The 57,039-nt window shown below is 65.7% G+C and carries 50 protein-coding genes and 2 pseudogenes (1 of these 52 only partly in view); 22 read left to right on the forward strand and 30 right to left on the reverse strand.

Annotated features, from left to right (window positions below):
- Window positions 1-264: 264 nt before the first annotated feature.
- Window positions 265-2,733 (reverse strand): ATP-binding protein, encoded by a 2,469-nt coding sequence (locus tag Q7V45_RS03205; RefSeq protein ID WP_304846865.1) that lies wholly within the window; start codon window positions 2,731-2,733, stop codon window positions 265-267.
- A 762-nt stretch (window positions 2,734-3,495) separates the two neighbouring features.
- Between Q7V45_RS03205 and Q7V45_RS03210 the strand changes: the two genes are divergently transcribed.
- A complete protein-coding gene (locus Q7V45_RS03210; protein WP_304846868.1) occupies window positions 3,496-4,695 on the forward strand; it encodes an MFS transporter in 1,200 nt (399 codons plus the stop codon).
- Window positions 4,696-5,383: 688 nt separating this feature from the next.
- Here Q7V45_RS03210 and Q7V45_RS03215 read toward each other — a convergent pair.
- A complete protein-coding gene (locus tag Q7V45_RS03215) occupies window positions 5,384-6,970 on the reverse strand; it encodes an ABC transporter substrate-binding protein (protein ID WP_304846871.1) in 1,587 nt (528 codons plus the stop codon).
- A gap of 63 nt (window positions 6,971-7,033) precedes the next feature.
- Entirely contained in the window at window positions 7,034-7,282 is a 249-nt protein-coding gene (locus Q7V45_RS03220) for a hypothetical protein (protein ID WP_304846874.1), read from the reverse strand.
- Window positions 7,283-7,400: 118 nt separating this feature from the next.
- Between Q7V45_RS03220 and Q7V45_RS03225 the strand changes: the two genes are divergently transcribed.
- Window positions 7,401-8,192: an enoyl-CoA hydratase-related protein gene (locus tag Q7V45_RS03225; RefSeq protein ID WP_304846877.1), complete on the forward strand. Its 792-nt coding sequence runs from the start codon at window positions 7,401-7,403 to the stop codon at window positions 8,190-8,192.
- A 92-nt stretch (window positions 8,193-8,284) separates the two neighbouring features.
- On the opposite strand, the gene Q7V45_RS03230 is transcribed toward Q7V45_RS03225, so the two are convergent.
- From Q7V45_RS03230 to Q7V45_RS03240, 3 genes are all read right to left on the reverse strand, one after another.
- On the reverse strand, window positions 8,285-8,620 hold the full coding sequence (locus Q7V45_RS03230) for a hypothetical protein (RefSeq protein ID WP_304846880.1): 336 nt from the start codon (window positions 8,618-8,620) through the stop codon (window positions 8,285-8,287).
- 2 nt (window positions 8,621-8,622) lie between these two features.
- Entirely contained in the window at window positions 8,623-9,384 is a 762-nt protein-coding gene (locus Q7V45_RS03235) for an SDR family NAD(P)-dependent oxidoreductase (RefSeq protein WP_304846883.1), read from the reverse strand.
- Between the two features lie 256 nt (window positions 9,385-9,640).
- Entirely contained in the window at window positions 9,641-9,841 is a 201-nt protein-coding gene (locus tag Q7V45_RS03240) for a hypothetical protein (protein WP_304846886.1), read from the reverse strand.
- A gap of 703 nt (window positions 9,842-10,544) precedes the next feature.
- On the opposite strand from Q7V45_RS03240, the gene Q7V45_RS03245 reads away from it, so the two are divergent.
- Window positions 10,545-11,999: a DHA2 family efflux MFS transporter permease subunit gene (locus Q7V45_RS03245; RefSeq protein ID WP_304846889.1), complete on the forward strand. Its 1,455-nt coding sequence runs from the start codon at window positions 10,545-10,547 to the stop codon at window positions 11,997-11,999.
- Window positions 12,000-12,476: 477 nt separating this feature from the next.
- On the opposite strand, the gene Q7V45_RS03250 is transcribed toward Q7V45_RS03245, so the two are convergent.
- Genes Q7V45_RS03250 through Q7V45_RS03260 form a run of 3 tightly spaced genes read right to left on the reverse strand, consistent with a single transcriptional unit; the run spans window position 12,477 to window position 15,174 of the window.
- Entirely contained in the window at window positions 12,477-13,580 is a 1,104-nt protein-coding gene (locus Q7V45_RS03250; RefSeq protein ID WP_370692550.1) for an amidohydrolase, read from the reverse strand.
- A gap of 5 nt (window positions 13,581-13,585) precedes the next feature.
- Window positions 13,586-14,275: an alpha/beta fold hydrolase gene (locus Q7V45_RS03255; RefSeq protein ID WP_304846892.1), complete on the reverse strand. Its 690-nt coding sequence runs from the start codon at window positions 14,273-14,275 to the stop codon at window positions 13,586-13,588.
- Window positions 14,272-15,174 carry an NAD(P)-dependent oxidoreductase gene (locus tag Q7V45_RS03260; RefSeq protein ID WP_304846895.1) on the reverse strand — a complete coding sequence of 301 codons (903 nt, stop codon included), beginning with the start codon at window positions 15,172-15,174 and terminating at the stop codon, window positions 14,272-14,274. The genes Q7V45_RS03255 and Q7V45_RS03260 overlap by 4 nt, the downstream gene beginning before the upstream one ends.
- 264 nt (window positions 15,175-15,438) lie before the next feature.
- Here Q7V45_RS03260 and Q7V45_RS03265 point away from each other — a divergent pair, with 264 nt between their 5' ends.
- The 4 genes from Q7V45_RS03265 to Q7V45_RS03280 all read left to right on the forward strand — a co-directional run bounded on the left by Q7V45_RS03265 (window position 15,439) and on the right by Q7V45_RS03280 (window position 20,124).
- Window positions 15,439-16,239: an SDR family NAD(P)-dependent oxidoreductase gene (locus tag Q7V45_RS03265; RefSeq protein WP_304846898.1), complete on the forward strand. Its 801-nt coding sequence runs from the start codon at window positions 15,439-15,441 to the stop codon at window positions 16,237-16,239.
- Window positions 16,240-16,717: 478 nt separating this feature from the next.
- The gene (locus tag Q7V45_RS03270; RefSeq protein WP_304846901.1) at window positions 16,718-17,308 is read left to right on the forward strand and encodes a DUF1236 domain-containing protein; all 591 of its coding nucleotides are present in this window, start codon (window positions 16,718-16,720) and stop codon (window positions 17,306-17,308) included.
- A 25-nt stretch (window positions 17,309-17,333) separates the two neighbouring features.
- Window positions 17,334-17,885 carry a hypothetical protein gene (locus Q7V45_RS27010; RefSeq protein ID WP_370692551.1) on the forward strand — a complete coding sequence of 184 codons (552 nt, stop codon included), beginning with the start codon at window positions 17,334-17,336 and terminating at the stop codon, window positions 17,883-17,885.
- A gap of 163 nt (window positions 17,886-18,048) precedes the next feature.
- On the forward strand, window positions 18,049-20,124 hold the full coding sequence (locus Q7V45_RS03280) for a hypothetical protein (protein WP_304846904.1): 2,076 nt from the start codon (window positions 18,049-18,051) through the stop codon (window positions 20,122-20,124).
- Window positions 20,125-20,209: 85 nt separating this feature from the next.
- Here the strand turns inward: Q7V45_RS03280 and Q7V45_RS03285 are convergent, their stop codons facing one another.
- From Q7V45_RS03285 to Q7V45_RS03295, 3 genes are all read right to left on the reverse strand, one after another.
- Window positions 20,210-20,644, reverse strand: a complete 435-nt coding sequence (locus Q7V45_RS03285) for a response regulator (RefSeq protein WP_304846907.1) — start codon at window positions 20,642-20,644, stop codon at window positions 20,210-20,212.
- Window positions 20,645-20,708: 64 nt separating this feature from the next.
- Window positions 20,709-22,817, reverse strand: a complete 2,109-nt coding sequence (locus Q7V45_RS03290) for an ATP-binding protein (protein WP_304846910.1) — start codon at window positions 22,815-22,817, stop codon at window positions 20,709-20,711.
- A 346-nt stretch (window positions 22,818-23,163) separates the two neighbouring features.
- Window positions 23,164-23,313 carry a hypothetical protein gene (locus tag Q7V45_RS03295; RefSeq protein ID WP_304846913.1) on the reverse strand — a complete coding sequence of 50 codons (150 nt, stop codon included), beginning with the start codon at window positions 23,311-23,313 and terminating at the stop codon, window positions 23,164-23,166.
- 532 nt (window positions 23,314-23,845) lie between these two features.
- On the opposite strand from Q7V45_RS03295, the gene Q7V45_RS03300 reads away from it, so the two are divergent.
- A complete protein-coding gene (locus Q7V45_RS03300; RefSeq protein WP_304846916.1) occupies window positions 23,846-24,478 on the forward strand; it encodes a chloramphenicol phosphotransferase CPT family protein in 633 nt (210 codons plus the stop codon).
- 112 nt (window positions 24,479-24,590) lie between these two features.
- Here Q7V45_RS03300 and Q7V45_RS03305 read toward each other — a convergent pair whose 3' ends face one another.
- Genes Q7V45_RS03305 through Q7V45_RS03315 form a run of 3 tightly spaced genes read right to left on the reverse strand, consistent with a single transcriptional unit; the run spans window position 24,591 to window position 27,533 of the window.
- Window positions 24,591-25,895 carry a TRAP transporter large permease gene (locus Q7V45_RS03305; RefSeq protein ID WP_304846919.1) on the reverse strand — a complete coding sequence of 435 codons (1,305 nt, stop codon included), beginning with the start codon at window positions 25,893-25,895 and terminating at the stop codon, window positions 24,591-24,593.
- A complete protein-coding gene (locus Q7V45_RS03310; RefSeq protein WP_304846922.1) occupies window positions 25,892-26,452 on the reverse strand; it encodes a TRAP transporter small permease subunit in 561 nt (186 codons plus the stop codon). The genes Q7V45_RS03305 and Q7V45_RS03310 overlap by 4 nt, the downstream gene beginning before the upstream one ends.
- A gap of 4 nt (window positions 26,453-26,456) precedes the next feature.
- Complete coding sequence (locus Q7V45_RS03315; protein ID WP_304846925.1) at window positions 26,457-27,533, reverse strand: C4-dicarboxylate TRAP transporter substrate-binding protein; 1,077 nt, start codon at window positions 27,531-27,533, stop codon at window positions 26,457-26,459.
- A gap of 268 nt (window positions 27,534-27,801) precedes the next feature.
- Between Q7V45_RS03315 and Q7V45_RS03320 the strand changes: the two are divergent.
- The 4 genes and pseudogenes from Q7V45_RS03320 to Q7V45_RS03335 form a co-directional block, all read left to right on the forward strand.
- Window positions 27,802-28,031: pseudogene (locus Q7V45_RS03320) on the forward strand (IS3 family transposase); the annotation flags it as partial.
- Window positions 28,032-28,242: 211 nt separating this feature from the next.
- Window positions 28,243-29,271, forward strand: coding sequence for a D-xylose ABC transporter substrate-binding protein (gene xylF, locus Q7V45_RS03325; RefSeq protein WP_370692553.1), 1,029 nt, complete (start codon window positions 28,243-28,245; stop codon window positions 29,269-29,271).
- Window positions 29,262-30,530: a sugar ABC transporter permease gene (locus tag Q7V45_RS03330; RefSeq protein WP_304847102.1), complete on the forward strand. Its 1,269-nt coding sequence runs from the start codon at window positions 29,262-29,264 to the stop codon at window positions 30,528-30,530. Before xylF ends, Q7V45_RS03330 begins: the two co-directional genes overlap by 10 nt.
- Window positions 30,527-31,279 carry an ATP-binding cassette domain-containing protein gene (locus tag Q7V45_RS03335; RefSeq protein ID WP_304846932.1) on the forward strand — a complete coding sequence of 251 codons (753 nt, stop codon included), beginning with the start codon at window positions 30,527-30,529 and terminating at the stop codon, window positions 31,277-31,279. Before Q7V45_RS03330 ends, Q7V45_RS03335 begins: the two co-directional genes overlap by 4 nt.
- 86 nt (window positions 31,280-31,365) lie before the next feature.
- On the opposite strand, the gene Q7V45_RS03340 is transcribed toward Q7V45_RS03335, so the two are convergent.
- The 4 genes from Q7V45_RS03340 to Q7V45_RS03355 all read right to left on the reverse strand — a co-directional run bounded on the left by Q7V45_RS03340 (window position 31,366) and on the right by Q7V45_RS03355 (window position 33,234).
- Entirely contained in the window at window positions 31,366-31,827 is a 462-nt protein-coding gene (locus Q7V45_RS03340; RefSeq protein WP_304846935.1) for a hypothetical protein, read from the reverse strand.
- A gap of 149 nt (window positions 31,828-31,976) precedes the next feature.
- Entirely contained in the window at window positions 31,977-32,306 is a 330-nt protein-coding gene (locus Q7V45_RS03345; protein ID WP_304846938.1) for a hypothetical protein, read from the reverse strand.
- A 245-nt stretch (window positions 32,307-32,551) separates the two neighbouring features.
- A complete protein-coding gene (locus tag Q7V45_RS03350) occupies window positions 32,552-32,983 on the reverse strand; it encodes a type II toxin-antitoxin system VapC family toxin (protein ID WP_304846941.1) in 432 nt (143 codons plus the stop codon).
- Complete coding sequence (locus tag Q7V45_RS03355) at window positions 32,980-33,234, reverse strand: plasmid stabilization protein (RefSeq protein ID WP_304846943.1); 255 nt, start codon at window positions 33,232-33,234, stop codon at window positions 32,980-32,982. Before Q7V45_RS03355 ends, Q7V45_RS03350 begins: the two co-directional genes overlap by 4 nt.
- Window positions 33,235-33,585: 351 nt before the next feature.
- Here Q7V45_RS03355 and Q7V45_RS03360 point away from each other — a divergent pair.
- Window positions 33,586-34,218, forward strand: a pseudogene (locus Q7V45_RS03360) (tetratricopeptide repeat protein); the annotation flags it as partial.
- Between the two features lie 57 nt (window positions 34,219-34,275).
- The gene (locus tag Q7V45_RS03365; RefSeq protein ID WP_304847105.1) at window positions 34,276-34,563 is read left to right on the forward strand and encodes a DUF6429 family protein; all 288 of its coding nucleotides are present in this window, start codon (window positions 34,276-34,278) and stop codon (window positions 34,561-34,563) included.
- Between the two features lie 52 nt (window positions 34,564-34,615).
- Here Q7V45_RS03365 and Q7V45_RS03370 read toward each other — a convergent pair whose 3' ends face one another.
- Window positions 34,616-35,158 carry a Crp/Fnr family transcriptional regulator gene (locus Q7V45_RS03370; protein ID WP_304846946.1) on the reverse strand — a complete coding sequence of 181 codons (543 nt, stop codon included), beginning with the start codon at window positions 35,156-35,158 and terminating at the stop codon, window positions 34,616-34,618.
- Between the two features lie 55 nt (window positions 35,159-35,213).
- Here Q7V45_RS03370 and Q7V45_RS03375 point away from each other — a divergent pair, with 55 nt between their 5' ends.
- The gene (locus Q7V45_RS03375) at window positions 35,214-35,795 is read left to right on the forward strand and encodes a Spy/CpxP family protein refolding chaperone (protein WP_304846949.1); all 582 of its coding nucleotides are present in this window, start codon (window positions 35,214-35,216) and stop codon (window positions 35,793-35,795) included.
- An 84-nt stretch (window positions 35,796-35,879) separates the two neighbouring features.
- Window positions 35,880-36,383, forward strand: coding sequence for a hypothetical protein (locus Q7V45_RS03380; RefSeq protein WP_304846952.1), 504 nt, complete (start codon window positions 35,880-35,882; stop codon window positions 36,381-36,383).
- 22 nt (window positions 36,384-36,405) lie between these two features.
- Here Q7V45_RS03380 and Q7V45_RS03385 read toward each other — a convergent pair whose 3' ends face one another.
- Entirely contained in the window at window positions 36,406-37,017 is a 612-nt protein-coding gene (locus Q7V45_RS03385) for a DmsC/YnfH family molybdoenzyme membrane anchor subunit (RefSeq protein ID WP_304846955.1), read from the reverse strand.
- A 365-nt stretch (window positions 37,018-37,382) separates the two neighbouring features.
- On the opposite strand from Q7V45_RS03385, the gene Q7V45_RS03390 reads away from it, so the two are divergent.
- Window positions 37,383-42,269 (forward strand): peptidoglycan DD-metalloendopeptidase family protein, encoded by a 4,887-nt coding sequence (locus Q7V45_RS03390; RefSeq protein WP_304846958.1) that lies wholly within the window; start codon window positions 37,383-37,385, stop codon window positions 42,267-42,269.
- A 123-nt stretch (window positions 42,270-42,392) separates the two neighbouring features.
- Here the strand turns inward: Q7V45_RS03390 and Q7V45_RS03395 are convergent, their stop codons facing one another.
- The 4 genes from Q7V45_RS03395 to Q7V45_RS03410 all read right to left on the reverse strand — a co-directional run bounded on the left by Q7V45_RS03395 (window position 42,393) and on the right by Q7V45_RS03410 (window position 48,932).
- Window positions 42,393-43,340, reverse strand: coding sequence for a DmsC/YnfH family molybdoenzyme membrane anchor subunit (locus Q7V45_RS03395; protein WP_304846961.1), 948 nt, complete (start codon window positions 43,338-43,340; stop codon window positions 42,393-42,395).
- A 31-nt stretch (window positions 43,341-43,371) separates the two neighbouring features.
- The gene (locus tag Q7V45_RS03400) at window positions 43,372-44,118 is read right to left on the reverse strand and encodes a 4Fe-4S dicluster domain-containing protein (protein ID WP_304846964.1); all 747 of its coding nucleotides are present in this window, start codon (window positions 44,116-44,118) and stop codon (window positions 43,372-43,374) included.
- Window positions 44,115-47,021: a molybdopterin oxidoreductase family protein gene (locus Q7V45_RS03405; protein WP_304846967.1), complete on the reverse strand. Its 2,907-nt coding sequence runs from the start codon at window positions 47,019-47,021 to the stop codon at window positions 44,115-44,117. Before Q7V45_RS03405 ends, Q7V45_RS03400 begins: the two co-directional genes overlap by 4 nt.
- Before the next feature lie 954 nt (window positions 47,022-47,975).
- Window positions 47,976-48,932, reverse strand: a complete 957-nt coding sequence (locus tag Q7V45_RS03410; protein WP_370692552.1) for a TAXI family TRAP transporter solute-binding subunit — start codon at window positions 48,930-48,932, stop codon at window positions 47,976-47,978.
- 42 nt (window positions 48,933-48,974) lie between these two features.
- Between Q7V45_RS03410 and Q7V45_RS03415 the strand changes: the two genes are divergently transcribed.
- Window positions 48,975-49,358 (forward strand): hypothetical protein, encoded by a 384-nt coding sequence (locus Q7V45_RS03415; RefSeq protein WP_304846973.1) that lies wholly within the window; start codon window positions 48,975-48,977, stop codon window positions 49,356-49,358.
- A 140-nt stretch (window positions 49,359-49,498) separates the two neighbouring features.
- On the opposite strand, the gene Q7V45_RS03420 is transcribed toward Q7V45_RS03415, so the two are convergent.
- The 4 genes from Q7V45_RS03420 to Q7V45_RS03435 all read right to left on the reverse strand — a co-directional run bounded on the left by Q7V45_RS03420 (window position 49,499) and on the right by Q7V45_RS03435 (window position 53,350).
- A complete protein-coding gene (locus tag Q7V45_RS03420; protein WP_304846975.1) occupies window positions 49,499-50,203 on the reverse strand; it encodes a formylglycine-generating enzyme family protein in 705 nt (234 codons plus the stop codon).
- A gap of 230 nt (window positions 50,204-50,433) precedes the next feature.
- A complete protein-coding gene (locus tag Q7V45_RS03425; protein ID WP_304846977.1) occupies window positions 50,434-51,129 on the reverse strand; it encodes a hypothetical protein in 696 nt (231 codons plus the stop codon).
- Complete coding sequence (locus tag Q7V45_RS03430) at window positions 51,126-51,911, reverse strand: hypothetical protein (RefSeq protein WP_304846980.1); 786 nt, start codon at window positions 51,909-51,911, stop codon at window positions 51,126-51,128. Before Q7V45_RS03430 ends, Q7V45_RS03425 begins: the two co-directional genes overlap by 4 nt.
- 17 nt (window positions 51,912-51,928) lie before the next feature.
- Window positions 51,929-53,350 carry a DUF2252 domain-containing protein gene (locus Q7V45_RS03435; RefSeq protein WP_304846983.1) on the reverse strand — a complete coding sequence of 474 codons (1,422 nt, stop codon included), beginning with the start codon at window positions 53,348-53,350 and terminating at the stop codon, window positions 51,929-51,931.
- 175 nt (window positions 53,351-53,525) lie between these two features.
- Between Q7V45_RS03435 and Q7V45_RS03440 the strand changes: the two genes are divergently transcribed.
- From Q7V45_RS03440 to Q7V45_RS03450, 3 genes are all read left to right on the forward strand, one after another.
- A complete protein-coding gene (locus tag Q7V45_RS03440) occupies window positions 53,526-53,801 on the forward strand; it encodes a hypothetical protein (protein WP_304846986.1) in 276 nt (91 codons plus the stop codon).
- A gap of 24 nt (window positions 53,802-53,825) precedes the next feature.
- Window positions 53,826-54,047: a hypothetical protein gene (locus Q7V45_RS03445; protein ID WP_304846989.1), complete on the forward strand. Its 222-nt coding sequence runs from the start codon at window positions 53,826-53,828 to the stop codon at window positions 54,045-54,047.
- Between the two features lie 103 nt (window positions 54,048-54,150).
- Window positions 54,151-54,516, forward strand: coding sequence for a hypothetical protein (locus Q7V45_RS03450; RefSeq protein ID WP_304846992.1), 366 nt, complete (start codon window positions 54,151-54,153; stop codon window positions 54,514-54,516).
- Between the two features lie 42 nt (window positions 54,517-54,558).
- Here Q7V45_RS03450 and Q7V45_RS03455 read toward each other — a convergent pair whose 3' ends face one another.
- Window positions 54,559-56,463 carry an ABC transporter substrate-binding protein gene (locus tag Q7V45_RS03455; protein ID WP_304846995.1) on the reverse strand — a complete coding sequence of 635 codons (1,905 nt, stop codon included), beginning with the start codon at window positions 56,461-56,463 and terminating at the stop codon, window positions 54,559-54,561.
- Between the two features lie 302 nt (window positions 56,464-56,765).
- Between Q7V45_RS03455 and Q7V45_RS03460 the strand changes: the two genes are divergently transcribed.
- A protein-coding gene (locus Q7V45_RS03460; protein WP_304846999.1) for an NUDIX hydrolase crosses the window boundary here: on the forward strand, window positions 56,766-57,039 show its 5' end (the start). 299 nt of this gene lie beyond the right edge of the window; only the first 274 of its 573 coding nucleotides appear in the window; it begins with the start codon at window positions 56,766-56,768; its stop codon lies beyond the right edge, outside the window.

The raw sequence follows: 57,039 nt of genomic DNA on the forward strand, positions 1-57,039 counted from the left end.
ACAATGAAGTCCGGACGCATTTATCTCTGTCCAAGGATTCTCCGGGCCATCGGTCCGTGCAGCGGTACGGCCAAGTCGTCACGCGGCCGATTCTCGGCGGACTTCATCATCAATATTGCCGGATGTAGTATTCAGTAGGCAGAGGCGGTCGGCGCGCTCGTCACGGCGCGCACCAACGCGTGAGCTGTACTCGACGAATTCCTCGAACGAGTGCGGCCGGCGGTCGAACAAGCCCGTCGTACCATCTCTTGCATCCTGCAGGGCTCAAGTTGGCCGGTTGTCCAACCCCAGCCTGTCGAGCTTCTCGAACAGCCGTACCAGATCGGCACGGCGTACCGGCTTCGTCAGATAGGCGTCCATGCCGGCGGCCAGCGCCGCTGCCTGCTCCGACGGCTGGGAGAAGGCGCTGAGCGCCACCAGCGGCAGCCGGCTTCCGCCTTCGCCTGCATTTCCGTCGGTCGCTTCACGGGCGCGGATGGCGTGCGCCGCCGCGCAGCCGTCCATCTCGGGCATCTGGATGTCGAGAAGGACGGCGTCGAACGCGCGCTGCCCGCAGGCCTCGACCGCCTGGCGGCCATTCGACACGACCTCGACCGTATGGCCGAGGCCTTCGAGCAGAAGGCGAACCACCATCTGGCTGGCTGGCGTATCCTCGGCCACCAGGATGCGGCGCGGCGGGCTCGCCGGCTTCGGCATCGACGGCTCGGCGACCGCGGCGGTACTGCTGCTGCTGCTGGCGCGGCAGGGCATCTTCAGCACGAAACGGGCGCCAGGCTCGCCGGGGTTGGCCAGCTCCAGCGTGCCCTGCATGGCGACGGCGAGGCGCCGGGCGATGGCGAGCCCGAGGCCGGTGCCGGACTTGCGCGCATCGGCGCTGCCGTCGCCCTGCACGAAGTGCTCGAAGATCCGGTCCTTGAGGTCCACCGGAATGCCCGGACCGCTGTCGCTGACCTCGAAGCGCAGCGTGCGCTCCCCGGACGGCGACTTGCCGGCGTGGACCGACAGCGCCACCCGCCCGCCGGCCGCGAACTTCACCGCGTTGCCCAGCAGGTTGGTCAGGATCTGCGTCAGGCGCGGGCCGTCGCCGCGCACGCGCGCCGGCACGTCGGGAGTGACGTCCTTGTCCAGCCGCAGCGCGGCGGCGCCGGGCAGGGCGGCGATGGTCTGCATCAGGCTGCGCAGCAGGCTGCGCAGGTCAATGTCGTCCTCGGCGAGTTGGATCTGATCGGCCTGTAACCGCGAGAAATCGAGCACGTCGTTGACGATCTGCAGGAGCTGCCGGCCCGACGTCTGCATTGTCTCCAGGTAAAGGCGCTGCTGAGTGTCGAGCGGCGTCACGGTGAGCACCTCGGTCAGCCCGATCAGGGCATTGAGCGGCGTGCGGATCTCGTGGCTCATGGTGGCGAGGAAGTCGGTCTTGGCGCGCGACGCGTCGGCCGCCTCCTGACGCGCGGCCAGCAGCGCGGCCTCGCGCTGCTTGATCTCTGTGATGTCGATGTAGACGCAGATCCGCCCGCCGTCGGCGGTGCGGCGCTGCACGAGCTTCATCCAGTTGCCGTTGGTGAGCCGGATCTCCATCGAGCCGTAGCTGCGGTGGATTTCCATCCGCTCCTCGATCCACGCCGCCTCGCGGCCGACCGCGTCGGCGTAGACTCCTTCGCGCACCGTCGCGGCCAGGATCTCCTCGAAGCTGCGCCCGATGTTGCGGACGCGCGACACCACGCCGAGCTTCTGCAGCACCTGGGCGTTGGCGGTGACCAGCCGTTCGTTGGCGTCGTAGTAGATGAAGGACTCGGGGAAGGCCTCCACGAGATCGCGCAACTGGTGGTGTAGGCGCTCGGCCTTCTTGTGCTCGTCGATGTCGCGGAAGAAGAAGATGATGCGGCCGCCCTGCTCGCTGGGCAGCAGGCTGATCGACGCCTCGATGGAGACTTCGGTTCCGTTGGCGCGCAGCACCGGTATCTCGCGCCGAGTGCCGGGCGCGGCCTGGGTGTCCGCCCAGAAGGCCGCGACCTGGTCGGCGAACACCGCGCGGTAACGCGTTGGCACGAGCAGGTCGATCGCCGACGCCCCGATCGCCTGCTTGGCCGAGTAGCCCAGGCACGCCGCTGCGGCGGCGTTGAACTCGGTGATGCGGCCGGCGCGATCGATGGCGACCAAGCCTTCGAGCGAGGTGTTCAGCACTTGCTGCAGGTAGTCTTGGCGCTGTTGCAGGTGCTGCCGCTCTGCGGCGAGCCGGCGGTTGGCGAGGCGCTGATCGAGCTGCGCTACCAACAGCCGGGCGAATTGCTGCAGCAAAGCGCGCTGGCCGGCCTCGAGACGGCGCGACCGCCGGTCGATCACGCACAAGGTGCCGATGCGGTGCCCGTCGGTAGTCAACAGCGGAGCGCCGGCGTAGAAGCGGATGTTAGGCTCGCCCAGCACGAGGGGATTGTCGTGGAACCGGTCGTCCTGCGCGGCATCGGGGATCTCGAACACGCCGTCCTGGAGAATGGTGTGGCCGCAGAAGGAGATGTCGCGCGGCGTCTGGGTTTGCTCCAGTCCGACGCGGCTCTTGAACCACTGACGATCGACATCGATCAGGGAGACAAGCGCCACCGGGACATCGAGGCTCTCGGCGACCAGCGCCGTGACCTCGTCGAACGCGGCCTCGGGTGCAGTGTCGAGTATCTCGTAGCGCTGCAGGGCGGCGAGGCGAGCGGCCTCGTGGGAGGCGGGGGGCGAAGGCAGCATGACAACTCTCGAAACAGGGTGGCACCCACACGATCGAAGGCGGTCGCGCCATTGTAAGCAATCGACATGCCACCGGCGAGCTTTCGAATGGGACAGACCGGAGCCAGAAAACATAGGCCGCTCAAGGGCTCGCGACTGCCGCGTTTGTCCTCATCCGCCAAAGGCTTTGCATTTTGCAAAGATCAACCCCCAGCAACCCGCAGCAATTCGCACAATGCGAACGACCACGCATGGTAGCGAGTATGGCGCGTTTGGAATGAGCGCTGGCGCCAGCGCGTCAATCGGGAGTTCGCGACCAAGGCAGCTGCGGAGGGACTTGGTGGAATCGGAGAACGTTGGATCCCAGGTTCCAATCCTCCGCCAGTGCCGCACGGGACATCGGTCTCCAGGGAGCGGACTGGTCCCGAACAAGCCCAATAGCGGCGGGCATTTCGCCAACGACCTGTTGATCGGTCTCGGCGCCACCAGGGCTCCCGGCTCTCTCACGGGCCTTCTCTCTTCGAAGCTGTTGCCCACCGGATTTGGTACGCTTCTCGTAAGACATTGAAGCTGCGCGGTAATTCGGTGCGCAGTTCTGATTGTCTGCGCGGTCGTGCACCTTCCGCAGATCGATGGGACCGACGTCGCCGTCGAAGGCGGAGGTGAGCGGCGTGAGACTGACGGTCGTGGCCTTGCCCCTGGAGGGCACCGGGTCCAAGCGACCGTTCCCCAGGCGACGCGCGCCTGCAATGCCTGTCATACTGTTTCCCGATGTTGCTGAGAGTGACGCTCCCGTTCGCCGCGGCGCACTTCGTGAACCAGGCCGCGCGCACGGTGATGGCGATCGTCGGGCCGGTGCTCGCCGTAGAGCTTGGCCTGTCGGCGGTCGAGTTGGGGACGCTGGCCGCCTGCATGTTCGCGGCCTATGCCGTGACGCAGCTGCCGCTGGGCGTCGCGCTCGACGCCTTCGGCGCGCGGCGCGTCCAGGTCGCGCTGATGGCGCTGGCGGCGCTCGGGTTCGCCATCTTCGCGCTGTCGCCGGGATTCGCCGGGCTGGCGCTGGGGCGCGTCCTGCTGGGCGTCGGCATCTCGGCCGGGCTGATGGCGGTGCTCAAGGGTAATGCCGACTGGTTCGAGCGCCGCCGCGTCGCCCAGGTGATCGGCATCTCGACGGCGATCGCCGCGGTCGGCAGCACGGTCACGACCGTGCCGGTGGAGGCCCTGCTGCCGACGCTCGGCTGGCGCGGCGTCTTCTGGGTGCTGTGCGCCGTCACGCTCGCGGTCGCACTCTGGATCTTCCTGTCGGTGCCCGAAAAGCCGCGCGGGCCGGGACCGGCGCCGACGCTCCGGGGCTACCTCGCCTCGAGCGCGCGCATCCTGGCCTCGCCGACCTTCTGGCGCTTCGGCCCGGCGGTCGCGACCATCTCGACCTTCAACTTCGCCTACCTCGGCCTGTGGGCCGGACCGTGGCTGCGCGACGTTGCCGGCATGGACGGGGCGACCCGGGCCGGCGTGCTGTTCCTCTACACGCTGGCGATGATCGCGGGCAGCGTGCTGACCGGCAGCGCCGCCAGCCGCGCGGAACGGCTCGGCCTGCCGGCCGTGATCGTGCCCATCGTCGCCCTGGTCGCCGTGGTCGCGGTGCAGGTCGGCCTGATGTTGCAGCCGCGCGGGTTCGCGGTCGTGCTGGCGCTGTTCCTCGCGATGGCGCTGTTCAGCGCCGCCGGCTCGGTGGGCTACGTGGTGGTCAACCAGATGTTCCCGCCCGACCTGACCGGCCGGGTCTCGACGGCGACCAACACGGTGGCGCTGGGGCTGGCCTTCGCGGTCCAGGCGGCGGTCGGCTGGATCCTCGACCTCTGGCCGCGCACCGATTCGGGCGGCTGGGATCCTGACGGCTACAGCTGGGCGCTGGGTATGACGGTGGTGCTGCAGGCGGTCGCGGCGCTGGTCATGGTGACGGCGCTGCGCCGGCGTCCCTGACGGGCCTGGTAGCCCGCGGAACGGCGCGCATGCCAACGGCAGGGGAGCGAGACCAATGGTCAGACAGCAACGCGCGCAGGTCGGGATCATCGCTGCGGGGCCGTCGGGGCTGCTGCTGGTCCGTCGCCTCCGTCGCTCGGCCGGACACGATCCTTGGTCGGTATCGCAAGCTCGCGGCCCACAAGTTCGATGGCTCGAAGGCCAGGCAATATCCGGACAGGCCCCGGATCAAGCGGGAGGTCGAGGAACTGATCATTCGGATGGCCCGCGAGAACCGGGACTGGGTGCCCTTGCTCAGTATTCCGTCCGGTCATGGAATCGGTGCGCCGATGAAGGCGACGGTTGCCGATGTTCGGTGATTGAAGAGGGATCTGGCGCGCCGGCAACCGAGTGATGCCATTGCGGATCGCAACGAGGTCCGGCGATGCAACGGCGGTACAAGTGCGATCACCGCAAGGGGTTCAAGCCGCGCGACGCTCGTAGAGATTGCGCAGCCGGAACGAGAGCAGGGAACCGACAGCGCACAAGCGCATGAGCATGCCTATGAAGGTATGACTGCGGCGCCGAAAACTCTATGCTTTCTCGGCTTTTGGGAGTCTTGAGCAAGCACACCCAGCTGCGCCGGATCGTTGCGGCCTGTGCCGGCGACAACAACTCCGAACGCATCTGTTCTGGGACAAGGCTCTTCTCAGCGGTCGATCCAGACGTCCTCGAAACGCCAGTGGTTGTAGATCGTGTTGACGGCGAGGTTCAGGCCCTTGACCTCAGGCCGCCAGCAAGTGGCGGCCCAGTCGTGCTGGATCACCGGGCGTGCACCGTCTTCCTGCAGCTTCTTGTCGATCTCCCACACCAGCTTCTTGCGCGCCTCGATGTCCATCATGCGCGACTGCTGCTCAAAGAGCTTCTCGATCTCCGGGTTGCAGTAGTTGGTGTAGTTTCGTTCCGAGCCGCAGCTGAAGGTTTCGTAGAAGACCACGTCGGGATCGTCGATGCCGACGCCCTGGACGTTCATGCCGACGGTGAAGTCCTTGCGGGCCATGCGATTGTACCAGACCGATGTGTCGAGCGGCTCAAGCTCGCCCTGGATGTTCACCTGCTTCAGATGGTCGATCAGGATGACTGCCTGGTCGCGATAGGTCGGGATGTTGCGGGTCGAGACCTTGATCTTGAGCGGATTATCGGCACTGTAGCCCAGCTCGCTCATGATCTTGCGGCCTTCCGCGCGCGCTTTCTCGTGATCCGCGCCGTAGCCTGGAACAGTAGCGAGGAAGTCGGCTGGCATGCCCCACAAGCCCTCGGGAGGCGGCAGCATCGAGCCGCCTTGCCGGTTGGTCCCTTGGCCGATGATGTGGGTGAAGGAATCGCGGTCAATCGATAGTACCATGGCCTTGCGGATGCGGGGATCGTCGAACGGTGGCTTGTCGCGATTGACCAGAAGATTTGCCTGGGTGTTTGTCGGCAGCATCTCGCAGACGGCCCACGGCGCCTGGAGCATGAGATCCTTCAGCGCGGGTGCCGCGATCTGGGCCGTGAAAGTGAGGTCGAACTTGCCCGCGACGAAGGCCAGAGACGAGGTCGCGCGGCTGGGAATAATTGAAAATTCTATGGCGTCGAGGTAGGGCCTGCCCGGCTTCCAGTAATCCTGGTTCTTGACGAGCTTGATGCCCTCGTTCTGCCTCAGCTCGACGAACTTGAATGGTCCAGTGCCGATCGGCTTGGTCCGCATCTGCTGCGCCGAGGTATGGCACGGATAGACCGGTGAGAAGGCGCCCGCCAGCATGGTGAGCAGCGACGGTTGCGGCCGTGCGAGATGGAAGGTGACCTCTTTGTCGCCGTTGACTGTGATTTCCTTCAGATTGAAATACCAGGTCCTGCGCGGGTTCTTGCGGAGCTTGGAGTCCGTCGAGATCAACATGTCCCAAGTGCACTTCACGTCGGCGCTGGAGAAGGGCTTGCCGTCGTGCCACTTGACCCCGTCGCGAAGCTGAAAGGTGAGTTTAGTGCCGTCGTCGTTCCACTTCCAGGAGGTGGCGAGGTCGGCAACGATATGGTCCGGGGCGTTCTGCTTGGTCTTGGGATCGAAGACCACGAGATTATTGTAGACCGACATGAACGGCATGACGGTCGAGATCGTCGCTTCCTCATGGATCGAGGCACTGGGAGGATTGTCGCGATGAGTGACGCGAAGCGTGCCGCCGGATTTCTGCGCCCAGGCGGCCGGGGCCGCGGTGAGGGCCAGTATGGCCGCGACCAGCGGCAACATCAGATTTTTCATCCTTATGTCTCCTCCTCTTGTTTGTGATGACGTTAGCACTTCCCTGTGCCTGGCGGACACCGTCTAACGTGTGAGTCCCGCAGAGGAGTCCCTGGGCGGGGCGGACATGCGAGTCTGCCGCATGCGACCAGGAATCTCGATCACATCGTCGTCTTCGGCGAGGGCCATCTGCGCCGGATCCTTCTCGCCTACGCCGACTGTTACAATGAAGTCCGGACGCATCTGTTCATGGACAAGGACTCGCCAGACCGCCGACCGGTCCAGCGCCACGGCCAGCTTGCCGCGTGGCCGATTCCCGGCGGCCTTCATCATGAATGTTGTCGGATGTAGTATTCGGCGGGCACAGGCACCGATTTATCCATTGCGAGAGACCAGTGCCTTCCACCTCATTCGGTGAGATCATCGGCTCATTGAACTGGAGAGACGAGCAATGGGTGAATACAGCAAGACCGAAACCGAAGGCCGCATATTGATCGTCACCATCAATCGACCGGAGGTCTATAACGCCCTCCACCCCATGGCGAACCAGGAGCTGTCCGACATCTTCGACGGCTTTCGCGAGAACCCCGATCTCTGGGTCGCAATCATCACCGGCGCGGGCGACAAAGCGTTCAGCGCCGGCAACGATCTGAAGTACCATGCCGACTACAGGAAGAAGACAGGCAAGTTACCGGTTCATCCGCCTCGCAGGATGGGCGGCCTGGCCAGCCGCTTCGATCTCGAGAAGCCGGTGATTGCGGCGGTGAACGGCGTCGCCATGGGCGGCGGCTTCGAGATCGCCCTTGCCTGCGACATCATCGTCGCTTCCGACAAAGCCACCTTCGCGCTGCCGGAGCCGAAAGTGGGTCTGGCTGCCGGTTCGGGAGGTATGCAACGGCTCTCGCGGATGATCCCGCTCAAGAAGGCAATGGGCATGCTTCTGACTGGGCGTCACGTCTCGGCGCAGGAAGGCTTCGAGTTGGGCTTCGTCACCGAAGTGGTCCCGAATCATGAGCTGATGAATGCGGCCAGGCGGTGGGCCCGCGATATCCTCGCGTGCTCCCCGATGTCGGTGCGTGCGACCAAGCAGGTCGTGATGCGCTCGCTGGACACCCCCGCCCTTGAGACCGCCATGCACAATCTCGACTATCCGGCCTTCGTCGCGATGACCAGGAGCGAGGACACGGTCGAAGGTCCGCGCGCCTTCGCCGAGAAGCGTAAGCCGGACTGGAAAGGCCGGTAGCAGCGGTCGTCTGTTCGGCCCGTCGCATCTGACCGCGTGGGTCTACCCAGAGGTCAGCCGGCGCATAGGCGTGACTTCGCTGCGCTGGTGGCTCATGTGGTCTTCAGTGTGCCGGCGATTTCGATCACTTCGCGGGTGCGGACCACTCTCTTGCCCCACATACGGTCGAACTCCGCGATCAGAGCGGCGAGTGCAGGTGAAGATTGGATGGCGTCGGCCTCGGCCAGGTTCGCGAACTCGTAGAACGCAAAGTGGACGAGCGGGTTGGTCTGGCTCCAGCCGCGCCATGCCCGCTGTGCCTTGAAGGCCTTCAGTGCATCGGGAAGATGCTCGGTCTCGTACCAATGGTCGAACTTGTTGCGATCGACAATGTCGACCAGGGTGGCGCGGACGATCAGTTGGCAGGCTTGCAGAGAAGGGGATGTCATGGTCAGGCGAGCCCGATACGTTGACGAAAGGATTCGTCGCGCATCGAAACGTCCTGGCCAATCAGATCATCGCAATTGCCGGCGCAGAGATAGACCAGGCCACGCACCGCATGGTCGACCGGCGAGAGTTCGGAGCGCGGGATTTTGCTTATCGCGTTGATACCTGAGGCGCGAATCCTGACCTGCATCTCGGTATCGATCGTACCCGGCGAGAATCCGAAAACGCGTAGATTGCGGCCCGCCGTTTCGAGCGCGATGGAGCGGGTGAGCATGGCAAGTCCGGCCTTGCCCGCGCAATACGCACTCCAGCCCTCGAGCGGGCGGTGTGCAGCGCCAGAAGAGACATTGACGATTGTGCCGCCGCGGCCCGCGACCATGCCACCCAGCACGGCGCGCACGACATGGTACGCGCCGACCAGGTTGATCCGAATGTTGTCGGCCCAGATGGTGGGGTCAGACGCCGCAATCTCAGCAATCGGCTCAATGATGCCGGCATTGTTCACCAGAAAGTCTAGGCCGCCCAAGCTCTGGCGGGTCACAGCGACGGCACGTTCTACCGCTGCGTAATCGCCGACATCGCAAGCAAGCGACTCCGCGCGCCCGCCGGCACGGACGATATCTTTCGCGACGCCTGCAACGGCGGCGCCATCGCGGGCCAGCAACATCACGCCGGCGCCTTGCGCCGCCATGGTGCGGGCTGTGCTTTCCCCCAGTCCACGGCTCGCGCCGGTGATCAACGCTACCTTGCCGCTGAGATTGCCCATAAGTGCCTGCTGTCCAGTTAGCTGTTGCGAATCAAGTCTATTTGGAAGGCAGCTGCCTGTCCTTGCTCAAAAATCGATGCGGCCCTGAATCGGTTTGCCGATGAAGGCCACTCGGTGACGTTCGATGATCGGAGCGCACGCCGCTCTCTTGCGATGCGGACTCCCCGCATGTGTTCTGAACGCCCCTGCCTCCAAGCGACGCAATAGCGGCCGACGGCAGTACGACGGTGGTAGAGGTTCAGTCGCCGTAAACGGGTCAGGCCGCCCGACGCTCGTAGCGATGCCACTGGACGACGGTTGCCGGTTTGACCAGCACCATGGCGTCGAGGATCTGTGGCCAGATCCGGTGAAGCCAAACCCAGAGCAGGCGGTCGGCGGCGAAGAGCCGAGGCAAGCCAGGGCGTTGCCGGCGCAGTACGGTCAACTGATGTCGCAGGGCGACGAGTTCGAGTTCCAAGGTGAGGCGACTACGAACCCGGAACGCGAGCAGGGAACCGAGGGCGGAAAGAAGCGTGAGCGTGCCAGTGACGGTATGGTTGTGGCGCCGAAAGCTCCATGCCTTCTTGGCCTTTTAGAGCCTTGGGTAGGCACACCCGCCCGAGGCGGTTGCGCAGGGGGGCGCTGACCAGCCTGCGAGAGAAGCTGATCAAGATCGGTGCCAAGGTCGTGCGCCACGCCCGCTACGCAGTCTTCCAGATGGCCGAAGTCGCGATGCCGGGAGAACTGTTCGAGAAAACAGTGCGGCTGATCGACGGGCTGCGACGACGATCGGCTCCAGCGCAAGACCGCACCAATGCGCCGTCACCACGGGAGGAGGGCGTCCGAATGACGAGGGAAAGGGCCAAATCGACGGATCAAAAGTCGTTCTGGGCGCGCGCATGGCGGAAGCGGTGGTGGAACCTGTGTCGGCCGCTGACGGTTTCCTCGAAACCCGGCAGAATGCTGGCGTTCGCACCGTCCCTTGGGTCTATCTGCGGAATGTCGGCCAAATAGACCCGATCCGTATCAATCTATCTGACGACGGACACCAGGGAGGCCGCTACACTCCGATCGCCGAGACAATGCCATAAGGAGCAGTAAGAACGACATCCCGGGATGAATCCATCGCCGAGAAGGGTGGCCTCTTCTCGATCAGCGGACGGCAGTGGCTCATCCTGCTGATGGTCCAACTCGCCAACATGCTGTTCGGCATGACCATTACGCTGGCCAATCTGGTGCTGCCGCAGATGCGTGGCAACCTGTCGGCGACGCAGGAAGAGATCTCCTGGGTCATCACGCTCAACCTGGTCGCGACCGCCATCGCCACGCCGATGACGGGCTGGCTGTCGAGCCGGCTGGGCTGGCGCAACCTGATGTTCTTTACGGTGCTCGGTTTCACCACCACCTCCGTGCTGTGCGGCGTGGCCAACAGCCTGGAGAGCCTGATTCTGGCCCGTGTAGCCCAGGGGGCGTTCGGCGCGCCAATCATGCCGCTCGGCCAGGCCATCCTGTTGGCAACCTTCCCGAAGCATCTTCAGCCCGCCGCTCTCGTGATGTGGGGCATCGGCGCGGTGTTCGGTCCCGTGGCCAGCCCCATCCTGGGCAGCATCGTGACGGAAGCCTACGACTGGCGCGCAGCCTTCTTCATGATCCTCCCGCCCGGGATCTGCGCGCTGATCTGCATATGGTTCGCGCTCCGCGACCACACGGCGCGCGCGACCGTGAAATTCGACTGGATCGGCTTCATCGCCCTCTCCGTGGCGATGGCGGCCGCACAGCTGATCCTCGACCGCGGCCACCGGCTGGACTGGTTCGAATCGACGGAGATCATGCTGTTGGCCTTCACGGGCGCGCTGGCACTCTGGATCTTCGTCATGCACTGCCTGACGGTGCCGGCGCCATTCCTCAATCCGCGCCTGCTGCTCGACCGCAACTTCTCCATCGGGATCCTGCTCGCCTTTGTGATGGGCATGCTGAACTTCGTCAGCATCGTGCTGTTTCCGACCCTGTTCCACGACCTGCGCGGCTACCCCGACAATGCCATCGCCTGGCTGATCGCCGCGCGCGGCGTGGGCAACTGGACAGCGTTCCTGTTCATCGCCCAGCTCACGCGGGTCGCCCCGCGATTCGCCATCGTCTGCGGCATGGCGCTGCAGGCCGGGGCGGGATTCTGGATGGCCCAGTTCGACATCAACCTCACCGATTCAGACGTGTTGTGGGCCAATTTCCTGCTGGGTCTCGGCCAGTCGATCGCCTTCACGCCGATGACGGTGATGGCCTTCTCGACCCTGCCGCCGCGCCAGGTCACGGAAGGGTCCGCCGTCTTCACCCTGATGCGAAACTTCGGCTCCAGCCTGTTCATTTCCATCGCCGTGCTGACCGTCAGTCGCTCGACGGCATCCAACTATTCGCGGATGACGGAGTTCATCACGCCCTACAACAAGTCCCTGTCGATGCCGGGCCTGCCGCCGCAGTGGAGCCTGGAAAGCCCCGGCGGCCTGCAGAGCCTGTCCAACGAGATCCTGCGACAGGCCGCGATGATCGGCTACCTGGATGCTTTCCACCTGATGGCCTTCGTCGCCCTCGCGGCGATGCCACTCGCCGCCTTCATGCGCCGGGAACGGCGAGACACGTAGTGTGCCTCAAGAGGCCTGCATGGGACGGAGTACTGTTGGCGCTCTCCTTCAGTGCTGGCGCCCAGACCGTGACCGATGGTGACACGATCAAGCTTGCTGGCGTGACGTACCCGTAAGGCCCAAAAACTGGAATAGCCGCAGGTTAGCCAGTCAAGCAGGGTCGATATAACGGTGCCGGAGGTGTTCCCGTAAAAGTGTCCGGACGGCCGACGACGCCGTCGTCGAAGGTCGGGGCAGGGTGCGGTATGGATTGGGCGCGTATCCTTGCCTGCGTGACGGGGACGGTGGACCGGGAGCTGCTGGCGGGGTGGACCGACTTCTCCATCGCCGAGGTGCTGACGCTGCGCGTGCTCGTGACCTGCTACATGCTGTTCTTCAGAGCCGCCGGGTGGATATCGCCGGGATCACCGTTCATCCGAATGAGGCGTGCACATGCTCACTCCGATGACGTCTGCTCACATCGGTGAGAGATCCGGGCTAGACGTCCGCGAGACCGAGGCGATAGACGCGGTTCGCGGTGCCGCTGAAAATCGCCTTCTTCTCGTCGGCGGACGCGCCCGATGTCATGCGCTTGAAAGCGTTCCAGAGGGCGGACGGGCCGATGCCCATCTTGTCGACGGGATAATTGCTCTCGACCATGCAGCGGTCGGCGCCGAACAGTTCAAGGCAGGTTTTTACGTAAGGCCCCCAGTAGCCAGCGAGCCCTTCGGACGACGGCGGCGACGGCGCCTGCATATAGTCGAAGGCGGCCAGCCGCATCATCACGCCGCCCAGCTTCACCGAAACGTTGGGGCAGGCCGCCAGCTCCTTCATCCCCGCCTTCCAGGTCGCGAATACCTCGTCCTTCCGGCCGGCATAGGGGCCGTAGCCCAGCGGCCCGCCCATGTGACACATGACGATGTTGGCCGACGGGAACGCACGGGCGAGGTCGACCACCTCGGCGAGTTGCGGGTGGAACACCCAGGCATCGAGCGACAGGCCCAGTCTCGCCAGCTGCTTCATGCCGGCACGAAAGTTCGCGGTGCCGTAGAGGCCCGGCCCATCGAAGTGGTGACTGTTGCCGATGATCGGGTCGGCATCCCAGGCCGCGGAATGGCGGATGCCGCGGAAGCGGCCGCCGCCCGCCGCGATCTCGGCCTCCAGGACTGAAGCGACCCGCTCGCCCAGCGTCAGGTCGGCAAAACCGACGATGCCGGCGCCGACCTTCGTCGACCCGTAGCGACCGCTCGCGCTCATGGCCGCCACGCCGGCCACGAACTCGACTTCGCCCACCGGCTTCATCTCCTCGGGCCCGTGGGCGCGGTACATCGAGCGGCATTCCTCGAACACCGTCGCCACGACATTGTGGCCGCATCCAATGTCGATCAGCAGCTCGTCCAGCAGATAGCGATAGCCCGGGAAGTCCCACAGGTGATGGTGGGTGTCGACGATTGCCAGTTCGGGCTCGAGGACCGGCTCCTGGGGCGCCTTGGCGAGCCACGCGTCATCGGGCTTGAAGATGCGGCCAAACCGCGTCGGCTCGCCGGGCTTGTGGCTGGCCAGCATCGAGCCGAGCGACGAGGCACCCTTCGTCTCGGTCACGTCCGTCATCCTTCCGCGATCAGCCGCGCCAGGGCGGCCGGCTCGCTCAACATCGGGTAATGGCCGGTATCGAGTTCGTGCCATCGTGCCTTCAGCCGCTCGGCGGCGCGGCGCTGGTGCGCGACGGGCGGGTTCGAGCTGCGCTTGCACCAGATCACCGAGGCGTTCCACGCCTGGTCCCAGAAGCGGTCCAGCTTGACCGGCGCCTGCATGGCGGCGATCGGATGCGGCGTGCAGCGCTCCAGCGCCCAGGCCCGCACCTTGGGCTCGAGATCGACGAACAGGCGCGTCTCGAAATCCTGGCGCGACGGGCCGGTGCCGAGTTCGGTGTTCACGGCGGTCGGACGCTTCACGATATCGGGCAACGCCTCGCCGTCGAGCAGCGCCAGCGCATCGGCGAACACCACCCGCGCCACACGCTCGCGTGCAAGTTCGGCCGCACGCGCCATCACCATGCCGCCGGTGCTGGTGCCCGCCAGCACGACATCCTGCAGGTCCTGGTAGAACAGCAGCTCGGCGATTTCGGCCGCATGGCTCTCGGTGTCGATGCCGGCGCGAAGCGCGCCCTTGCGCTCGGCGCAGCCGTCGAGCGTCGGCGTCAGCACCAGATGGCCCCTGGTCTGCAAGTGCTCGGCAGTCGTCTTCCAGATCCAGCCGCCCTGGTAGGCGCCGTGGATCAGCACGAACGTGGTCATTGCCCTGTCCCCTTCTTCACCGTGACGCCCGCCATCTGCTCGAAGACTTTGACGATCGCCGCCCCGTCCTGCTTGTTGAGGCCACGGGCACGCGCCATCTGGTAGACCTGCTGCGTGACGTTCGCGAGCAGCAGCGGCACGCCCAGGCGCTTTGCGAAGCCAGTCTCCAGTTCCTGGTCCTTGTAGGAAATGTCGATCGTGCCGCCCGGCTCGAAATCGTCGTTCAGAATGCGCGGCACGCGCAGTTCCCACGCGGCACTGGCGCCGGTCGAGACGCGCACCACGTCATAGATCATCTGCGGATCGAGCCCCGCCTTGACGCCCAGTACCAAGGCCTCGGCCACCGCCACGGTGTTGACCTGGACCAGCATGTTGTTGACCAGCTTCATGGCGAGCCCATTGCCCAGCGGGCCGACATGAAACGTGCGGTTGCCCATGGCCGCGAAGAGGTCCTCGCACCTGGCAACCACGTCGGCGGCGCCGCCCACGATCACCGACAGCTCGCCCGACTGCGCCCGGCCCGTGCCGCCGCTCACCGGCGCATCGAGCATGGCGATACCCTGAGCCGCCAACTTGTCGGCGAGGGCGCGGGCGGCGAAGGGATCGATGGTCGCCATGCAGAGCACGATGTGGCCCGGCTTGGCGCTCTTGATGATGCCGCGCTCGCCGGCGATGACCGATTCTGCCTGCTCCGTGGTTTCGACGATGACGATGGTCCGGTCCACCGCCGCCGCCACGCCTTCCGCCGTACCGGCGAGTTCGGCGCCCTTGGCTCGGAGCGGCGCGGTCTTGGTCTGATCGATGTCGTGCACCACCAGCGCGAAGCCCGCTTTCACGAGATTGAGCGCCATCGGTCCGCCCATGGCGCCGAGTCCGATGAATCCGACCTTGTCGGCCATGTTCTTCTCCCCCGTCTCTTGCTGGGTGTTAGACGCCGCCCGTGACGTCGGTGCCCTCGGGGCCGAGTTCGGCCGCGGTGATCAACGCCACCCTGTTCGCGAAGCGCATGGTTTTCTCGCAATCTCTTCTTGGTTGTGAGGATTGTGCGGGCCCGGCCGGGGGAGTCAATCAGACCACCGCCTGTCGTTTCGCTGGCCGCCGTGTCACGATCCCGGGCCACGATCGCGGCTGAAAACAATGTCGGGGAAGCGAGGAGGACAGGCATGCAACCGGGGAAGAGACTGATCGGCAAGGTGGCGCTCGTGACGGGCGGCGCGTCGGGCATCGGTGCGGCAACGGCCAGGCTGTTCGCCCTGCACGGCGCTTCCGTCGTCCTCACCGACAGCAACGCCACGCTTGGCAAGGCGGTGGAAAAGGAGATCGTCGACACAGGCGGAACGGCGACCTTCGCGACCCAGGACGTGCGCCACGAGGCACGGTGGGCCGAGATCGTGGCCGACGCCGAGAAGGCCTATGGCCGCCTCGACATCCTGTGCAACATCGCCGGTATCTCGGGACGCGATCCAAAGCTCAACATCCAGACCAGCCTGACGGCCGGACCGCGCCTTGCCGACCAGACGCTGGAGCAGTGGAACTGGGTCATGGAGATCAACGCCACCGGCGTCTTCCTCGGCACCAAGGCCGCGGTGCCGGCCATGCTGCGGGCCGGCGGCGGCTCGATCATCAACATCTCGTCGATCTGCGGCATCGTCGGTTCGCACGCCAATGCCGCCTATCACGCCTCCAAGGGCGCGGTGCGGATCTTCTCCAAGGCCGCGGCGATCCAGTACGCGCGCGACAGGATCCGCGTGAACTCGGTGCATCCGGGCTTCGTCGACACGCCGATGACCGTGCCGGGCCATTCCAATCCGGACGTCGCACGCCAGCGCCTCGAAGCGACGCCGCTCGGCCGGTTCGGGACGCCTGACGACATCGCGGCGGGCTGCCTCTACCTCGCCTCCGACGATGCCGCCTGGGTCACCGGCAGCGAGCTGGTGATCGACGGCGGCATGACCGCCAACTAGCGGATGGCTGGCTGATCGGGTCGGCATGACGACGGGGATCTCGCGCGAACCCCGTATGGCCAAAAAACTGAATCGGCCGGGGAACAGTGATTAGGCGGCGTAGGTAGTCGTTCCTGAGGCGGCTGAGTACAATTTTGCGGACGGTCCATGATGCCGTGGTCGATCGGTGTAGGGCAGGGGGCGGTTATGGATTGGGCGCGTATCCTGGCCTAGTCGAAGCTGCCGATGTTGCCGAGCAGGGCGGCAATCACGCGCGTGGCGGTCAACATCAGCACGATGTCGTCATCCACGTGCACATGCTCGTATTGCCGCAAGGCGGGGGGAGCTTCCGGAGCCCGACCGGCGGCCGAAACGCGGAAGTTGAAGGCGGCTAAATCGGACGACGAGCTGGAACCCGCGCTCGGACTTTGCGTTCACCCCATGCTCCCAATAGGCGCGATCGGCAGCGGCCGGCCCGGATACGAACCCGGCGGTAACGATGCATGGCGACCTTTCGCAGGAAAAGCATCAACAGGAGGAACGACCCGTGCGAACCGCTTCGATCGCTTTCATCTCCATTCTGTTCGCTGCACTGGCGTTGCCAGCTTCGGCCGACAACGACAAGGGCAAGGGCCATGGACAAGGCCAAGGTCAAAGCCAGGGCAAGGGCCAAGGACACGGCCAGGGCAAAGGCGACAAAGACAACGACAACGATCAGGGACGCGGCCGTGCCGTCGTGGTGCCCAACCAGCAGATCGTGCCCTACCAGCAGGTCGTGATCATCGACCGCGATCGCGACAAGGTGCGCACCTACTATCGTAACGAATACGTCGCCGGCCGGTGTCCGCCAGGCCTCGCCAAGAAGAACAACGGCTGCTTGCCGCCTGGTCAGGTCAACCGAACGTGGGTCATCGGTCAGCCTTTGCCGCCGGAGATCGTCTACTACCCCATGCCGCGCGAGCTATGGACGCAGCTCACCCCGCCGCCTTACGGCTACGAGTATGCGCAGGTGAACAACGACATCGTGCTGATTTCAGTCGCCACGCGAGTCATTGCCGCCCTGCTCGGCGACGTCGGTAGCTTCGACTAGGCCTCCATTAGAAAGAGAACATTCCATGTCTGCAAACAAGTCGCTCGCCAGCCTGATGGTACCGGCCGCGCTCGCTGCGAGTCTGATGGCGAGCCTGGGCGGCTGTACCCAAACTGGCGGTGCAACGCAGCCGGGCTACGTCAACACGTCGGCGAACAACAGTTACAATAGCGGCTATAACAGCGCCCAGGGCGGCGAGCAGGGCCGCGTGGTGTCCGTCCGCGAAGTCCCCTTGCGCGGCGGGTCGGGCATGAACGACGGCACGCTGGTCGGCGGCGGCCTGGGTGCGGTGGGCGGCGCCGCGATCGGTGCTGCCACGACCAACTCGGTCGGCGGCGCGGTAGTCGGTGGCCTACTGGGCGCCGTGGGCGGCGCCATCGCCGGCAACATCGTCGGCCGCAACGGGTCAAGCCAGCGCGGCATCGAGGTCACGGTGCAGAAGGACGACGGCCAGACCGTCACGATCGCTCAGGCCGACAACGGCGACGTGCAGATGGGCGACTGGGTCCGGGTCGTCCAGGATCGCAATGGCGTGCCCGTCGTGGTGCGCGATCAAGGCGTCCGGCGCGACCTGTAGGAATCAGCGATATCCCCTTGGGGAAATGCGGCGTCGTTGCCAATTGGCCCGGCGGAGGGTTGTAGCCCCACCCGGTGCTTCGTGGCGGCGGGCCGAGCCAATGTGATCGGAACTGGCTTGCACCATCGACGTTTGCGAATTCGTATTCACTGCGAGGATGACAATGGCCGATAATGCCGGGGGCGGTGGCAACCGCCTGCTCTATTCGATCATCGGCGTCCTTGGCGGTGTCGTGGCCGTCGGTAGCGTTGTCCTGTTCGGCGGCAATCTGCTGAATTCCGACAAGACCAGACCAGCGGATCCTCTCCCCACGGCGCAAAGGCCAGCGCCAGATCAGGTCGCCGCGACGGCTCCCGTACAGCCATCGGCCATTGCGCAGCCGCCCGTCCTTTCAGACGCCGATCGCAATGCCCTCGCCGCGTCGATAGACCGGGCGATCACTGCCGGTGATTTCACTTACGCCGAACGCTTGCTCGCCGACGCAAACCGGAACTTTGCCGGCAACAGCGACTGGACTCCGCTGCAGCAGAAGCTCGCCCGAGCCCGGGCCGATCGCAATACGCAGGTGCGCCAGGCAGAGGCCCGGCGACTGATCGCCGAGGCACGCCGGTTCGCCCAGGTCGGCGATTTCTCCGACGCGGAAGCGCTGTTGCAGGAAGCCGAAGAGCAAGCCCCGGGCTTCGCCGAGACCGCGCAGGCGCGCGGCGACATCGCCTCGATGCGCACCGAACGTAACCAGCTTTATCGCGAGCGCTACCAATACCAGGCCGCGATCGACCAGACTCTCACCGCCTATCGGCTTTGGGAAGCGGAGCGCCTGCTTGCCGACTATTCCCAGCGCTTCAATGCGGATGACGAATATCGCGCCCGGGCCAATCGCCTGGCGGAGATGCGCGCCGAGTCGACCTGGCGGGCGCGCATCAACCAGTCACGCAATATGATCGGCAACGCCCGGCAGGCCATGGATCGCGGCGACTTCGTCGAAGCCGAACGTCTGCTTGTGCTAGCCGACCAATCCGCGCCGGGGTTCCCCGAAGTCAACCAGGCACGCGCCGATCTCAGCCGCCGCCGGGTCGCGGCCGAACAACAGCAGGACGGAATCCGTCTGATTCTCGCGGCGATCGACGCGGCGTTCCAGCGCCGACAGTACGACGACGCCGAGCGCGCCATCGAGGACGGGCGTCGCCGCTACGGCTCCTATTCCGGGTGGGCCGATCTGCAACGCCGCACCGCCAGCGCCAGGCAGGGCAACGATCAGCAAGCCAACGAATTGCGCCTCCAGAATGTCCGCGCACTCGAACTGGTTGCGACCGCGCGGCGCAGCACAGTGCAAGGCGACTTCGCCACCGCCGAGCGTGCACTGGCCGAGGCCAACAGCATCTCCACCTCGATGCCCGAGGTTGCCATCGCGCGTGCCGAGTTCGAGCGCGCCAAGGCCGATCGCGCACGCCAGGACGCCGAGATCCGGGCCGTGGCCGCATCGGTGGACGCCGCCCTGGCGCGCCAGCAGTATGCCGATGCCGAGCGATTGATTGCCAGCGGCGCCAAGAGTTATCCGTCGCACCCGGGGTGGGTCGACCTCTCTCGCCGCCTCGCAGAGACTCGCCGCACGACGCCAAGCCAAACCGGCAACGCACCGATGCTGGCTCTACCCGTGCCCGTACAGGCGCTTCCCACGGCGCCGAGCCGTCCGGCGGCAGTCCCACCCCCTGCTGCAGCTGCGACTACAACCGCTCCGGCTCCTCCCTCACCTCAGGCGAACACACTGCCCGCCGCCCCCGCTCGGCCGATGCCAGCCGCTCCGCCAGCGCCACCCGCGGCGGCGCCGCCCGCGGCAGCACCGCCAGTGGCGGCACCTCCGCCAGCGCCCCCCACGGCCAATACCCCGGCGGCGAATGCGCAAGTTCCGCAGCTCGTCGCCGCAGCCCGCGAGGCCATCAAACGGTCGGATTTCCCCGCGGCGGAGAAAGCCGTCGCAGAAGCGGAGAAGCTCGATGCCAAGGCCATGGCCAAGGCGGCGCCGGTAGTAAAGGTGCGTGCCGAGCTGAAGGCCGCGCTCCTGACGAATTTCGTCGAGGAGGCCCGCGACGCCATCAAGCGCTCGGATTTCACCGCTGCGGAAAAAGCCATCGGTGAAGTGGAGAAGCTCGACGTCAAGGCAGCCTCGGTAGTTCGTGCAGAACTGAAGGCTGCCGAAGGCAAATCAAAGGACAAGCGGGCGCCTGCCAACCGCGATTAGGCCAGCATAGCGGTGCCGGAAGTGTTCCCGTAAAAGTGTCCGGACGGCCGCCGACGTCGTCGTCGAAGGTCGGGGCAGGGAGCGGTTATGGATTGGGCGGGTAGCGGCGCCGGCCGCCCAGTCCCGTGGAGAACCAGCTTTTCTCGCCATGCTTCGGCCCATCGCGGCCAAGTCGAGGCGAGGCGACCAGCATCAGCACCGCCTTCCGCAGCGGGCCAAGCGGCACCGGCTTGTTCGCGAAAACAGCTATGCCGATCTCCTGAAGCGTACGTTCGGACAGTCCGTCGATGTGGGCCGACATCATGATGAAGGCCGCATTCGGCAGGATCGCCCGCAACTCCTTTGCCAGCTGGATGCCCGACATGTCCGGAAGATTGAAGTCGAGAAGGACCACGCGGGGCAGGTGCTCCGTAGCCTGACGCAGCGCCGAGGTGCCGTCGTAGGCCATCCGCACTTCAAGCTTGGAGAGGATGAGGTAGCCCGCCATTTCACCACATTGATCCACGTCGTCCTCGACCACGAGGACATGGCATCGGGCGGGGACGCGGCGAGAGCGAAGTGGAGACTTGTCCATCGTGCGACCTTTACGTCTCGCCAGCCGCCGGCAGCACGATCTCGAATCGCGCGCCACCTTCGGCGAGGTTGGTCGCCGTTATGGTGCCGTTCATCTCCTCGACGATGCGTCGGCAGATTCGCAGTCCGAGCCCGGTGCCGGTGCCGCGCGGCTTGGTGGTGACGAATGCCTCGAACAGCTGCGGCAGGATGGCGCTCGGAATGCCGGGGCCCGTATCCTCGACGGCGATCTGAACGAAGGCGTGGCCGTCCCGCAACAGGGGGCGGGCCGAAACCTCCACAGCACTGCCGCCCGCATCGCGCGCATTGACGATCAGGTTGACCAGTACCTGCTCGACGCGTCCGACGTGGCCGATGACCGGGGGCAGTCCTTCCGCGACCGATACCGACACCGTGACGCCGGCCTGGCGGGTGGCGTACCTGGTCAACTCGACAGCCGCGTGCACTGCCGTCGCCGGGTCAAATGGCGTCGCCTCCTCGGCGGCCGTGCCACGCACGAAGGCGCGCAGCTCGCCCGCGATGCGACCCGCGCGCTCGACCTGACTGGCAATTCGGGCGAGCTTGCTCTGCAGGAATGCGCTGTCCGGAGCGACACCTTCGCCCATCGCATCGCTGAGGACCTGTTCGGCCGAAGCGCGGGCAATGTCGATCACCTGCAGTGGCTGTATGATCTCGTGCACCACGGTGGCCGCCATCTCGCCCACCGTCGCAAGCCGCACAGCGTCGAACAGGGCCCGCTCGGCGTCACGCCGCTCGGTATCGTCGACGCCCAGGAAGACGATGCTGTTAACCAGCCCGCCTTCCCCGAGCACGGGCGTTGCCGTCACCGATATCAAGCGCTGCCGCCCCTGCCGGTCATGAATCTGGTTGGCGAAGCGCACCGGCTCGACCCGGCCGGGCTCGAACGGGCCGGAGAGCCAGCGTTCGAGCACGCCCGGATCGAGCGGGCAATCGACGATCTCCTTCAACGGGCGGCCGACCGCGTCCGCCGCAGCGACGCCGGTCACTGCCGTATAGCCGCTGTTAGCCATGATTACGGTCAGCTCGCGATCGACCAGGACGATCATCGCGCCACTCGATTCGACGATAGAACGCAGCCGTGCCATCTCTGCGTCGAGCCGCTGAGTCAGCTGGATGCGTTCCTCGAAATCCCGCATGATCCCGGTGATGTCGACCCAAAGCCCAACGGTGCGCCCGTGGGGCGACATCTTTTTCGACCACTCGAACCAGCGCCCGTCGACCGACTGGCGCATCGGCGGCTCGCCTTTGCTGCGGAAGCGCCTGATCCACTCCTCCGGCGTGTCGAGCAGCGGCTCGCCACCCCCGACGTCCAGTCTGGCCGTCTCGCGCGCCAGTTCCTCGTAGGTGATGCCGAGAACGCCGGGCCGCTTCAGGAGGGGCATGGCCGCGACCGCGGCGGAATTGAACATCAGCAGCCGCTCGTTGCGGTCGTAGAGCGTGACGCCGGCGGGCAAGGCCTCGATCGTCTCCTCGAGGAGGTCGCGCGCCTCACCGGCCTTCTGCGATTGCTCGTAGTGCAGGATCGACGCTCGGCCGACGAGCAGGATCAACACCAGGCAGGCCGCGGCAAATCCCCCGGTGATGACGGTCAGCACGAGAAGCGCCTCGCGGTATTCGTCGGCCATGTTCCCGACCAGCGTTTCGGCCTCCTGGGCGATCGCCCCGGTCAGGTCGTTCACCCTGGCATGAAGTGTGGCGGCGTCGTGCATCGTGTTCGGGTCGATCAACCGCCGCGGTGGATCGAACGCTGCGATCTGCGGCGCGAGGCGCTCGTGCAGGGCCACGCTCGCCGCACACACTGCACGCAGTTCCGCAAACTTAGACGCACGCGGGTCGAGATGGTCGCAGATCGCGGTCCGGGCGGCCTGCACCTTTTCCCAGGCCTGCGCCACCGGAAGGTCGCTCTCGGCGAGCTGTCGCCGGCCGGTGGACAGGGTAAATATGCTGCGCATCAAAACGCGATTGCTCTGGTTGAGGGTCCGGATCTCGGCCGCCCTGTTGCGGCTGTGCTCGACCTCAGTCGCTCCCAACGACATGGCGACGTCGGCCAGCGCTGCCGCGCCGCAGGCAAGCGCCACCAGCCCGGCGGCGGTCGCCAAGGCGACGCCCCTGGCCCCGAGTGCCAGCCGGACCCGCTGCAGGTTGCTGCGCGCCCGATCGAGGAAGGGCCGGTCCCGCAGGGACGCGCCGGGACCCGTGGCAAGCCGCGGGGTCAATGTCATCCCGACAGCCTATCACCCGACATTCCCCGGATGAAACCTTGGAACCGCGAGAACCGTAACATCCTGTCGGGTTCCGGTGAAGCCGTATGCGGCCTGTGCCATTTTCCCGGCGCTTCCGCCGTCTCCACCGTCTCGAAGGAGCTTTTGTCGCTCAGTTTGGCCCTTCCCCTCGCCATGAGAACGCACCCCTCCCGTGGTGATGACGGATCCGCCCCGTTCGATCTTACGCCGGAGCCGGTCGTCGTCGCAGCCCGTCGATCAGTCGCGGTATTTTCTCGAACAGTTCTTTCGGCACCGCGACGTCGGCCATCTGGAAGATGGCGTAGCGGGCGTCGCGCACGACCTTGGTCCCGATCTTCACGAGATCGTCCATAACTAAACTCCATCCACTAGCGTGAAGGGCGGGATCGAGTAGGCTGAGCCTTCGTGATCGCGTTTCTGAGTCTCGCCCTGCATGTCCTGATCTCTCCGTTCACGACGCGGGCACGGCTGGAAGCGGAGATCGTGATGCTGTGGCATCAGTTGAACGTGCTGCGCCGACGCGTTGCCTCGAACCGAAATTGGCCGTCGCCGACCGACTGCTCTTCGTCTGGCTCTATCGCCTGTTTCCGACGACGTTGAAGGCTAAGGGAGCGCTGTGATGGCCGATGAGTTCTCTGATGCCGTATGGCCAGAAAACTGAAACGGCCGGGGAACAGCGATTCAGGCGGCGTCGGTAGTCGTTCCTGAGGCGGCCGAGTACAATCTCGCGGACGGTTCACGATGCCGTGGTCGATCGGTGCAGGGCAGGGGGCGGTTATGGATTGGGCGCGTATCCTGGCCTGCGTGACAGGGGCGGTGGACCAGGAGCCGATGCTGTCCCCGTCGTGCGGTCGGCCGGCATTCACCCGCACCTCCGGGTCGGCATGACGATGGAGACCCTGGAACGCTGGCCCGACATCGTGCTGGTCAACGGCCCGTCAAGTGCGGGGAAGACCACGCTTTGCCGCGCCCTGCAGGCGGCGATTCCTTCTCCCTATCTCGTCGCGGGCTTCGACGACTTCATCCTGATGTCCACGCCACGCTACTACCGCGGCGCAGATACCGGTCGGCAGGCTGAACGCGATGCGTTCACGGCGCTGGGCGTCGAGATGGTGACGATATCGGCGCCAGGAACGCCGCCTGCCGTCGTGGCGCGTTTCGGGCCGGTGTTCCGCCGCCTTGTACAGTCGATGGCGCCGGCGGTGCGTGCGCTGGTCGACGGCGGCAACCCCGTCATTTTCGACCATGTGCTGCACGACCGCGCCATGTACGAGAGCTTTTGTCGCTCGACGGCCGGACTGGATGTCTTCGCGATCGGCGTAACCTGCCCGCTCGGTATCCTGGAAGCCCGCGAGCGCGCCCGCGGCGACCGCGTCATAGGCCGGGCGCGCGGACTTGCCGACATCGTCCATACGTTCTGCGAGTACGACGTGACGGTCGATACCGGTGCCATGGGAACCGAAGCGTGCGTGGCCATTATCCTCGAAGCCCTCGCCGGGCGCGCGCACGGCAAGTGATCTGGTCATGCCCACGCGGCAGGCGAGCGCCGGTGGAGCGATTCCGCCCAACGCGACGTTGATGGTCGATGTCGAGCTGCTGGCGATCAGGTAAGCCGCCGGGGCGCTTCGCTCAATTGAAGAAGAGCGCGATCCCCGGGAAGGCGATGATCAGCAACAGCACGACGAACATGATCAGCGTAAAGGGTTGCGTACCGGCGAAGATATCCCAGAGCGTGATGCGGGGGTCGTTGAGCGTACTTTTCACGACATAGACCGAGATGCCGAAAGGCGGTGTCAGAAGGCCGATCTCGACGGCGATCACGGTGATGACGCCCAACCATACCAGGTCGATGCCGAGCGTCTTGGCCACCGGCAGCATCAGCGGCAGCACGATCAGCATGATTGACGCCGAGTCGATGATGCAGCCGAGCAACAGCACGATCGCGATGAAGACGGCCAGGAAGCCGGCGACGCCGAAGCCCAGGCCCGCCATCCATTCGACGATGAACTGCGGCAGGCCGGACAGGGTCAGCATCCGGCTGTAGAGGTTGGCGGCGATGATCAGGAACAGCACCGAGACGCTGATGCGGCCGGTTTCGACCAGCACCTTCCAGAAGATCGAGGGCGTGAGGCGCCGCTTGGCGAGCGCCAGTGCCAGAGCCCCCAACGCGCCGACCGCTCCGGCGTCGGTCGCGGTAAAGATGCCGCCGTAGATGCCCCCCAGGACGACGAAGATCAGCAGGACGACCGGCGCTACCTTGACGGCCGCCTCGCGCAGCGTCATGCCCGGCACGTCCACTGCGGCGGTGCCGCCCACGTAGCCCGGAAACAGCCACGCCATGGCGACGATCGCGATGGAGAAGGCGATGGCCAGCACGAGGCCTGGCATGATGCCCGCGAGGAACATGGCGCCGACCGACTGCTCGGAAAGGAACGCGTAGAGAATCATCAGCAGGCTGGGCGGGATCAGCATTCCCAGCACCGACGAGCCTGCGACGACGCCGGTTGCAAAGCGCGGGGTGAAGCCGAAGCGCAGCATCTCCGGCACGGCGACCTTGGTGAAGACCGCGGCCGAGGCGATCGAGATGCCGGTGATGGCCGCGAACACGGCGTTCGCCATCACGGTCGCCACGCCCAGCCCGCCGCGGATGCGGCGAAGCATGCTGTTGGCGACCTCGAAAATGTCCTTGCCCAGGTCGGCCGTCGCCACCAGCAGGCCCATCAGGACGAACAGCGGCACCACGCCGAACTCGTGGCTGGCGATCGAATCGCCGGTCGCCTGCGCCATCAACGCCAGCGCCACGTCGATATTGTCGCGCATCAGCCAGACGCCGACGAAGGACAGCAGCAGCAGGGAGATGGCGACATGCAGCCCGGCGATGATCAGAACGACCATCATGGCGAGCGAGACGATGCCGATGCCGAGCGCTGTCATGGCGTACCCCGAAGCGCCCGACGGAAATCGGCAAGGGCGAGGAAGATGTAGGTCAGGCAGGTGAAGGCCGAGCCGACGACGGTGATCAGGCGGATGGGCCATGTCGGCGCGGTGAAGTCGCCGAGCGAGCCGACATAGTCGCCGATCTCCCAGGCCGACCTGAGTTCGGGCATCACCGCCATGACGACGATTGCCATTATCGCCGCGCCGATGACATGGAACAGGCCCTGGATGACGTCGGCCAGGCGTGGCGCGCGGGTCACGACGACGTCGATCAGCAACTCGGCCCGCACGAACCGGCCGGCCCACAGCGTATTGGGAAGCTGCATGAAGACGATGCCGACGATCGCCAGCGACACCATCTCGGTGGTGCCCCGCAGCGGGCTGTTGAACACGGAGCGGCCGACGATGTCGACGTTGATCAGCACCAGCAGCCCGAAGATGCCCAACGTCCCCAGCGCGTTCATGACGCCGGTGATCTGGTCGAGGCGAAACGGCTGGGGCAGCCCGTAGGAATCCGCCTTTCCGGCGCCGTCGACGCCGGCCTCCAATTCCACGGCCTCAGGCCTTCCAGTCCCGCACCGGCTTGACGCCTGCGGCCTTCAGCGCCTCGATATAGGCGTTGACCAGCGGGCGGGCGGACTTGACGCCCTGCTTCTCGAGCTGGCTTGCCCAGGCCTCCGGCAGGTTGGGCAGCATTGCCGCCCACTTCGCCCGCTCGGCTTCCGGCAGGGTCGTGACGGTGGCGCCGGCGGCACGCAGGTTCTTCACGGCCTCCTCGGCGAGAGCCGTCTGGGTCTTGGCGAATTCGGCGTCATAGGCTTTGCCCGCCTTGCGCACGGCCTGTTGTGCGACCGGCGGCAGCTTCTGGAAGCTGCGCAGGTTGAAGGCGAGCGACCCGGTGTACTGGGCGCCGAGATTGCAAAGGGTGATGTGCGGCGCGACTTCATGCAGCTTGGCCGACCAGACCGGCGACATCGACACGATCGCGCCCTGCGCGACACCGGTCTGGATGCCATTGTAGTAGGTGTTGAGGTTGCCGGCGACGGCGACCGCCCCGGTGCCCTGCAGCCAGTTGGCGATCGGGCCCGGTACGAAGATCTTCTTGCCCGCGAGGTCGGCGGCGGAATTCACCGGAAAGTTCGTGATGAGCTGGTAACCGTCGATGGCGACGATCCCCAGCACCATCATGTTGTTCTTCGACCAGGCGTCGTTCATCTCGGTGAACTGCCCGTTCAGCTTCTCGACGATGGCGCTGACGGTGGCGATGTCCGGCGAACCGAACGGCACCTGCAGCGTCACTTGCTGCAGCGGGAACTTGGCGGCTTCGAAGATCTGCGACACGAGGCCTGCATCGGACACGGAGGTCTTGAGCGCATCGCTCTCGGCACCGAGCTTCGCCACGGTGCCGCCATAGGCCTTGGTCCATTCGATCTTCACCGGCGAGCCGGCGGCGGCGAGCTCGCGGTCGATCGTGCCGAGGAACGTCTCGTCGAGCACCTTGACCCAATTGAACACCGGCGGGTGGCCGCAGGTGATCGTGAACTTCAGGATCTGCTGCGCCCGCGCAGCGTTGGTGCCGCCAAATGCGACGAGCCCGGCTGCAGCCGATGCGCCGATGAACTGCCTGCGATCCATGGTGTCTCCGCCCCTTCGTGTTTTGTTGCCCGTAGGCTATGCGACGATGTGTGGCGGGATCAAGCCAAGCTGTCGGCATGGCAGGCCTGAATTGCTCCGGTCCCAGAAATTTGGACTTGACGGACAAGGGAACCCGAAGGCGCGTTTGGCGCCTCGACGAATGCCGTGATCGTGCCGGGCACGTCGGAGCTGTCGCGTCCGTTCTCGGTTGGGCGGTCTGAACCGCCCCGGGTTTGTCGGAGGCTCCAACCCTTGAGAGAGTGGAGCGATGACAAGCAAGACAGCAAACGAGTTTTCGACCGAGGTGCGCGAGCGGGCAATCCAGCCGGTGCTGGATCACGAGGCTGAACACGGATCGCGGTGGGCGACGGTGGTGTCTATCGCGTCCAAGATCGGCTATGCGGCGCAGACCTGAACGAATGGATGAAGGAGGCCGAGCACGACAGCGGGAAGCCTGGCTTCGCCAGCAACATGGCGGCCCGGCTAAAGGCGCTCGAATGAGAGAGCCGTGAGCTTGGCCAGCCCGCTAATGGCGAGGATAAAGAGCCAGATTGGTCGATCAGGCGTCGCTTTGGGCGGTGAACGCGGCACGAGTGCCGGCAAATCGGCGCCGGCCGACCGGAGGTTCCCCGCTACCCAGCGCAATGATAAGCTTTGTGCCGGTCCACGGGTTCATCCGGGCAATGTCGAATAAGTTGGGGGAAACATGGTGCGCAGCTTCTTCGCGGCCCTTGCCGGCGCCGCGATCCTGGTCGGCTTGCCCGCGCAGGCGCAGACGATCGGGGTGAGCTGGTCGAACTTCCAGGAAGAACGCTGGAAGACCGACGAAGCAGCCATCAAGGCGGCGATCGCGGCCGGCGGCGGCACCTACGTCTCGGCCGACGCGCAGAGTTCGGCCGCCAAGCAGTTGACCGACATCGAGGCGCTGATTGCGCGCGGCGCCAAGGTGTTGATCGTGCTGGCGCAGGACGCCAACGCCATCCGCCCCGCGATCGAGAAGGCGCTCAACGAGGGCATCCCGGTGATCGGCTACGACCGCCTGATCGAGATGAAGGATGTGCTCTACATCACCTTCGACAACAAGGAAGTCGGCCGCATCCAGGCACGTGAAGTCGCCAAGGTGAAGCCCGAAGGCAACTACGTCTTCATCAAGGGCTCGTCGTCGGATCCCAACGCCGACTTCCTCTATGCCGGCCAGCGCGAAGTGCTGGAGACGGCGATCAAGGGCGGCAAGATCAAGGTGGTCGGTGACGCCTATACCGACGCCTGGCTGCCGGCCAACGCCCAGCGCAACATGGAGCAGTTCCTTACCGCCAACCGCAACAAGGTCGACGCGGTCGTGGCTTCGAACGACGGCACGGCCGGCGGCGCGATTGCGGCGCTGGCGGCGCAGGGCCTGGCGGGCTCCGTGCCCGTGTCAGGCCAGGACGGCGATCACGCTGCCCTGAACCGCGTGGCACTCGGCACCCAGACCGTGAGCGTCTGGAAGGACGCCCGCGCGCTCGGCAAGTCCGCGGGCGAGGCGGCGATCAGGCTCGCCAAGGGCACCAAGCTCTCCGGCCTGCCGGGCACCGTCACGTGGGGCGATGGCCCGCGCAAGGTGGCGATGACTTCGATCCTGCTCACGCCCGTACCGATCACCCGGGACAACCTCGATGTGGTCATCCAGGGCGGCTGGGTCAGCAAGGACGTGGTTTGCCGCGGCGTAAAGCCCGGTAGCACCAAGGTCTGCAACTGAGGTTTCTCCGCGCCACCGAGATCGACGCCCGCCTGGTCGGCATGCTGGCCGCGCTGGTGTTGATCTGGGTCGGCGTCGACATCCTCTCCGGCGGCGCCTTCCTTACGCCGCGCAATCTCTGGAACCTCTCCGTCCAGACCGCGTCGGTCATGGTCATGGCGACCGGCATGGTGCTGGTGATCGTCGCGCGCCATATCGACCTGTCGGTCGGCTCCGTCCTGGGGGTCGTCGGCATGGTGATGGGCGTGACCCAGACCGAGTTCCTGCCCCGCCTCATGGGCTACGACAGCCCGTTCATCTGGATCCTGGCGCTTGCCGCCGGAGTGGCCGTCGGCGCCGCAATCGGCCTGCTGCATGGCGTCATCATCGCCTATCTCGGCGTGCCGGCCTTCATCGTCACGCTGGGCGGCCTTCTGGTGTGGCGCGGCTGCGCCTGGTGGATCACCTCCGGTCGCACCGTGGCGCCGATGGACGATGCCTTCCGCCGCATGGGCGGGGGTGTCGAGGGCGCGATCGGCTCGACCTGGACCTGGGTGGTGGGCGTGCTCGCTGTCGCCGCCATCGTCTTGCGCGCCCTTCATGCCCGTCGGCGCCGCCAGCAGGTTGGCTTCGCGCTGCGCCCGGTGTGGGCGGAAGTCGTGGTGGCCGGGCTCGCATGCGCCGGTGTGCTGACGGTCGTGCTGGTCGCCAACAGCTATGACCTGCCGCCGCGCGTCGCCGAGCGGATCGCCGCCGCGCGCGGCCTCGTGGTGCCGCCGGAAGGCCTGTCGATCGCGCACGGCCTCGCCGTACCGGTGCTGATCGCGGTCGGCGCCGGCATCGTCGTCACCTTCCTGGCCCGGCGCACGCGCTTTGGCCGCTACGTCTTCGCGCTGGGCGGCAATCCAGAGGCTGCCGAGCTGTCGGGCGTCGACACGCGGCGCATCACGGTGCTCGTGTTTGTCCTGATGGGCGTGCTGTGCGCCGTCGCGGCCGCGATCTCGACCGCGCGCCTCAATGCGGCGACGAACGCGCAAGGCACGCTCGACGAGCTTTATGTCATCGCCGCGACCGTGATCGGCGGCACGTCGCTCGGCGGCGGCCTCGGCACGGTCGCCGGCGCCATGCTGGGCGCGCTGGTGATGCAGAGCCTGCAGTCGGGCATGGTGCTGATGGGCCTCGACACGCCCCTGCAGAACATCGTCGTCGGTCTGGTTCTGGTGGTCGCCGTGTGGCTCGATCGGCTCTACCGCTCGCGCACGCTGAAGGGCGCGGCATGAGTGCGGCGCTGCCGCTCGTCGCGATGCGCGGCATGAGTATCAGCTTCGGCGGCGTCCGTGCGGTCGACGACGTATCGCTCGATCTCCACGCCGGCGAGGTGGTGGGCCTGCTCGGCCATAACGGCGCCGGCAAGTCGACCTTCATCAAGATGCTGTCGGGCGCCTATCACCCCGACGCGGGCGAGATCCGCATCGATGGGCAAGCCGTCACGATCAACAGCCCGCGCGATGCGCGTCGCCACGGCATCGAGACGATCTATCAGACGCTGGCGCTGGCCGACAATCTGGACGCCGCCGCCAACCTGTTCCTCGGCCGTGAGCTCAGGACCGCCTGGGGCACGCTCGACGACGTCGCCATGGAGGCCGAGACGCGCCGGGTGATGGCGCGCCTCAATCCGCATTTCGTCAAGTTCAAGGAACCTGTGCGCGCCCTCTCGGGCGGCCAGCGCCAGGCGGTGGCCATCGCCCGGGCAATCCACTTCAACGCCCGTATCCTGATCATGGATGAGCCGACCGCGGCGCTTGGGCCGCAGGAAACGAAGCAGGTTGCCGATCTCATCCTGCAGCTCAAGCGCGAGGGGATCGGCATCTTCCTCATCAGCCACGACATCCACGACGTCTTCGATCTGGCCGATCGCGTGGCGGTGATGAAGAACGGCAAGATGGTCGGCACCGCGCCGACGCGTGCAGTGACCAAGGATCAGGTGCTCGAGATGATCATCCTCGGCACCAGGCCCTCGATTCAGTAAGGCCTGCCGGGCGGCGATCTTCGAGGCTGTCCCTGCCAAGGACTCCATCCACCGGCTTGCGGGGCTTGTTCGGGAGCAGGTCCTGCTCACGGGCTCAGGAACTGACCATCGGCGATGCCGGACGGCTTCCCGACGACCAGCATGATGCGCTGACCGCGTGCGGTCTGGCCCCGTGCCACGAAGCTGTCGCGCCGGTCACCTGCCTTCCGCTGGTAGGTCCCATTGCCGCTGAAGGAGCCCTTGAAGCACGCGAGCGAGAACTTTCCCGTGCGCGGAGAATCCACGGTGAAGGTGCCGTTGCACACCTGTTCTCCGGCTTCGTTGGCGACCGTGAAGGAGACAGATGAATCGCGCCCCAGCACGCCACCGTAGTGGGCGACTCCCTTCAGCTGCCTGACATTGCTGATGTCGTCCCGATAGACGAGGGTGATTGGACCAGGGCGACTGGCGGCCGCTTGCTGGGCAATCGAGGGACGAGGCGACAGGTCGAATGCCAACCCCATGACCACGCCGATAGCCACGCCAAATGCTCTGACGCTAAAGGTCACGGGCCCAGTCCAGGCATTCTCCGATGCGCACGCTCCATTGCATCGGTCGGATTGTTTCGCACGTTACCTGCGCCAGCAACCGCTCGGCTGCATCTCTCCGCGAACGCGAAGCAGATCGGCGCGCCACATACCTGTCCGTGCCCAGGCTTTTATTTCTTCCTGCTGCGCCTGGTCGTCGCCGGCGGCTTCAGCGCGGCCGCCAGCGCCGCCACGCCGACGCCCAGCGCCTCGCGATGCGACTCGTCGAGGAAATCATGCGCCATCAACCCCTGGCCGATCTCCTTCAGCATGTCGGCCAGCAGGTAGTAGTGCAGGTGGACGGTGATCTCGCGCCGCTCCTCACCGGTGCGTACAAGGCGCAGCATCACCTCGTCGGGCTCGACCTTCACGTCGAACGACGCCTCCCGCCCGAACGACCCCATGTAGGTCTTGTCGGGGAAATCGACCGAAACCTCTGCCTTGTCGGAAATGGACTTCATTGCTGGTCGCCTGCCTCCTATGCCGGACTCGAGCCTAGAGGATGCAACGCCGAAACATTTGACATGGCGCAAGTGCGGCCCCGCCTCTTCTCGTCAGGCCAGAAAAGAATCGACCGAGAGAGCGGATGCCAGGGTCACTCGCTCCGCCAGTGCCTTTTGAGCCGGTGTTCTCTTCGGTCGCCGCGGACCCGGGAAGAGATCAAGGGCGGCGGGGACTTCGGGGTAGACTTCCTGACCGGGCCGGTTCATCTCGCCCTGGCGTGATCCCATGGGTCGATCACCTCGACGCCGCAGCCTTCATAGTCTCCGGTGTTCCGGGTCGCCACGCTGGCGCCATGGGCGCGCGCGATCGCGGCGATCTGGCAGTCGAACTGGCTGATGGGGCGGCCGGCGGCGCGGCGCTCGGCGGCGATGGCGGCATAGGCGCGCGAGGCTTCGCGATCGAAGGGCAGGACGCGGTCGCGAAAATCTTCGTCCAGAATGCCCTCGATGGCGGCGCCGATCGTGGTGCGGCGGCGACCGGCCGGAAGGATCGCCACGCCATGGCGGAGTTCCGCCTCGCCAACGGTCGTGAAGTAGACGCTCGCGCCATCCTGGGCCGCGAGCCACGCCTCGACTCGGGGTGCCGGGTTCGGTCGCAGCAGTTCGGACAGCACGTTTGTGTCGAGTACGATCAAGCGCGCTTTCCCGAGAGGCGCGGCGGGGCACGTATCTTGTCTCGGGGCGGCAGATCGAGTTCCACGCCGCCCAGCGGCGCCACGCGCGAGCGAATGGCGGCGGCCAGATTTCGGGGCGGGGCGGTCTCGGTCACGACCAGCCGCAGGATGGCCCGCGCCTCCTCTTCCATCGAGCGCCCGTGTTCGGCGGCGCGGATGCGAAGGCGACGCTTCAAATCGTCTTCGAGGTTGCGGATCGTGATGCTCGCCATGGGGTACCTCTCGTTCCTGCAGTATTAAGCGTTGATTGCAATGCAATCAACCGTCCGGCGGTCCAGGTCTCTTGTTCAGACCCTTCTTGTCCACAACGGTGACCTTGCCTGAGACCACGAACGTCATTTTTCATTGTAGTCTGTGCAGATCAGACGCGAGGGTGCATGGCGAGAGTCGCAAAGACGAAGCGAAAGAGCGCCGGCCGCCGGGCCAAGGCGAAGGCCCCCCGCGCTCTGCCGGTTTCGGAGTCCGACCTGGACGCGCTGGTGACCTCGTTCATGCGGCTGCTGGAGGAGGACGATGACGGCGATGAAGTCCTCGATCTCGCCCAGGAGAAGGCCTTCGAGGCGATGGAGGCGCCGCGGGCCGAAGAGCGGATCGCGCTGGCGCGGGAGGCGCTGGCGCTGTCGCCGCTCTGCTCGGACGCCTATCTCGTGCTCGCACGGGAGACCGCCGATGCCAACGAGGCGCTCGAACTCTACCGGCGAGCTGTCGCCGTCGGCGCAGAAGCGTTGGGCGAGACCGCTTTCCAGGACGACGCCGGTTCGTTCTGGGGTTTGCTCCAGACCCGACCCTACATGCGCGCGCGCCATGAGCTGGCCCTGGCCCTCTGGCGCCGCGGTCACCGCGACGAAGCCGTCGGCCACTATCATGAAATGCTGCGCCTCAATCCCGGCGACAATCAGGGCATCCGCTACCTGTTGATCGATGCCTTGCTCGAACTCGGCCTTGAGGCAGACGCCGGCGCGCTCCTGAAGCGCTACAAGAACGATGGCTCGGCTCACTGGACCTGGTCGGCAGCGCTACTGGAGTTTCGACGCACCGGAAACAGCGCACCCGCCAACAAGGCGCTGGCCCGGGCCGTCGACGCCAACCGTCACGTGGCGGCCTATCTGCTGGGCGCACAGCCGCTTCCGCCGACCTTGCCGGAATACATCGGCATGGGCGACGAGACCGAGGCCGTTTCCTATGTCCATTCCGCTGCCGGCGCCTGGGATGCCGCGCCGGATGCGAAGGCCTGGGTGGCCGATGCTCCGGTGATCGCCCTCGGGCAGGAAGACGATCCTCGGGATGCCGAACTCGACTACGAACCGGATCCCGATCGCATCGACCAGGCCGTTCTCGCCCTGCTCCTGCATGGACTGCATGACGAGGCGCGCGCCTGGAAGACTTTCGATTGGAACGCGCTCGACCGGCTGCATGCCAGGGGCCTCATCTCCAACCCGGCGAGTCGCGCCAAATCGGTCGTCTTCACCGACGAAGGCCTGGAAGCGGCGCTGCAAGCGCATCGCGAGCTTTTTGCCAGGAAGCCGCCGAAATCGCGATAGCACGACGCCGCCGGACGTGGTGGTCCTGGCACCTTCCCCGACGCAGCGGCCATCACCCGGCTCGCCGGCGCCGAGACAGTTCGCGGTATAGCGCTTCACGCGTGACACCGAGTTCCGCCGCCACTTCTTGCCAGCGACCCTTGTCGGGCAATCGATTCCCCTCGGCGAGCCAGGCGCCGAGACGGTCCGCGACGCGCGGCAGGGAGCGGATCTCGGCCCGGAGGCGCGCTGCCTGAACCGCCTGCGCGAGGTTTTTCGCCCAGGTGTCCGCAAGATCGGGAGCCGACTTCAGCCGCATCCGGAAAGTGCGGCGCGACAGAACCGCCGCCCTGCAAGGCCCGCGAGCGACGGCATCGCAGTGATAGACGTCCGACCAGGCCGAGGCCTCGGCGAGGACCTGTCCCGGGCCGGCACGCTGCAGGATCATCCTCAGCCCGTGACCCGTGTGACGGACGAGTTCGGCGTGCCCGGAGCGCAGCAGGATCATCGACACCACCGCGTCGCCGGCACGGAACAGGGCCTCCCCGGGGGCAAAATCGCGCAAGCCGGCATCGGCAAACAGCCGCTCGAAATTTCCAGACATGATTGCGATCATATGCGGCGCGGTCCGCATATGCGACAGGGGTGCGAGGTACCTCGGGAGCCTCGCGATGATCCGTCTTGCACTCGCACTTTGCGCCATGGTCCTGCCCGTCGGGGCAGCCGCCCAGCCACACGGCCATTCCCCGTACGCGGGCAAGGAATCCCGCGAGATCAAGAGCCTGTCCGAGGCCGATCTCGACGACCTGCGGGCTGGCCGCGGATGGGGCCTTGCCCTTGCCGCCGAACTGAATGGCGTGCCAGGGCCGGCGCATCTCCTGGAGTTGAAGGAGCAGATCGGCCTCGCACCCGCACAGGTGACGGTGCTGGAAGCGTTGTTTGCGCAGATGCAGGCCGAGGCACAGGCGGCGGGCAGGCGCTTCATTGCGGCCGAAGCTGCGATCGAGGCTGCTTTTCGCGACAGAAACCTGACCCCGGATCGCCTGCGCCAGCTGATCGCCGCCTCGGCTGAGGCCCGCGCGCAACTGCGCTTTGTCCATTTGGTCCGGCATCTGGAGACGCTGCCCGTGCTGACCCCCGAGCAGATCGACCGTTACAACGTCCTGCGCGGCTACGGCGCGGGCGACCCGTGCAAGAACGTGCCTGCGGGACATGACCCGGCGATGTGGCGCCGCCACAACAACTGCAAATAACGCCGGGGTGCGGACCGCGTTCGGTGTAGGTTTGCGCGGATGAGGAAACGCCGGGAAGTGGCGGCGCCTCGAAGGACGCGAGCGATGCTGAAAGTTCCCCCTCGGCACGAGTTGGCCATCGCCGCCGCCTGTGTCGCCCTCAACCTGGCGGTCGGAAAGATCGCCAGCCTGCTCTCCCTGCCGCTGCCTCTGGACACGATTGGCAGTGTGACCGGAGCGGCGCTCCTTCCCCCCGCGCTTGCCATCGCGGTCGGCGCCATCACGGCCGCTCTCGGCTGGGCGGTCATCGGTCCGGTGTATCCGGATTACATCGGCACCCAGATTTCAGTGGTGATTGCCGCGCTCGCGGTCATGCGGTTCATCGGCTTCGATCGACCGTGGAAAGCCGTCATCCTCGGAGCATCGGTCGCGGTCGTGGCGGCGATGGTTTCGGCAGTGACGGCCGTCGATGCCGTTGCCGTCGGCTCCGGTCGAAGTCCCTGGAGCGCCGCGACGATCGGTGGATTGCCGATCGAGGTCGCCGACAAGCTGGTGGTTGCGCTGGTTGCCTGGGCTCTCGTCCGGAGGCGGTTACGCGGCAGCGCCTAGCGCGGCATGGCGCGACGGAATCTCAGACCGCCGCCTGGCCGTAGTAGAGGGTGACGGCGTGCTGCGCCTCGGCGAAGAACAGCCAGCGCTCGACGAAGACGCCGGCCGTTCCCAGGATCGCGGCGGCGAAGGTCGCGGCAATCGCGGGCCAGCCGGGGGCAAGGAAGGGGACCAGCGACAGGAGGAACGGCAGGCCGAAGCCCAGCCCGATCGCGATGCGCCGCAGCTTGGCGGCATGCTTGCGGGCGATGCTGAAGCCCATCTCCTTCAGCAGATAGTTCTCGGAGGTGTGCGGCGCCTCGAACAGACGCACCGTGCCCAGGCGACCGAGGCCGGTCGCGGTGCCGGCGGTGCTGGTGGCGGGGGCCTCGTCGATGAAGCGCCAGTAGCCGAGCTTCAGCACGGCCGCGAGCGCGATCGAGACGGGCACCAGCACGGGCACCAGCCCGCCGAGTTGCGGCGGCGCGCCGAAGGCCTGCAACACCGGCGCGAGCCAGAGGAGGCCGGTCATCAGGGCGAGCGCCAGGTAGTTCGGCACGACCCAGCGATTGTGCCAGCGCGGCACCGGCTTCAGCGACTGGTAGATCATCGACGTGCAGTAGACCGTGGCGACGGCGCCGAGGGCCGCCAGCACGCCCGCGGTCTTCGAGACGGTGCCGAGGAAGACCCAGCCGATGCCGCTGCGCTACAACAGTCAGCTAGCCTGTTTTCCAGTGCAGGCGTAGTGACAAAGCCTGCTTGCCCCACTAATCTTTGCCCGCAGGAGTTGCGTGCCGTACGCGTTGCAGTGAGTGGGGTGGCGGAGCACGGACCCTGGGACTAGGCGCCTGGATGAAGCGGGAGCGCGTGTGCTGCGAGCGCCGTCGCAACTCATTGGGCGCCCGAGAATATCAACGACCTCACGAACCTGGCTTGTTGTCTCAAGTGGTCGCTGCGCCGAGTCCCGCCTCCGTTTCCTTCGGACTTGTCACCAGCGTTTTATCCTTGTGAGAAAGCTTCATGCCTAGCACCGCTCCGCTGGCCACACGTTTCCGTCATCCGCTGGGAAATGGCGCGATCACACCCGCCGCCGATGGAGATGGCTACTACGTCGCCCAAGGTTTCAACGAGCCTAATCCAGACGTGGGGGGAAGCTTCCATCTCGGTGTAGATTGGAACGGCGATGGAGGAGGTGACACGGACCTCGGTCGGCCCGTATATGCTGTCGCCAATGGCGCCGTCATTGCTGTCGTCTCGAACCAAGGCGCCTCCACGACAGGCTTCGGCAACTATGTCGTGATCCGCCACGATCTGCCGGAGCCAACACTTGTCGATGGCGTAAGCGTCACTCGTGTAAACAGCCTGTACGCCCATCTCGACAACGTGTCCGGCCTGTCGGTGGGATCGGTGGTCTCAATCGGCCAGCAGATCGGTGCGTTGGGCAAGAGCGGCAACGCCGATGCTGCGCATTTGCATTTCGAGATGACGAGGGGCGACGTTCTGCCCATCAGTGACGATGGCTACAATCCGGCCGGCGCGCCGGGTGCCTGGATCGATCCGGTGTCTTTCATTGATGGAGGAACGCCTTCTGCAAGCGAGCTATCGGAAGCCGAGATCATCCGAATCGGAACTGCCATGGCCCGCGCCTCCTATGGCGGCGGTGGGATCCCCTCCGAGTTTCAGGGCACATGGCGAGGCGCCGAGGATCGGCTCAACTATGACGATTCGTATCGTGAGTACATAGCGAGCCTCTCCACTTCGACGGAGACCTGGAAGCTTCTTGATCGAGATGCCTTAGGAATGACGCTACTTTCGGGAGGAGAAAATTTCTCGGCTGGTGGCTTGTATCGATCCAGCGTTGGCTTGATTGGCGACCCTGACGAGGAGAACGTTGGTGAAGCCCTGGTCGCAGAGCGCACGGTCAATGGTGAACGAACGGTCGTGATTGCGTTTCGCGGATCCGATGGACGCGATGCGCTTACTGAACGCCAGACATTCTCCGAGGGTGGACTGGGTGGATACTACGACGGGATGCAACCGCTTATCGATGCGGTCCACGCCTATGTGTTCGCGAGTCAATTTTCTGATGACAAGATCACCAGCGTAATCGTTTCTGGTCACAGTCTTGGCGGAACCTTGGTTGATCTATTCGCGCGACGAGATGCGGATCTTTTCTCCAACGTGGAACTTAGTCTGGTATCTCTTGCATCAGCAGGACTGCCCGCCGATTTGGCTGAGATTGCTGTTAGCTCAGCCGTAGATAGGTACGTCGGAATCGCCCACACGGACGATCGAGTCCATAACCCCAGTTTGCAGGTGTCCGGGCCCGGCCTTACTTCAACCTACCTATTGGAGCTATTCAATCAGCCTTCGCCCACTACTGTTTCAATAGACCTGCCCAATCTCAGAAACGACGAGGTCATTTATCCGGATTATAGGGCTTGGTACGATTTGGTTCTGTTCTATAGGCATGGCTTTGGAGCAGAGCATAATAGTGAACTGTACTGGGTCAGCATCAATGGACTAACCAGCGACGCGTTGTACGACGAGCTGAAACCGGTGATACACCGTATATCGATGGGGTTGGCAGATTATGACCAGGTACGTGATCTCAGTTGGCGGTACTTGGATCTGTTTCAGAGATACACGGGACTCGGCAATGAAAATTACTTCGACGATGCTGGTGCTCGTGCGCTACGGGGATCGAACGGTTCAGACTACATTCTTGGCCTCGATGGAAACGACGAGATAGTTGGAAACGCCGGCAACGACCTGCTAAGCGGCGGGCGCGGCAACGACAGCATCAATGGCGGCGGTGGTCGAGATGTCATTGCCGGGGGGGCCGGAACCGATACGCTTGCAGGCGGCACAGCTGGCGACGTCTTTGCTTTCGTCGATGGCGATCTGGGGTTTTGGCAGGCGGGCGCAACCGACATCATCACTGATTTCAACCAAGGAAAGAGCACCGTCTACTCCTTGAGCGAAGGGGACTTGATCGATCTTTCGGGTGTGACGTTCCCTACGGCCGGCGGCATCGGGAATATCTACACCGTTCGCCTTCGATCAGTTGCCGCCAACTCGGAACTTCCCGCTGGCGCGGTTCTCGAGATCTTGCGGGACTCCGGGATTTGGCAGTCAGTTGCCAGACTTAACGGAGTGCTGCCGGGGTATGTCGTCAACGTCGCTCTAACAGAGGCGCAATCTCAATCCAGGAGCGGCACGGCGTTCGTTGTTGACCAGGTTGTTGCCGCGACTACGTGGACAATTAGCCCTGCAACACCCTCCGTCACCGAGGGCAACAGGACTATCGACTTCGAAATTCGCCGAACCGGCAGTTCACTGCTGACCGAAACGGTTTACGTCAGCACCACAATGCTGCACGGAAGCTACAATGCCGGTGACTACGTCGGGCTGCTGAACGTCCCCATTACGTTCTCTGCAAGTGACCCGACCGAGATCGTTACTCTGCGAATTCGGGATGACGCCAGCGTCGAGCCCACTGAGACATTCGGGCTGATTATCCAAAGGTCACCCACCGACCCTGCCTCGATCTTCCTTCCCGGAGGGGCCACGACATTCTCGATTGTCGACAATGATGTCGCAGAGCCGCCTGCTGCGGGTGAGATGTTCGTCGGAACAGGTGGAGATGACTCCTACTTTGGAACTCCGGGAAACGATGTCGTTCGAGGCAATGGTGGGCGAGATATCCTGCGTGGCAACGGGGGCAACGACGATCTGGCGGGGGCGACCGGCAACGACCGCCTTTCAGGCGGTGACGGTGACGACACTCTGCAGGGCGGCGTGGGGCAGGACACGCTTCTCGGAGGTTCGGGCAACGACCTTATCCACGTGGGTGCGCTGAATGCGCTTGGGAGCGGCCCGACGGTGGTGGACGGCGGAACGGGTGTCGATCTACTGACGATGTTTCGGCCGGACCTGACGCAGGGAGTGACGATAGGATACGTGAACTCGCCGACAGGTAACAGCTACGCGTTCAGCCTGTCGGATGGAACTAGCGTCAAGGGCATCGAGCATCTCGTCTCCTTCCAGACCGGGTCGGGCGACGATTACGTCAGCTTCACCAATGTCGAGATTGCCGGCTATCAGAGTCTTTACGGCGGTGGCGGCACTGACGGCGCCACTGTGGACTTCTCGGCTTTCAGTAGCGATGTCGTGGCGGACTACGAGTGGTGGGGGCGCTACTATATCGGCACCCAGCCTACGGGAGGTTCGTTTCCGGACTTCAAGTACAAGGTCTTTCTCTACGACGACGTGGAGAATGCCACGATCTATGGCGGTTCTGGCAACGATGTCATGTCACGCCGAAGCGGCGATAACGCGCTGTTCGGCAACGGTGGGAATGACGATCTAAAGGGTGGTGCTGGCAACGACCGCCTTTCAGGCGGTGACGGTGACGACACTCTGCAAGGCGGCGCGGGGAGCGATGAGTTAGCGGGTGGGTTAGGCAACGATCACATCTACGGCGGCGACGGCGACGACAACCTGAATGGTGGTGGCGGTGCCGATTTCATGGACGGCGGGGCGGGCAATGACACGTACACCGTTGACACCAGCGATACCGTAAGTGACAGCGGGGGCGGGGGCGACGACCGGGTCACCGCCGCCGACTCGTACGCGCTGTCGGCCGGCAGCGGCATCGAGATCCTGGGTACCACTGCCGATGCGACGCGCGACGTGGCCCTTGCGGGAGACGAAGGCGCGAACCGAATCACTGGCAATGGTGGAAACAATTTGCTCGATGGACTCGCCGGTAGCGACTCGCTGTTGGGCGGCGCTGGCAACGATATTCTGAAGGGTGGCGCCGGCAAGGACACGCTGGACGGAGGCTCTGGATCTGACACGGCGGACTATGGCGACAAGACGGTGTTGGTGTCGGTGACATTGGCCGGTTCAGCGAACGCCAAGGTCAAGGTCGGTGGCGTGGTCGAGGACACCGTTAGCAACATCGAGAACGTGACGGGCGGCTCGGGCAACGACACCCTAACGGGCGACGGGCTGACCAACCGACTGGTCGGCGGTGCCGGCAACGATCTCCTCAGGGGCGGCCTGGGCACCGACGTGCTGGACGGCGGCACGGGCCTGGATACGGCAGACTATAGCGACAAGACGGCATCGGTGTCGGTGACGCTGGCCGGTTCAGCGAACGCCAAGGTCAAGGTCGGTGGCGTGGTCGAGGACACCGTTAGCAACATCGAGAACGTGACGGGCGGCTCGGGCAACGACACCCTAACGGGCGACGGGCTGACCAATCGACTGGTCGGCGGTGCCGGCAACGATCTCCTCAGGGGCGGCCTGGGCACCGATGTGCTGGACGGCGGCACGGGCCTGGATACGGCAGACTACAGCGACAAGACGGCGTTTGTGTCGGTGACGCTGGCCGGTTCAGCGAACGCCAAGGTCAAGGTCGATGGCGTGGTCGAGGACACCGTCCGCAACATCGAGAACGTGACGGGCGGCTCGGGCAACGACACCCTTACGGGCGACGGGCTGACCAACCGGCTGGCCGGTGGTGCCGGCAACGACATCCTGAACGGCAAGGATGGCAACGACGTGCTCACCGGCGGGGCAGGCAACGATCATTTCGTGTTCGACACCGGACTCAATGCGTTGAACAACGTCGAGTCGATCACCGACTTCGATGTGGCGAACGACACGATCCGGCTCGAGAATGCGATCTTCACGGCGCTGACTTCGCCGGGCGTGCTCGCCGCTGGCGCCTTCCATGTCGGTGCCGGCGCCGCGGCCGCCGACGATCGGATCATCTACAATAGTGCGACCGGCGACCTGTTCTACGACAGTAACGGCAGTGCCTCAGGCGGCGCGGTGCAAATTGCTGATATGGCCGCGGGCTTGTCCCTTGCGCACACTCATTTCCTGATCGTCTGACATCGGCCATCGAGCCGCCCGTTTCCACCCGTTTCCAATGGGCTCACCCGGAGATCGCCCTCATGACCGACGATCACCCTCACGACGCAATGGGACGAGACTCCGGCATTCGCTGCCAGAATCTCAGACCGCCGCCTGGCCGTAGTAGAGGGTGACGGCGTGCTGCGCCTCGGCGAAGAACAGCCAGCGCTCGACGAAGACGCCGGCCGTTCCCACGATCGCGGCGGCGAAGGTCGCGGCGATGGCGGGCCAGCCGGGGGCAAGGAAGGGGACCAGCGACAGCAGGAACGGCAGGCCGAAGCCCAGCCCGATCGCGATGCGCCGCAGCTTGGCGGCATGCTTGCGGGCGATGCTGAAGCCCATCTCCTTCAGCAGATAGTTCTCCGAGGTGTGCGGCGCCTCGAACAGACGCACCGTGCCCAGGCGACCGAGGCCGGTCGCGGTGCCGGCGGTGCTGGTGGCGGGGGCCTCGTCGATGAAGCGCCAGTAGCCCAGCTTCAGCACGGCCGCGAGCGCGATCGAGACGGGCACAAGCACGGGCACCAGCCCGCCGAGTTGCGGCGGCGCGCCGAAGGCCTGCAACACCGGCGCGAGCCAGAGGAGGCCGGTCATCAGGGCGAGCGCCAGGTAGTTGGGCACGACCCAGCCATTGTGCCAGCGCGGCACGGGCTTCAGCGACTGGTAGATCATCGACGTGCAGTAGACCGTGGCGACGGCGCCGAGGGCCGCCAGCACGCCCGCAGTCTTCGAGACGGTGCCGAGGAAGACCCAGCCGATGCCGAAGAGCCCGGCCGGCAGATAGGTCGCGACGGCGGCGACGCCCTCGCGCGACAGCCACGACGACCGCCATTGCGAGAAGGCCCGCCAGGCGCGCTGCTTCTGGCCGAGATGGAAGGTCGAGGACAGCAGGCCGGCGGTGATGGCGGCCAGCGCGAGCGCCAGCGCCACCAGGCCGAACCGCGGATCCGCCGGCAGCAGGCCGAACGGCGCCAGGACGCCGAGCAGGGTCAGGAGCCCGTAGCCGGCGCCTGAGGCGGTGGTGAAGAAAATCACCGACAGCGAGGGATGCACGTCGTCTCCGAAGGATCAGTTTGTTCGTTGTTCATGCCGACAGCAGCCGGTCCAGCCATCCCAGCAGGCCGCCGGCGGCCGCCGGTTGCGCGGGCTCGAGCCGGGCCGGCGCACCGGTGCAGCCCTGCGTCTGCTGCCGCGGGCGTGGCGGCAGATACTTGTTGGTGGGCGCATAGCCCAGCTCTTCCATCAGGTTGAAGCCTTCGCGCTCGGCCACCAGCTTGGAGACGGCGGAGTTGGGATCGCCGAGATCGCCGAAGTGGCGCGCCGAGGCCGGGCAGGTGGCGACGCAGGCCGGCACGCGATCCTCCGGATCGAAGGTCTCGTTGTAGATGCGATCGATGCAGAGCGTGCACTTCTTCATGACGCCGGCATCTTCGTCGAATTCCCGGGCGCCGTAGGGACAGGCCCAGGAGCAGAGCTTGCAGCCGATGCAGAGGTCCTCGTTGATGAGGACGATGCCGTCCGCGGCGCGCTTGAAGGACGCGCCGGTCGGACACACGGTCACGCAGGCGGGTTCGGCGCAATGCAGGCACGAGCGCGGAAAATGGACGGTGCGACCGGCAGCGCCCTCGCCGACCTCGTAGGTGTGCACGCGGTTGAACCAGACGCCGTCGGGCTTGGCCCCGTATGGCGCGAGATCGGTCAGCGGCGCGGCAACACCGCCGCTGTTCCACTCCTTGCAGTTCACCGCGCAGGCATGACAGCCGACGCAGATGTCGAGATCGATGACGAGGCCCAGGCGCTTCTGCGCGGGCGCGGCAGGCAGGCTGGTCACTTGACCTCTCCGTTGGACGCCGCCCTGAAGCCGGCGCCGTAGCGCAGCACGTCGGGACGTTGCGGCAGATTGGGCGGCACCGGCAGGGTGGCGAACTGCGGCTCGCTGACGCCTTCCTCCGCGGGTACCTTCTCGATCCGGACGCGCAGGTCGTACCACGCGGCCTGGCCGGTCACCGGATCCGAATTGCCGTAGCGATGGCCGTCGCCGCGCTCGGGCAGCAGCTCGGAGATGACGTGATTGAGCAGGAAGCCCTTCTGCGACTCCGCGGCGTCCGGTGCGAGGTTCCAGGCGCCGGATCGCTTGCCGATGGCGTTCCACGTCCAGACGGTATGCGGATTGACGCCGTCCATCAGCTTGGCCTGGACCTTGATGCGCCCGTGATGGCTGGTGACGGCGACCCAGTCGCCCTCGGCGATGCCGAGCCTGGCCGCCGTCGCGTGATGGATGTGAAGGCGATTGTCGCCGTGGATCTGGCGCAGCCAGGCGTTCTGCGAGCCCCAGGCGTGATACATCGCCATCGGCCGCTGCGTGATCGCGTGCAGCGGGAAGGCGTCGCGCGCGACCTCGGCCTCCTCGAACGGCATGTACCAGAGCGGCAACGGATCGAAGTAGGTCCTTACGCGGTGGCGATGCTCGTCCGGCGGCTGGACCTCGCCATGCCCGTCGGCGGCGAGGCGGAACTTCTGCAGGACCTCGCTGTAGAGCTGCAGGACGATGGGTTCCGGCTTGTCGATCAGGCCCATGCCGACCGCCCAGTCGAGATAGGCGCGATTGGCATGCTTGAAGTAGCGCGCGTCGGCCGGAATCTCGTGACGCCAGAAACACTTGTTGGCGACGTAGGCGTCGAGCTGACCCTCATTGACCGCGCCGATGCCATGCTTGTCGCCGGCCGCGCCGCGCCAGCCGGCCAGGCTGCCGATGCCGGGCTTGCGCTCGTGATGGACGATGTAGTCGGGATAGCCGCCGGGATAGCGCGGGCTGCCGTCCTCCTTGATGAGGCCGGGCAGGCCGAGACGGGCGCCCAGGTCGATCAGCACGTCCTGGAACGGGCGCACGTCGCGGTCGGGCGCGATCACCGGCTGGCGAATCGAATCGGCGACGCCGTCGGCATCGCAGATCGGCCGGTCGAGCAGCGAGATGCAGTCCCAGCGCTCGAGATAGGTCGTGTCGGGCAGGATCAGGTCGGCATAGGCCACCATCTCGCTGGCATAGGCGTCGCAATAGATGATGCGCGGGATCTTGTAGTCGCCGGTCTCCGGATCCTTGTCGGTCAGCATCTCGATGGTGCCGGCCGTGTTCATCGACGAGTTCCAGCTCATGTTCGCCATGAACATGAAGAGCGTGTCGATCTTGTACGGATTGCCCGCCCAGGCGTTGCGGATGACCTGATGCATCATGCCGTGGGCCGCCAGCGGCGCCTCCCACGAGAAAGCCCTGTCGAGCCGGCGCGGCGTGCCGTCGGCCTCGACCAGCAGCTCCTGCGGCGATGTCGGGAAGCCGAGCGGCGGACCGGGCATCGGCTTGCCGGGCTGGACGTCGGCGGCGCGGCCGGTCGGCTTCACGCCGGGGGGCGTGGGCCGCGGGAAGGGCGGCTTGTAGCGGAAGCTGCCCGGCGAATCGACGGCGCCCAGCATCATCTGCAGGACGTGGATGGCGCGGCAGGTATGGAAGCCGTTGGAATGGGCCGAGATGCCGCGCATCGCATGCATCGCGACCGGCCGGCCTATCATCCTGTCGTGCTGCCGTCCGGCCCAGTCGGTCCAGGGCTGCTCGATCACGACGGTCTGTTCGAAGGCGGCATGCGCCAGTTCGGCGGCGATGCGCCGGATGGTATCGGCGTCGATGCCGGTCTCGGCGGCAACCGCGTCGGCCGCGTATTGCGGCTCGAGGCAGCGGGTGGCGACGAGATGGAAGGCCGGCACGGCGGCGCGCCCGTCGGCCAGGAAGACCTTGCCGGTCAGCTGCGGCCTGGCATCGATCCGGTTTGCGCCGGCGACCGTCTGGGTCGCGCTGTCGAACACCAGCGGCTGGCCCGCGGCGTCACGGGCGAACAGGCCGTGATCGGCGGCGCCCTCGTCCTGGATCACGAGCCACGGCGCATTGGTGTAGCGACAGAGATATTCCTCGTCGATCTTGCCGGCGCGCAGCAGTTCCTGGATCAGCGCCAGGATGAACAGGCCGTCGGTTCCCGGCCGGATGCCGATCCATTCGTCGGCGATCGACGAGTAGCCGGTCCGGATCGGATTGACCGACACGAACTTGGCGGCGCCGCGCGTCTTGAGCTTGCCGAGGCCGGCCTTGATCGGATTGGAATCGTGGTCCTCGGCCACGCCGAACATCAGGAAATACCTTGTATTGTCCCAGTCCGGCTCACCAAACTCCCAGAATGAGCCGCCGATCGTGTATAGCCCGGCTGCCGCCATGTTGACGGAACAGAACCCCCCATGGGCGGCATGGTTGGGCGTGCCGAACTGGCTCGCCCACCAGCCGGTCAGGGCCTGGCTCTGGTCGCGCCCGGTGAAGAAGGCCAGCTTGCGCGGATCGCTGCGCCGGATGGCGCCCAGCCAATCCGTGGCAGTCGCCATGGCCTCGTCCCACTCGATCTCCTGGTATTCGCCGCTGCCGCGCGGCCCGACCCGGCGCAACGGCTTGCGCAGCCGGGCGGGCGAATAATGGTTCATGATCCCGGCCGAGCCCTTGGCGCAGAGCACGCCCTTGTTCACCGGATGGTCGCGATTGCCCTCGATGTAGCGAATGCGGCCGTCCTTCAGATGAACCTTGATGCCGCAGCGGCAGGCGCACATGTAGCAGGTGGTGTGCGTGATCTTGTCGGCGCTGGAAGCGTGGAGGTTCAGGCCCGCTGCCTGTTGATCGTCGGTCGCTTCCCCATCTTTCGGCATCACGTTCCTCCCGGGGAAAGGTTAATCTCTGCGCCTGTTTCCAAGAAGAAAATTATTTTGCGGCGCCTCGCGTGCGTACGCCGACGCTTGCGCGCCCGATTGTTCCCTGATCTGCTCGACAGGCGGAATGCCGTTGGAGGACGCATGTCGAACGCAGGCCGGACCAGCGAACCCCCATCGCGTCGGCATCGGGATTGGCTGCTGTCGGTGACTCAGGCGCTGGCAATGCTGGCGTTCAGCATCGTCATTCGCTGGATGGTTTCGTGAGAGGCTGACTGGAAATCAATTGAATCGATTCGAGCACTTAACCTCATCCTGAGAGGATGACCGAAAATGAATTCAATCGATTCAAGTACTTACCTCATCCTGAGGAGCGCCGCCACGCGGCGCGTCTCGAAGGATGGGCAACAGGCGCCGTGCTCGTGCCCACCCTTCGAGACGCTCACAGCGTTCGCTCCTCAGGGTGAGGTTATCGGGGGGCGTTCGTAGCCTGTTGTTCTTGCTGCTTTCATTTCCGGTCATCCTCCGAGGATGCGCGCACAACCGAAATAAACGAAACAAACGAAATAACTGGTGGCGAAGGGAGCTGCCCGCCGCGCGGTAGCTATATACCGCGGGATCAGTGCGGCGGATGTGCTGGATGACCTCGGCCCGGCCGGCGCAGGACCGCATCGGCCCTTCGCATCATAGGCGCAGCGAAACCCGATATAGACGGCATGGAAGCGGGCGGCCTTCCACTGGACGCCGTCGGCGCGGGCCTGGGCCGGGCCGTACCACCGGGACCCACCCGCGGTGAGAGCCGTCTCAACCCGACATGTCTGAGAGACATCGAGGGGAAGGTCGAGTTCGACCCGGTCACGCGTCACCCTCGGCGTGACGCGCCCGATCCAAACGCCGCCGGGTCCTGCCCGGGCAGCGTTTGGACGAACGACAATGCGCCGAACCGGAGTCCGGTCAGGCGTCGCTGGGCGCCAGGCCGAGCGTCTTCACGCGGTACTCTTCCCAGAACTTCAACCAGGCCTCGTCGCCCTGGCCCTTGAACTTCTTCTGGGCGTCAGCCCAGCCGGCCTGGACCTTCTTCAGCCGGGCCATGCGCTGGTCCTGCCAGGCCTGATGCTCGGGCTTCCAGATGCCCTTCTCCTTCAGGTAGCGGATCGAGCCTTCGTGCCAGGGCGCATCGGCCGGCGGCTTGCCGGAAATGTTCGGCGCCCAGTTGCCCGCGCTGGCGGTGATGGCCTTGATCAGGTCCATCGATTCGTCGATCGCCTTGACGATCGAATAGACTTCGTCGGCGCTGGTGTTGGCATAGGTCGCGATGATCGGATAGCGGTAGCCGACGAGATCGATCGGCTTTTCCTTGGAGATGCCGGCGCCCGCCGTCTCGCGATAGGGTTCGAAGAAATCGGCGACCGCGCGAATGCGGTCCCAGCCGGCCTTGTCGGACGGCGGGAACGGCGGATAGGTGAGGCCTCGCGGACTCGCCTCGATCTCGCGCATGTTGGCCGAGGTGGTGACGCTCGAGAACGAATCGAGCTGGTTGTTGATCACCGCCGTCTTCATGGCGTTGTAGCTGCCGAACCAGACGACCTGGACATCGGCGCGGGTCAGGCCGGCAAAGGCGAGATAGGCATCGGTCTTGACGTTGACCGACGGGTTGCCTTTGACGTAGCCGATGCGCTTGCCCTTGAGATCCTTCACTTCCTTGACGCCGATGTCGCCGGCGGTCGCCATCGCATTGCTGGCGGGCCGCGCGAGAACGACACGCACGTCCTGCGGGCCCCACGAAGGCGCCGCGAAGTCGAAGGTGCCTTCCGCGGAGAAATAGAGCTCGTTGGCCAGGAAGCCGTAATTGGCCTTGCCCTGCTTCATCGGCAGGAGGCGCCCGATCGAGGTGCCCGACGGCACGGCCATGTGCCGGTATGCATCCCTGGTAGCCGGCGTGCGTTGTATCCCATGTCCGACCGTCGCCCGCCTCCGAACGACACGCCTTCGAACGACACGCCTTCGCACAGGGCCCCGCCGATCGATCCGCCGCGCAAGGAAGCGCCGATACGTGAGCCGTCCGACCGGGAGGCGCCGCCGCAGGAAGCGCCGCCAACCGAGGAAGAGCCGGGCAAGCCCAAGCCTTACGAGCGCGTCCAGAAGCTGCGGCTCGGCGTGCGGGTCGTGTGGTGGAGCGCGGTCGTGCTCACCGTCTGCTTCGGCGGACTGGCGCTGTGGATGGGCATGGGGCAGCGCGATCCCTTCTTCGCCCTGTTCTACCTCGCGCTGGCGGCCTGCTGCGCGGTCGCGGGCTATGGGACGCTGGTCGCCGTCCGCCGTCCGTCGGCCTCCTGAGCGAGGCGGATGATCAGCAGGTAGACGCTGATCAACAGGGCCCGCCGACTCCCGTACTCGCGCCGCGCAACAGCAGACCGCGAGCCGCCGTCTCTCAGCGCGGTCCCGGTCGCCGGTTGCCGCGCCTTCCAGGAAGCATGTCAGCCCTTCGCATCGTAAGCGCAGCGAAACCCGATATAGACAGCGTAGAAGCTGGCGGCTTTCCACTGTGCGCCGTCGGCGCGGGCCTGGGCCGGGCCGTACCACCAGGACCCGCCCGCGGTGAGGGCCTCTTCCCCGCGCCGGTCCGCCACCCACTCCCAGACATTGGCGCCCATGTCGTAGAGTCCATTGACGCCGCGCTTGGTGGTCGCGACGGGGACGTGCGCCCGACGGTTGTTGTTCATGCCGTCGGGGTCGTCGCCAACCGGATACTGGTAGGTCTGCTCCCGGACGTAACCGTCCGTCGGTCGGTCGCGCTGCTCGGTGTAGGCGGCGCTTCGCCACTCGGCGATGGTCGGCAGCCGGCCGCCAACATGTCGGCAAAAGGCATCGGCCTCCGCCCAGGTCACGTGCACGGCGGGCTCGGAGTCCTGGCCGGGCTGGCCCTGCGGACGCTCGTAGGTCCAGCCTTGCCGCCGCGTCCATCCGCCGGTGTATTCGAAACCACCACCCTCGCGTTCGGCCGCCGTTCGTAAAGACGTGGCGCGTGCGAAGGCGCGGAACTGGCCGATCGTCACTTCGGTCGCATCGATGCCAATCCCACCGATGCGCACAGGCTCCGGCCGTTGTGCGAGACAGGGGGCAGCACTGGCGATGACGGCAGCGAGCGATGCGGTAACGATCGTAAGTCGCGAAGGGATCATCGGTGTCGTGCTTCGTGCGTTTGGAGTGCCGCGTGGCCTACCTCTGCCGGAGCGTAGGTCGTGCCGCAGGCAGGCGGCAAGATGGTTTGTGGCGCGAGGGCCGATAGGCAGACGTTGCCGAGTGGTTCTGGCTGTCGTCTTCACGGCCTTGCGCTGTGGCTGGGGCTGGTGAAGGACCACTTCTTCGCCCTGTTCTATCTTGCTCTGTCGGCCTGCTGCGCGGCCGCGGGCTACGGGTCGCCGGTGGTCTTCCGCCGTCCGTCGGCCTCCCGGGCGAGGCTGGTGATCAGCAGGTAGACGCTGATCAACAAAGCCCACACCGGGAAGACGATGAAGCTCCAGTCGACCCAGGGGCTGGCGAATAGCAGGAAGAGTCCCATCGCGAAGCCGGGCACTGCCAGCCAGCGCGCGACGAAGGCCGTACGCAGCGCGATCGTCGAAGTGACCAGCATGAACACGCCCGCCATCCGGATCGCGTAGACGTTGACCAGCGTGTAGGCGAAGGCCCGCGCAAAGGCGAAGGCGGGCGAGTCGCGCAGCGCCTCAGGATGGGCGGCATGGACGATGACGATGGCGCCGAACACCGCGGTGGCCACGAACATCAGGACGAGGAAGAGAAGCCCGCTGCCCAGGAAGACCGTGGCGAACAGGCGGTCCTCCGCCTCGGCCAGCCGGTCGCGCACCACGCCGATGAACCACAGGAAAGCGACGCCGGCGAACGGCATCAGGTTGATCGCGAGCACGACCCGGTCGAGGCCGGCGACCAGCCATGTCCCGTGCTCCAGCGAGTCGCGTGGGACCGCCGACAGGAACAGCAGGAACGCGGCGATCAGCAGCCCGGAGAACAGGATGCCGGCGACCGCCGCCGCCCGCGGCGTGCGCAGCCTGCCGCGCGTCAGGAGCGTGGGCGACATCATCGGCGTCATGGCGGGCTGGGGAAGGCGTCGATCGCGGCGGCTGCGTTGGCAAGGGGCTGCTGGCTCACCCTGATGTAGCCGCTGCCCGGCCGATCGATGTCCTGGATCAGCAGCACCATCGTCGCCACGAGGATGCCGGTGATGAGGACGGGCACCCTTGCTCGCTTCGATTCGACGCCGCTGCCGTAGCCGGCGAAGCCGATGCCTGTGACGGACATGGCGTAGAGGGCGGCGATGACGACGAGGGGCAGGCGGTTGGACATCGCCGACAGTCGCTTCTCCTGATCGTCGATCATCTCGTTCAGCGACTGGATGAAGAGGCCCGTCGGCACCATCGCGTTGTCCTTGGCCGCCACCGCCTGCGCCTGCCGCCACAGCGCCTCCTGCAGGAGGTTCGAATGGGCGATCACCCTGTCGAACTCGGCGCGGCTAATGGGCCCGCGGGCGAGATCGAGGCGGATCTGGACGTACTCGCGCAGCAGTTTCACGGCGTCGCGGTCGTGCGGTGCCGGCAGCAGGCGGGCGCGCAGCGCCGTCGTGCCGATCGCGGCGGCCTCGATCATGGCCCCGTCGCGCCTGGCTTCGAAGCGCGCCAGCGCCATCGAGAAGGTGAACCCGATCATGAGCGCCAACAGGCCGAGGATGGCGCCCTCCAGGGTCGACACCTTGGCCGCGCCCTTGCGGGCTGCTCGCACGCCGAGCCAATGACCCACTTCGCCGGCGCCGAGGATCAGCACCAGGCTGGCCGCGAAGATCGCCAGCAGGGAGTAGTCGTCGATATCGAACGGCATCGCCGGCGCCCGCGCTTCTATCGGTCCTCCTCGAGATGGACCTTGATCCGGCCGGCGGCGACCGCGGCTTTCAGCAGGGCATGGTCGCGCTCGGTCTGGTCGGCATAGCTCACCGCGAAGTTCGCCAGGGCCTCGTCGAAAGCCTCGCTCCGGCCGAGATACCCCGTGATCAGCCAGGGATGGCTGGCCCGCCCATGCGCACGTGCCAGGGCCCAGCCGCAGGCCTTGCCGAACAGCACCAGCATCTTGCGGTCGAAGGTCTCGACCAGCGGCTTGATCTTCGCGTCGCGCAACTGGCGCACGTAGAGGTCGTTGCCGCGCAGTCCCGTCGTCCAGCCCAGGAAGATGTCGGACGACGACTGCATCAGGCGCTGGCCCTGGACCACGCGCTGCCCGGCGTGGCCGTAGCCGCTCTTGCCGGCATAAGGCTCCAGCACCGAGGGCACGGCCTCCTTGAACTGCAGGAACAGCGGCTGGTTCGAGGACGACATCAGCAGGCCGATCGAGCAGTACCGGCCGACGCTACCGATGCCGACCACCTTCATGGCGACATCGACCAGGCGATAGCGGTCGAGCAGCGCCTTGCGGTCGTCGGACAGCGAGTCGCGGTAGCCGGCAAAGGCCTTGTCGACTGCCTCCCGGAAGCCTTCGGCCCGCGAGAATTCGGGGTGGAAGATCAGCGGAGGCTGGTCCTTGATCTGGACCTGGCCGCCGACCATTTCTGCCAACTTGGGAAAGTCGATGTCGGCGGAGCGCTCGTCCTTCGCCGCCTCGATCCGGCGCTGCACGCGCTTCCTGATCTGCGGGTCGTCGGTCAGGCTGAACAGTTCCTCCGGTCCGATTTTCGTGTACCAGGCCTCCAGCGGGCTCATCTCGGCGACCTCTCGCAGGCGCTCGCGATAGCTTCGGGCCGCGGCCTGGGCCGCGTCGCGCCCCGTCGCTTCCGACAGGCCGTTCGACCGCGCCGCCAGCACGAACGAGGCGACCAGCCGCTTGAGGTCCCATTCCCAGGGCGCCGGCAGCGTCTCGTCGAAGTCGTTGATGTCGAAGTTGATGCTGCGCTCGGGCGTGGCGAAGCCGCCGAAGTTCAGCAGGTGGCAGTCGCCGCAGGCCTGTACGTGAACGCCCGTCGAGGGCGTGCCCGCAAGGTCGGCGGCCATCACGGCGGCCGCCCCGCGAAAGAAGGTGAACGGCGATTGCAGCATTCGGCCATAGCGGATCGGCAGGAGATCGGTCTGACGCCCCTCGTCGGAGGCCTGGAGAATTTCCAGCGAATCCCGGCGGTCCTTCGGGCGCTTCCATTCGCCCTGGCTCGCGCGCGGAACCGCGTCGCGCAGGCGCTTGCCGGCGGCAAGGAGGTCGTCGGCCGGCACCGAGTGCACGGGACGTTCCAGTTCGGGGACGGTCGGCCGGGCGCGCGGCTTGGTCACGTTGGTCATCGTCGGCATCCTTCGAAAGGCAGCGGGTCCGCGCCACCAGCGAAGAATACAGGCGCCCCGCACGGCGGCACTTGAGGCAGGTCAAGGGCTTGCCGGTCTTGTCCGGCCTGCTGCATCCATCGCCGGGGTGAGCGCGTTCACCGGGCCCGAACCCATCATGCCGACGGAGACTCACATGGCGCGCACGCCCCAGAAACCCGACCCGAACGAGGCCTCGACCAGTTACAGCGGCACCGGACAGGGCAAGGACGCTCGCCACGAGGAGAAGCGCAGGACGGGCGTGTATGGCGCCGATGCGGAGGAGGGGCCGGGGTACGAGCGTGAGGACGAGGAGAAGGGCGGTCGCTACGGGCTGGAGCCCACCGTCGAGCGTCCCAACGACGAGGGCAGTTCCGAAACGGCGGTGCCCCCGGCGGACCGGAAAGTGGATAAAGTGCCGGACCGCAAATGATGCCGGCTTCCGGCAGGAGAGTTCATGGGCCAGCCGATTTCCGAAGCCAAGAAGGCGATTTTCCTGCAGCGGGCCGAGGCCCGGCTGAACTTCGCCCGCAACCTGCCGGCGGAGAACCCGAACCGGGACGCCAAGATCCGGGAGGCGGAGAAGGCGCTGCAGACCGCGCTCGCCTCGAAGACCGGCCCCGTCAGGACGGGCACCGGGCGCAAGGCCGGCAAGGCAAGGAAGAAGCGTGCCCGTTGAAGCGGGGGCTGCCTTCAAAACGGCGCGATTTCGACATCGATAATGGATATAATCCACACAGTGTTTGAGTGTTCGTTGCCACCTTTCCGGTGAGGGAATGTCGATGCTGAAAAAGTTTGCCGTGGCCGCCTTGGTCACCCTTCTTCCTGTCGCGCCCGCCCTGGCGGAGCCGGCCATCTTCACGTGGACGGGCATGGGGTTGAACGTGCCGGGCAGCGGCAAGTGCCCGACCTACAAGATGACGATCAAGGTCACGGTCGTCGGTACGGACGTGGATGGTTGGTTCCAGCAGGAAGGCCGCCCCGAGCGCGGCTTCAAGGCGACCCTCGGTCCCGACAAGAAGTTCAAGACGACGACCATCGTGGGGGGCGGCAACAAGATGGACGTGGTGGGCTCGCTGAAGCCCGGCGCCTCGACCATCATGCTGGACGGCTACTGCCTGTTCGAGGGCCCGCTCAAGCCGCAGTGACGGGCCCCCGGATCGGTCTGTGTCTTACCGGGTTCTGGATCGCTAGCTGGCGATCCAGAACGTGTCGGGCTCGTAGAGCCCGATATATCCGCCCGGATCCCACGCCCAGTAGCCCTTCTCCGGGACGTTGCGCACCTTCTTGCCCACCGTGACCGGCTGGCGCACCTCGTTCACGGTGCCGATCGAGAAGACCTGGTCGGCATTGATCGTCAGAATCTCCTCCCACGCCTTGCGGCGTTCGGCGGCGTCGGCCGAGGTGTCCCACTTCCGCAGCAGCCCGAGCAGTTCCTTGCCGACCTCCATGTCGCAGGGCTCGCCCTGCTTGCCCTTGGATTCGACGTAGAGACCCCATTTCGGCCATTGCAGCCCGCCCTGCATCACCGGCGTGAACTCGCGCGGGCTGGTGTCGACGGTTGGCGCGGCAGTAGTGACGCCGGCATAGGCGGTCATGACCGCCTCGCCGGAGGTGGTGCGCAGGCGGAAATTGTCGGTGGTCTGCGGCTTCAGCAGCGCCTTGATGCCGATCTTCTTCCACTGGTCGACGACCAGGGTCATGGTGTCGACTTCGTCGGCCTTTTCGCTCGAATGCTCGATCACGAACATCGCCGGCTGGCCGCTGGGCAGCAGGCGGATTCCGTCACTGCCCTTCTTGGTGAGCCCGATCTCGTCCAGCAGCTTGTTGGCGGCCTTCACGTCCTGGGTCGCCCACTTGGTGGCGTATTCCGGCTTGAACAGGGGCGAGCGCGGCATGATCGTGTTGGCGGACGGCTTGGCCAGCCCGTTGTAGACGACGTCGCTCAGCTCCTCGCGATTGATGGCCAGCGACAGCGCGCGGCGGAAGCGGACGTCGCGGTTGAGCTTGCGCCAGGTCTCGTCGTTGGCGTTCATGTTGGGATAGAAGGCGACCTCCGAGCCCGAGCCCTTCTCCCACAGGAGCGCCTTGATGCCGGACGTCTTGGCGGCGTCGCGCAGGAAGGTGTAGTCGCGCAGGCCGAGATAGCGCGGCTGCAGGTCCGATTCGCCCAGCCCCGCCTTGGCCGGGATAAGGTTGGCCGCGACCACGGTCATGATCACGTCGTTGATGTAGGGGAGCTGCTGGCCCTTGCTGTCGATGCGGTGGAAGTAGGGGTTGCGCACGAAGACGAAGCGCTGGGCCGGCGGCACCGTGGTCAGGACCCACGGGTTGAGCGTCGGCAGGTCGACGTTGCTGTTGCCGTACATCGCGTCCTGGCGCTTGTAGACGTTGGCCCAGCGACTGCCCTTGTAGCGCTTGAGGATTTCCTCCTCGTCCGTGTACTTGCCGTGCAACGTCTTCAGGTAATGGGCCGGGCGGAACAGGAACAGCGGGGCGGCGCGCGCCTGGCTCTCGATGAAGTCCGGGTTGGGCTTGTCCCAGCTGTAGCGGATCGTCACCTCGTCGAGGATCTCGACCCTCGGCGGCTTGCCGTCGACCAGCAGTTCGACGGAGGGACCGTTCGGTGACAGGTCCTTGTTGTTGGCGATGTCCTCCCAGAAGAAGCGGAAGTCCTCGGTCGTGAACGGGTGGCCGTCCGACCATTTGTGGCCGGCGCGCAGCTTGAACGTGAACTCGCGGCCCTCCTTGACCTCGTAGCTCTCGAGGATGTCGGGGTGCAGCTTGAACTTGTCGTCATAGACGATCAGTCGGGTGTAGCTGTAGACGGTCATCAGCCGGGTATCGCGCGTGGCCGCGACCAGCATGTTGAGCTGGCCGCCATGCCGGCCGATGCCGTCGGCGCCCGAGAAGCTCTCGATGACACGCGGCTGCTTCGGCAGGCGCGCGGTCACCGGCGGCAGGGCGCCCGACTTCACCTTGTCCAGCAGACCCGGCGTCTCCTGCAGGGCCGGCAGCGGATTTGCGGCAAAGGCGGGGACTCCCCGCGCCACCAGCCCCACCAACAGCGCCTGCGTCAGAACACGTCTCTTCATTGCCAGCCTCCCTGATTGCCCGCCGCCCGGCTCCCGGCGGCCCCAAACGCCCCAAGGGGAGTATGATCCTCAACTAAGGCAGAAATCGCTGATATTTTGAAGAATCTCGCAGGAAAAAAAGCCGCGCACGGTCTTCCCGGTACAGCGGCGGTCGAGGCGGTGCCGAACGAGGACGGCAACGGGGCGATGGTGGGGACCCTTGAGTCACATGTGATAGCCCCGCGGGCCTGTTCGGTGGGACACTGCGGGCCGGGCGGATCGTGGCCGCACCGCGATGCAAACGAGAGACTTGGGAACCCCCGATGAAGAGCAGCAAGAAAGGCCCCTGGACCATCCTCTCCCAGAAGGAGGTGTACGAGAACCCGTGGATCCGGCTCACCCATCACGAGGTGCTGACGCCGGCACGGACGCCGGGCATCTACGGGTTGGTGCACTACAAGAACCTGGCCATCGGGGTCGTGCCGGTCGATGCCGAATTCCATACCTATCTGGTCGGTCAATACCGGTTCCCGCTCGACGCCTACAGTTGGGAAATTCCCGAGGGCGGCGGGGCGCACGGCGTCGACCCGCTCGACT

The organism is Reyranella sp. (assembly GCF_030651995.1).
Taxonomy (GTDB): Bacteria; Pseudomonadota; Alphaproteobacteria; order Reyranellales; family Reyranellaceae; genus Reyranella.

Bases quoted from the DNA above. Each gene is read 5' to 3' on its own strand.
- Q7V45_RS03205 (WP_304846865.1), bottom strand. From the start codon at position 2,733: ATGCTGCCTTCGCCCCCCGCCTCCCACGAGGCCGCTCGCCTCGCCGCC.
- Q7V45_RS03215 (WP_304846871.1), bottom strand. From the start codon at position 6,970: ATGAAAAATCTGATGTTGCCGCTGGTCGCGGCCATACTGGCCCTCACC.
- Q7V45_RS03220 (WP_304846874.1), bottom strand. From the start codon at position 7,282: ATGATGAAGGCCGCCGGGAATCGGCCACGCGGCAAGCTGGCCGTGGCG.
- Q7V45_RS03225 (WP_304846877.1), top strand. From the start codon at position 7,401: ATGGGTGAATACAGCAAGACCGAAACCGAAGGCCGCATATTGATCGTC.
- Q7V45_RS03230 (WP_304846880.1), bottom strand. From the start codon at position 8,620: ATGACATCCCCTTCTCTGCAAGCCTGCCAACTGATCGTCCGCGCCACC.
- Q7V45_RS03235 (WP_304846883.1), bottom strand. From the start codon at position 9,384: ATGGGCAATCTCAGCGGCAAGGTAGCGTTGATCACCGGCGCGAGCCGT.
- Q7V45_RS03245 (WP_304846889.1), top strand. From the start codon at position 10,545: ATGGTCCAACTCGCCAACATGCTGTTCGGCATGACCATTACGCTGGCC.
- Q7V45_RS03255 (WP_304846892.1), bottom strand. From the start codon at position 14,275: ATGACCACGTTCGTGCTGATCCACGGCGCCTACCAGGGCGGCTGGATC.
- Q7V45_RS03260 (WP_304846895.1), bottom strand. From the start codon at position 15,174: ATGGCCGACAAGGTCGGATTCATCGGACTCGGCGCCATGGGCGGACCG.
- Q7V45_RS03265 (WP_304846898.1), top strand. From the start codon at position 15,439: ATGCAACCGGGGAAGAGACTGATCGGCAAGGTGGCGCTCGTGACGGGC.
- Q7V45_RS03270 (WP_304846901.1), top strand. From the start codon at position 16,718: ATGCATGGCGACCTTTCGCAGGAAAAGCATCAACAGGAGGAACGACCC.
- Q7V45_RS27010 (WP_370692551.1), top strand. From the start codon at position 17,334: ATGTCTGCAAACAAGTCGCTCGCCAGCCTGATGGTACCGGCCGCGCTC.
- Q7V45_RS03280 (WP_304846904.1), top strand. From the start codon at position 18,049: ATGGCCGATAATGCCGGGGGCGGTGGCAACCGCCTGCTCTATTCGATC.
- Q7V45_RS03295 (WP_304846913.1), bottom strand. From the start codon at position 23,313: ATGGACGATCTCGTGAAGATCGGGACCAAGGTCGTGCGCGACGCCCGC.
- Q7V45_RS03300 (WP_304846916.1), top strand. From the start codon at position 23,846: ATGACGATGGAGACCCTGGAACGCTGGCCCGACATCGTGCTGGTCAAC.
- Q7V45_RS03305 (WP_304846919.1), bottom strand. From the start codon at position 25,895: ATGACAGCGCTCGGCATCGGCATCGTCTCGCTCGCCATGATGGTCGTT.
- Q7V45_RS03315 (WP_304846925.1), bottom strand. From the start codon at position 27,533: ATGGATCGCAGGCAGTTCATCGGCGCATCGGCTGCAGCCGGGCTCGTC.
- Q7V45_RS03335 (WP_304846932.1), top strand. From the start codon at position 30,527: ATGAGTGCGGCGCTGCCGCTCGTCGCGATGCGCGGCATGAGTATCAGC.
- Q7V45_RS03345 (WP_304846938.1), bottom strand. From the start codon at position 32,306: ATGAAGTCCATTTCCGACAAGGCAGAGGTTTCGGTCGATTTCCCCGAC.
- Q7V45_RS03355 (WP_304846943.1), bottom strand. From the start codon at position 33,234: ATGGCGAGCATCACGATCCGCAACCTCGAAGACGATTTGAAGCGTCGC.
- Q7V45_RS03370 (WP_304846946.1), bottom strand. From the start codon at position 35,158: ATGATCGCAATCATGTCTGGAAATTTCGAGCGGCTGTTTGCCGATGCC.
- Q7V45_RS03375 (WP_304846949.1), top strand. From the start codon at position 35,214: ATGATCCGTCTTGCACTCGCACTTTGCGCCATGGTCCTGCCCGTCGGG.
- Q7V45_RS03380 (WP_304846952.1), top strand. From the start codon at position 35,880: ATGCTGAAAGTTCCCCCTCGGCACGAGTTGGCCATCGCCGCCGCCTGT.
- Q7V45_RS03390 (WP_304846958.1), top strand. From the start codon at position 37,383: ATGCCTAGCACCGCTCCGCTGGCCACACGTTTCCGTCATCCGCTGGGA.
- Q7V45_RS03405 (WP_304846967.1), bottom strand. From the start codon at position 47,021: ATGCCGAAAGATGGGGAAGCGACCGACGATCAACAGGCAGCGGGCCTG.
- Q7V45_RS03410 (WP_370692552.1), bottom strand. From the start codon at position 48,932: ATGGCCGTGCCGTCGGGCACCTCGATCGGGCGCCTCCTGCCGATGAAG.
- Q7V45_RS03415 (WP_304846973.1), top strand. From the start codon at position 48,975: ATGTCCGACCGTCGCCCGCCTCCGAACGACACGCCTTCGAACGACACG.
- Q7V45_RS03420 (WP_304846975.1), bottom strand. From the start codon at position 50,203: ATGATCCCTTCGCGACTTACGATCGTTACCGCATCGCTCGCTGCCGTC.
- Q7V45_RS03425 (WP_304846977.1), bottom strand. From the start codon at position 51,129: ATGACGCCGATGATGTCGCCCACGCTCCTGACGCGCGGCAGGCTGCGC.
- Q7V45_RS03430 (WP_304846980.1), bottom strand. From the start codon at position 51,911: ATGCCGTTCGATATCGACGACTACTCCCTGCTGGCGATCTTCGCGGCC.
- Q7V45_RS03435 (WP_304846983.1), bottom strand. From the start codon at position 53,350: ATGACCAACGTGACCAAGCCGCGCGCCCGGCCGACCGTCCCCGAACTG.
- Q7V45_RS03440 (WP_304846986.1), top strand. From the start codon at position 53,526: ATGGCGCGCACGCCCCAGAAACCCGACCCGAACGAGGCCTCGACCAGT.
- Q7V45_RS03445 (WP_304846989.1), top strand. From the start codon at position 53,826: ATGGGCCAGCCGATTTCCGAAGCCAAGAAGGCGATTTTCCTGCAGCGG.
- Q7V45_RS03450 (WP_304846992.1), top strand. From the start codon at position 54,151: ATGCTGAAAAAGTTTGCCGTGGCCGCCTTGGTCACCCTTCTTCCTGTC.
- Q7V45_RS03455 (WP_304846995.1), bottom strand. From the start codon at position 56,463: ATGAAGAGACGTGTTCTGACGCAGGCGCTGTTGGTGGGGCTGGTGGCG.